Source organism: Streptococcus saliviloxodontae, from assembly GCF_016908655.1.
Taxonomy (GTDB): domain Bacteria; phylum Bacillota; class Bacilli; order Lactobacillales; family Streptococcaceae; genus Streptococcus; species Streptococcus saliviloxodontae.
In genome coordinates this window covers 1-48,830 of sequence record NZ_JAFBEI010000015.1, presented here as the reverse complement: position 1 = coordinate 48,830, position 48,830 = coordinate 1, and the positions used below count along the sequence as shown (strand labels likewise).

44 protein-coding genes, 1 pseudogene and 1 other annotated feature are annotated in these 48,830 nt (G+C 39.5%); of the genes and pseudogenes, 5 read left to right on the top strand and 40 right to left on the bottom strand.

What is annotated here, in order from left to right; all coding sequences use genetic code 11:
- From JOC31_RS04585 to JOC31_RS04565, 5 genes are all read right to left on the bottom strand, one after another.
- The coding region (locus tag JOC31_RS04585) for a YSIRK-type signal peptide-containing protein (protein ID WP_205016987.1) at positions 1–1,574 on the bottom strand (1,574 nt) is incomplete at its 3' end.
- A gap of 461 nt (positions 1,575–2,035) precedes the next feature.
- On the bottom strand, positions 2,036–3,079 hold the full coding sequence (locus tag JOC31_RS04580) for a zinc-dependent alcohol dehydrogenase family protein (protein WP_205016986.1): 1,044 nt from the start codon (positions 3,077–3,079) through the stop codon (positions 2,036–2,038).
- A 274-nt stretch (positions 3,080–3,353) separates the two neighbouring features.
- The gene (locus JOC31_RS04575; RefSeq protein ID WP_205016985.1) at positions 3,354–5,408 is read right to left on the bottom strand and encodes a cation:proton antiporter domain-containing protein; all 2,055 of its coding nucleotides are present in this window, start codon (positions 5,406–5,408) and stop codon (positions 3,354–3,356) included.
- 3 nt (positions 5,409–5,411) lie between these two features.
- On the bottom strand, positions 5,412–5,675 hold the full coding sequence (locus tag JOC31_RS04570; protein WP_205016984.1) for a hypothetical protein: 264 nt from the start codon (positions 5,673–5,675) through the stop codon (positions 5,412–5,414).
- Positions 5,676–5,887: 212 nt separating this feature from the next.
- Positions 5,888–7,063, bottom strand: coding sequence for an Mbeg1-like protein (locus JOC31_RS04565; protein WP_205016983.1), 1,176 nt, complete (start codon positions 7,061–7,063; stop codon positions 5,888–5,890).
- Positions 7,064–7,253: 190 nt separating this feature from the next.
- Between JOC31_RS04565 and JOC31_RS04560 the strand changes: the two genes are divergently transcribed.
- Positions 7,254–7,877 carry a Pr6Pr family membrane protein gene (locus tag JOC31_RS04560; RefSeq protein ID WP_205016982.1) on the top strand — a complete coding sequence of 208 codons (624 nt, stop codon included), beginning with the start codon at positions 7,254–7,256 and terminating at the stop codon, positions 7,875–7,877.
- A gap of 81 nt (positions 7,878–7,958) precedes the next feature.
- On the opposite strand, the gene JOC31_RS09865 is transcribed toward JOC31_RS04560, so the two are convergent.
- The 8 genes from JOC31_RS09865 to msrB all read right to left on the bottom strand — a co-directional run bounded on the left by JOC31_RS09865 (position 7,959) and on the right by msrB (position 14,661).
- Complete coding sequence (locus JOC31_RS09865; protein ID WP_239551649.1) at positions 7,959–8,465, bottom strand: DUF2798 domain-containing protein; 507 nt, start codon at positions 8,463–8,465, stop codon at positions 7,959–7,961.
- A gap of 235 nt (positions 8,466–8,700) precedes the next feature.
- Positions 8,701–9,474: a carbonic anhydrase gene (locus JOC31_RS04550; RefSeq protein ID WP_205016981.1), complete on the bottom strand. Its 774-nt coding sequence runs from the start codon at positions 9,472–9,474 to the stop codon at positions 8,701–8,703.
- Between the two features lie 221 nt (positions 9,475–9,695).
- The gene (locus tag JOC31_RS04545) at positions 9,696–10,031 is read right to left on the bottom strand and encodes a hypothetical protein (RefSeq protein ID WP_205016980.1); all 336 of its coding nucleotides are present in this window, start codon (positions 10,029–10,031) and stop codon (positions 9,696–9,698) included.
- A gap of 225 nt (positions 10,032–10,256) precedes the next feature.
- Positions 10,257–10,733 (bottom strand): GNAT family N-acetyltransferase, encoded by a 477-nt coding sequence (locus JOC31_RS04540; RefSeq protein ID WP_205016979.1) that lies wholly within the window; start codon positions 10,731–10,733, stop codon positions 10,257–10,259.
- 787 nt (positions 10,734–11,520) lie between these two features.
- Complete coding sequence (locus JOC31_RS04535; RefSeq protein WP_205016978.1) at positions 11,521–12,207, bottom strand: type 1 glutamine amidotransferase domain-containing protein; 687 nt, start codon at positions 12,205–12,207, stop codon at positions 11,521–11,523.
- Positions 12,208–12,222: 15 nt separating this feature from the next.
- On the bottom strand, positions 12,223–12,846 hold the full coding sequence (locus JOC31_RS04530; protein WP_205016977.1) for a nitroreductase family protein: 624 nt from the start codon (positions 12,844–12,846) through the stop codon (positions 12,223–12,225).
- Between the two features lie 26 nt (positions 12,847–12,872).
- On the bottom strand, positions 12,873–14,216 hold the full coding sequence (locus JOC31_RS04525) for a dihydrolipoyl dehydrogenase family protein (RefSeq protein WP_205016976.1): 1,344 nt from the start codon (positions 14,214–14,216) through the stop codon (positions 12,873–12,875).
- Position 14,217: 1 nt separating this feature from the next.
- Positions 14,218–14,661, bottom strand: a complete 444-nt coding sequence (gene msrB, locus JOC31_RS04520) for a peptide-methionine (R)-S-oxide reductase MsrB (RefSeq protein ID WP_205016975.1) — start codon at positions 14,659–14,661, stop codon at positions 14,218–14,220.
- Positions 14,662–14,783: 122 nt separating this feature from the next.
- Here msrB and JOC31_RS04515 point away from each other — a divergent pair, with 122 nt between their 5' ends.
- Positions 14,784–15,224, top strand: a complete 441-nt coding sequence (locus tag JOC31_RS04515; protein WP_205016974.1) for a MarR family winged helix-turn-helix transcriptional regulator — start codon at positions 14,784–14,786, stop codon at positions 15,222–15,224.
- Between the two features lie 45 nt (positions 15,225–15,269).
- On the opposite strand, the gene carB is transcribed toward JOC31_RS04515, so the two are convergent.
- From carB to pyrR, 5 genes are all read right to left on the bottom strand, one after another.
- Positions 15,270–18,449: a carbamoyl-phosphate synthase large subunit gene (gene carB / locus JOC31_RS04510; RefSeq protein WP_205016973.1), complete on the bottom strand. Its 3,180-nt coding sequence runs from the start codon at positions 18,447–18,449 to the stop codon at positions 15,270–15,272.
- 396 nt (positions 18,450–18,845) lie between these two features.
- Complete coding sequence (locus JOC31_RS04505) at positions 18,846–19,925, bottom strand: carbamoyl phosphate synthase small subunit (protein ID WP_205016972.1); 1,080 nt, start codon at positions 19,923–19,925, stop codon at positions 18,846–18,848.
- A gap of 53 nt (positions 19,926–19,978) precedes the next feature.
- Positions 19,979–20,905: an aspartate carbamoyltransferase catalytic subunit gene (locus JOC31_RS04500; RefSeq protein WP_205016971.1), complete on the bottom strand. Its 927-nt coding sequence runs from the start codon at positions 20,903–20,905 to the stop codon at positions 19,979–19,981.
- A gap of 33 nt (positions 20,906–20,938) precedes the next feature.
- Positions 20,939–22,201, bottom strand: coding sequence for a uracil-xanthine permease family protein (locus JOC31_RS04495; protein ID WP_205016970.1), 1,263 nt, complete (start codon positions 22,199–22,201; stop codon positions 20,939–20,941).
- A 26-nt stretch (positions 22,202–22,227) separates the two neighbouring features.
- Positions 22,228–22,749: a bifunctional pyr operon transcriptional regulator/uracil phosphoribosyltransferase PyrR gene (gene pyrR, locus JOC31_RS04490; RefSeq protein WP_205016969.1), complete on the bottom strand. Its 522-nt coding sequence runs from the start codon at positions 22,747–22,749 to the stop codon at positions 22,228–22,230.
- Between the two features lie 230 nt (positions 22,750–22,979).
- Between pyrR and JOC31_RS04485 the strand changes: the two are divergent.
- Positions 22,980–23,483: pseudogene (locus JOC31_RS04485) on the top strand (DDE-type integrase/transposase/recombinase); the annotation flags it as partial.
- Between the two features lie 122 nt (positions 23,484–23,605).
- Here the strand turns inward: JOC31_RS04485 and JOC31_RS04480 are convergent.
- The 12 genes from JOC31_RS04480 to JOC31_RS04425 form a co-directional block, all read right to left on the bottom strand.
- Positions 23,606–24,220: a TVP38/TMEM64 family protein gene (locus JOC31_RS04480; protein WP_205016968.1), complete on the bottom strand. Its 615-nt coding sequence runs from the start codon at positions 24,218–24,220 to the stop codon at positions 23,606–23,608.
- 18 nt (positions 24,221–24,238) lie between these two features.
- Complete coding sequence (locus tag JOC31_RS04475; RefSeq protein WP_205016967.1) at positions 24,239–25,132, bottom strand: RluA family pseudouridine synthase; 894 nt, start codon at positions 25,130–25,132, stop codon at positions 24,239–24,241.
- A complete protein-coding gene (gene lspA / locus JOC31_RS04470; protein WP_205016966.1) occupies positions 25,116–25,580 on the bottom strand; it encodes a signal peptidase II in 465 nt (154 codons plus the stop codon). Before lspA ends, JOC31_RS04475 begins: the two co-directional genes overlap by 17 nt.
- An 11-nt stretch (positions 25,581–25,591) precedes the next feature.
- Positions 25,592–26,497, bottom strand: coding sequence for a LysR family transcriptional regulator (locus tag JOC31_RS04465; RefSeq protein ID WP_205016965.1), 906 nt, complete (start codon positions 26,495–26,497; stop codon positions 25,592–25,594).
- A 186-nt stretch (positions 26,498–26,683) separates the two neighbouring features.
- On the bottom strand, positions 26,684–27,388 hold the full coding sequence (locus JOC31_RS04460; protein WP_205016964.1) for a GNAT family N-acetyltransferase: 705 nt from the start codon (positions 27,386–27,388) through the stop codon (positions 26,684–26,686).
- A gap of 157 nt (positions 27,389–27,545) precedes the next feature.
- A complete protein-coding gene (rpmA, locus tag JOC31_RS04455; protein ID WP_003065365.1) occupies positions 27,546–27,839 on the bottom strand; it encodes a 50S ribosomal protein L27 in 294 nt (97 codons plus the stop codon).
- A gap of 22 nt (positions 27,840–27,861) precedes the next feature.
- Positions 27,862–28,197, bottom strand: coding sequence for a ribosomal-processing cysteine protease Prp (locus JOC31_RS04450; protein WP_205016963.1), 336 nt, complete (start codon positions 28,195–28,197; stop codon positions 27,862–27,864).
- A gap of 12 nt (positions 28,198–28,209) precedes the next feature.
- A complete protein-coding gene (gene rplU, locus JOC31_RS04445; RefSeq protein ID WP_205016962.1) occupies positions 28,210–28,524 on the bottom strand; it encodes a 50S ribosomal protein L21 in 315 nt (104 codons plus the stop codon).
- Positions 28,525–28,558: 34 nt separating this feature from the next.
- Positions 28,559–28,632 (bottom strand) — a sequence feature (ribosomal protein L21 leader region).
- Between the two features lie 79 nt (positions 28,633–28,711).
- Positions 28,712–29,245 (bottom strand): GNAT family N-acetyltransferase, encoded by a 534-nt coding sequence (locus JOC31_RS04440; RefSeq protein ID WP_205016961.1) that lies wholly within the window; start codon positions 29,243–29,245, stop codon positions 28,712–28,714.
- The gene (locus JOC31_RS04435; protein WP_386705404.1) at positions 29,236–30,432 is read right to left on the bottom strand and encodes a CapA family protein; all 1,197 of its coding nucleotides are present in this window, start codon (positions 30,430–30,432) and stop codon (positions 29,236–29,238) included. Before JOC31_RS04435 ends, JOC31_RS04440 begins: the two co-directional genes overlap by 10 nt.
- A 240-nt stretch (positions 30,433–30,672) precedes the next feature.
- Positions 30,673–31,896: a tRNA uracil 4-sulfurtransferase ThiI gene (gene thiI, locus JOC31_RS04430; RefSeq protein ID WP_205016959.1), complete on the bottom strand. Its 1,224-nt coding sequence runs from the start codon at positions 31,894–31,896 to the stop codon at positions 30,673–30,675.
- A gap of 31 nt (positions 31,897–31,927) precedes the next feature.
- Entirely contained in the window at positions 31,928–33,073 is a 1,146-nt protein-coding gene (locus JOC31_RS04425) for a cysteine desulfurase family protein (RefSeq protein ID WP_205016958.1), read from the bottom strand.
- Positions 33,074–33,214: 141 nt separating this feature from the next.
- On the opposite strand from JOC31_RS04425, the gene JOC31_RS04420 reads away from it, so the two are divergent.
- Together JOC31_RS04420 and JOC31_RS04415 are read left to right on the top strand one after the other, a co-directional pair.
- Positions 33,215–33,661 (top strand): DUF6556 family protein, encoded by a 447-nt coding sequence (locus JOC31_RS04420; RefSeq protein WP_205016957.1) that lies wholly within the window; start codon positions 33,215–33,217, stop codon positions 33,659–33,661.
- A gap of 189 nt (positions 33,662–33,850) precedes the next feature.
- Positions 33,851–35,101 carry a bifunctional folylpolyglutamate synthase/dihydrofolate synthase gene (locus JOC31_RS04415; RefSeq protein ID WP_205016956.1) on the top strand — a complete coding sequence of 417 codons (1,251 nt, stop codon included), beginning with the start codon at positions 33,851–33,853 and terminating at the stop codon, positions 35,099–35,101.
- A gap of 205 nt (positions 35,102–35,306) precedes the next feature.
- Here the strand turns inward: JOC31_RS04415 and gorA are convergent, their stop codons facing one another.
- The 10 genes from gorA to cps2T form a co-directional block, all read right to left on the bottom strand.
- The gene (gorA, locus tag JOC31_RS04410) at positions 35,307–36,659 is read right to left on the bottom strand and encodes a glutathione-disulfide reductase (protein WP_205016955.1); all 1,353 of its coding nucleotides are present in this window, start codon (positions 36,657–36,659) and stop codon (positions 35,307–35,309) included.
- 115 nt (positions 36,660–36,774) lie between these two features.
- The gene (locus JOC31_RS04405) at positions 36,775–38,211 is read right to left on the bottom strand and encodes a glycosyltransferase family 39 protein (RefSeq protein ID WP_338058828.1); all 1,437 of its coding nucleotides are present in this window, start codon (positions 38,209–38,211) and stop codon (positions 36,775–36,777) included.
- Between the two features lie 238 nt (positions 38,212–38,449).
- Positions 38,450–39,724: a hypothetical protein gene (locus JOC31_RS04400; protein WP_205016953.1), complete on the bottom strand. Its 1,275-nt coding sequence runs from the start codon at positions 39,722–39,724 to the stop codon at positions 38,450–38,452.
- Entirely contained in the window at positions 39,721–41,370 is a 1,650-nt protein-coding gene (locus tag JOC31_RS04395; protein ID WP_239551647.1) for an LTA synthase family protein, read from the bottom strand. The genes JOC31_RS04400 and JOC31_RS04395 overlap by 4 nt, the downstream gene beginning before the upstream one ends.
- Positions 41,367–43,139, bottom strand: coding sequence for a rhamnan synthesis F family protein (locus tag JOC31_RS04390; protein ID WP_205016952.1), 1,773 nt, complete (start codon positions 43,137–43,139; stop codon positions 41,367–41,369). The genes JOC31_RS04395 and JOC31_RS04390 overlap by 4 nt, the downstream gene beginning before the upstream one ends.
- Complete coding sequence (locus JOC31_RS04385; protein ID WP_205016951.1) at positions 43,139–44,533, bottom strand: glycosyltransferase family 2 protein; 1,395 nt, start codon at positions 44,531–44,533, stop codon at positions 43,139–43,141. Before JOC31_RS04385 ends, JOC31_RS04390 begins: the two co-directional genes overlap by 1 nt.
- A gap of 21 nt (positions 44,534–44,554) precedes the next feature.
- Positions 44,555–45,781, bottom strand: a complete 1,227-nt coding sequence (locus JOC31_RS04380) for an ABC transporter ATP-binding protein (protein ID WP_205016950.1) — start codon at positions 45,779–45,781, stop codon at positions 44,555–44,557.
- The gene (locus tag JOC31_RS04375; RefSeq protein ID WP_205016949.1) at positions 45,781–46,584 is read right to left on the bottom strand and encodes an ABC transporter permease; all 804 of its coding nucleotides are present in this window, start codon (positions 46,582–46,584) and stop codon (positions 45,781–45,783) included. Before JOC31_RS04375 ends, JOC31_RS04380 begins: the two co-directional genes overlap by 1 nt.
- A 2-nt stretch (positions 46,585–46,586) precedes the next feature.
- Entirely contained in the window at positions 46,587–47,519 is a 933-nt protein-coding gene (locus JOC31_RS04370; RefSeq protein WP_205016948.1) for a glycosyltransferase family 2 protein, read from the bottom strand.
- A complete protein-coding gene (gene cps2T / locus JOC31_RS04365) occupies positions 47,509–48,663 on the bottom strand; it encodes a beta 1-4 rhamnosyltransferase Cps2T (RefSeq protein WP_205016947.1) in 1,155 nt (384 codons plus the stop codon). The genes JOC31_RS04370 and cps2T overlap by 11 nt, the downstream gene beginning before the upstream one ends.
- Positions 48,664–48,830: the final 167 nt, after the last annotated feature.

Here is a 48,830-nt window from a genome sequence, read left to right as displayed (position 1 = left end):
GGTTCTTCCGTTAACTCTGTGCTAGTCGTGCTTGTGTCCGAACTAGTAGTTGCACTAGTGCTCGACTCTGTCGTTGATGGCGTACTTGTGACTGTCGTCGGCTCTTCTGTCATTTCTGTGCTAGTTGTCGGTGAGGCCGAACTCGTTGTTGCATTAGTGCTTGACTCTGTCGTTGATGGCGCACTTGTGACTGTCGGTGGTTCTTCCGTTAACTCTGTGCTAGTCGTGCTTGTGTCCGAACTAGTAGTTGCACTAGTGCTCGACTCTGTCGTTGATGGCGTACTTGTGACTGTTGTTGGCTCTGCTGTTATTTCTGTGCTAGTTGTCGGTGAAGCCGAACTCGTTGTTGCACTAGTGCTCGACTCTGTCATTGTGGTACTTGTGACCGTTGTCGGCTCTGCTGTTATTTCTGAACTGGTCGTACTTGTGTCCGAACTCGTTGTTGCACTAGTGCTTGACTCTGTCGTTGATGGCGTACTTGTGACCGTTGTTGGTTCTTCCGTTATTTCTGAACTGGTCGTACTTGTGTCCGAACTCGTTGTTGCACTAGTGCTTGACTCTGTCGTAGCTGTCGTACTTGTGACCGTTGTTGGTTCTTCCGTTATTTCTGAACTGGTCGTACTTGTGTCCGAACTCGTTGTTGCACTAGTGCTCGACTCTGTCGTGGCTGTCGTACTTGTGACTGTCGTCGGCTCTTCTGTTAACTCTGTGCTAGTCGTCGGTGAAGCCGAACTCGTTGTTGCACTAGTGCTTGACTCTGTTGTAGTTGTCATAAGTTCAGTTGAAACTGTAAAAGATGTTGTAGTTGTTCCAGAACTCGTTGTCGTCGTTGATTCTGTCAATGTGTCAACTGAAGGAACTTCCTGCTCATCAGTATTAACCAACACATAACCTACAAAATCATAACCATCAATGCTTAGTTCCATTTCTGGCAAGGGATCACCGACAGACAATTGATAGGTTTTATTAAACACAGATAGGTCATCGGAAGCTAACGCTGACACGGCAGAGACGCTGATAACCCCTGCACCACCAACGATGATAAGGCTTGAAACGATACGTTTCTTCTTATCTTTCAACAATGACACTCCGATAAGAAGGATAGCACCACCTGCAAGCATCCCTAAGATACTTTCTTTCGAACCTGTTGTTGGTAACACAGTATCAATAGCTTTAGCGACAGCACTCGACGTTACCGTATCAATTGCACTAGAGACAAGACTAGATTTCTCTGAAGAGACAACCTCAGTCTTACCATTTCTAGTACTACCGACACCGATATTTAAGGTTTCCCCGTTTTTAGTGCGATAAACCATATAGTAAGTGTCATAACTATCACTGACTATTTTCGAAGGCAAACTAGCTACTAACTTTTCTTTTTCAGCATCCGTAAGATCGGAATACATTACATATTTATATTGGATGACCTCTTTTTTGGCTGCACTTGTCGTTGCCGCAAGGACAGCTGGCGCTTGATAGATCCCCATCAAGGCAACAACGCCAACAATAGCTGATGCCGCACCAAAACTAAATTTTCTAAGTGAATATTTGAACTGTTTTTCTTTCCAAAACATCTGTTTTTAATAGCTCCTATTATAGCATTCTAGGTGTAATTTACTCATTATACATTATAGCATAACTAAAATAATAAACAAAAAATAAAATATTTTCTGATTTTTTAACAAAGACAAACTGCTTTAAATAAAGGACTTCTATAGAATACATAGATGAAAAGGTATCTATTTTTTAATAATCATTCTCTTAAATGCAAATTTATCCCAGAGAGCTTTTAAGACATAAAAAAACTAGATAAAATCTAGTTTCAGAACGTAGACAAACTCCTAAAAACATAAAAAATTGAAGAAGTTTGCGAAAGATAGCAAGTCATCAAACTCTTAGAAACATTGATACCTCGGCGTTTCTGAGAGTTTTTTATTTTCAACATAAAGAAAAAAGATTGAAGAAAATTGTCCAAAATGGACTTTTTCTTCAATCTGAAACTAGATAAAATCTAGTCTTGTCTTATCCTACCTACTTAATCACTAACAACAACCAAAGATTTGATTGCTTGACGTTGATCCATTGCGTCATAGGCCTCTTGAATCTCTTCTAGTGTAAACTGTTTCGTAAAAACCTTACCAGGATTAATCTGACCTGATAATACAGCTTCCAACAAAATGGCTTTATCAGGTCCTGTCACAGAGGCAATACCTCCTCGTAAGCCAATATTATGGAAAAAAAGAACGCCTGTATCCATTTTAGCATCTTCTGGGACACCCACTCGGCCGATAACTGCTCCTGGACGAGCCACCTTAGCTGCAGTATCTACCGACTGCTCTGTACCTACACACTCTAGAATAGCATCTGCGCCTGCACCATTTGTCAAAGCCAGCACCTTTTCAACAGCCTCATCGCCTCGCTCAGCAATAATATCTGTTGCACCAAACTCAAGTGCCAACTCTTGTCTATCTTGGTGACGGCTCATAGCAATAATACGTTTCGCTCCGCGTAGTTTAGCACCGATAACTGCACAAAGTCCTACCGCACCATCGCCCATGACAACGACAGTATCTCCCTCTTTGACCTCAGCTGTCACAGCTGCATGATAACCTGTCGCCATCACATCAGACAAGGTTAGCAAGGACTTCAATTGCTCCTCTGAGTAGTCTGACGGCTGTCCAGGGATTTTTACCAAAGCCCAGTTGGCTTGCTTGAAACGAAGATATTCTGCCTGATAACCGATTGGCGTTCCACCCCATTGGTAATTTTGACAAGAACCATCGAATCCCGCTTGACAAGCCGCACAGTGACCGCAACCATGAGTAAACGGTGCAATAACAAAATCGCCAACCTTGATATCAGTAACTTGACTTCCTACTTCTTCGACAATACCGATGGCTTCATGACCTGCAAAAGTTCCTGTTTTTTTCTCTTGCTGTCCGCGGAACCACCACAAATCAGACCCACAGACACACGCTCTGATGACACGGATGACTGCATCAGTAGACTCTTCGATGCGAGATTTCTCTGTCTCTGTAATGGTCATTTTACCAGGTTCAATAAATGTTGCTACTTTCATAATTAACTCCTTTTTCTTGTATAATCTATTATAACCCAGTCAAAGAAAAAATTAGCAATAAAAACACTAGACTTTCGTCAGACATCTTTTTGATAAATAGCCCCTAGACTAATATTGAATCTCCTTAAATCAAAACTACCAGAGAAAGGAAGTACATCTAAGAGAGTTTTTAACAAATCAATGAAGAGATTCGATTCTGCTGGTAAAACTTTCTCAAAATAATAAACAAAAAGAGGCTTGGGACTTTGTCCCAGCCTCTTCTTTGGCAACCATTTTAGTTTTTTTGAGCATAGCGCATCACATCGTATGGCAAACTATTCAAATTATCTTTCAAAGAATAAGATTCTAACTCGTTGACCTCACGTCGTAAACGTTTAGCATAGCGATGGCTGATGAGATTATCTGATTCATACTCCGAAATCAGTTTACGTTCTAAGTAATAGCCACGTAGCATCTCATCGACATTAGTCGGTTTTGCACGCGCGATAACACGCTCAATAAAGACACCCGTACCAATAATTTCAGCCTCTCGTAGGCGCGAATCCTGTAAAAATTCGATCAAACTTGGATGATAGACTGATTTAAGATGGTAAAAACTTTCTAAAATGATCTCAGTATTCGCCAAATAAAGGTCAATAATATCTTCACGTTCTGCCTCACTAAAATCACCTGCTTTCACATTTTTTCGGAAAACAAAACCTAGTAACATGAGATAATGCCAAGACCTTCTCACAAAACGCAACAAGACTAAAAAACTATATCGTAGTTGAGAAGTAGCCGTTCGATTGATATTATGCTCTAAACCTCTCAGATATTGCTGATAGAGATGGTAGCCTTTTTCTTGGATACGTCCCTCTTCAAAAGCCTTCTCCAAGCCATCACTTTCAATTGAAAAAATCAGTAGCTGTAAATCAGCCAAGTCTTTCTGAATCTGTTGATCCTCTTGCTTTAAAATAAGCTGTTCAATACGCCCGTGATAATTATCAATCGCAGCATATACTGGTGCTTTTTGACTAGCTTTTTGTAAATCAGCTTCTAACATCATCAAAACATCGTTCAAGATAGCAATCTGCATCTTATTGTCCACATGATTTTCCTTTGGCTTAGCAAGTTTTGGTAAAATCAAAATTCCTGATAAAAAACTAACCAAGGTAACACCTGCTACAATGAATAAGACCAAGGCATAAACCGAATCATCCAAACTAGCTGGCAACAATAAAATCGTTGCAACAGAAACGGTCCCTTTAACACCTGAAAAAGTCAGGGTTAAAATTTCGCGATGGTATTCTTTTAGTGGCTTTGCCAGCTGCCTCTTAGAAGTCAAAAAGAATAACCAAATCATCGACCAACGCAAAGCAAATAATAAGGCAGTTAAACTGAACACCACCAAGAGAAGAGTGATATTACGCGCAAAGCTTCCCACAAGGACTGGTCCAGACAATTGAGCAAGCTCGACACCTAGTATTAAAAAGACCAACCCATTCAGCATAAAGGTTACGGTTTCCCAAACCGTCTCTGTTACTGTATCTACCTGAGCGGCAAAAACAGTGATTTTCTTAAACCGTGCGGCATTCATAATTCCCGCAACCACGACAGCAATAATGCCCGAAGCGTGAATTTCTTCAGCCAAAAAGAAGGTCAATAAAGGTAGACTCAATTCTAACAACAAAACCGAGGCAATATCAATAATTCTAAAATCAGACAGGACTCGAAGTGCATATCGCTGGAGACTAGCTGTTACAAAACCAGCCAGTGCTCCTCCTACAACTGATAAAAGTAGGGATAGACTCGCTTGACCAAGAGAAAAAGTTCCTGTCGCCAGAGCTGTCAAGGCAACTTGAAAAGCAACCAATCCTGAAGCATCATTGAGCAAGCCTTCTCCCTTTAGGATATGTTCTACTTTTTTTGGAAAAGCAAAGCGACCAGATAGGGAGGCAAAAGCAACTAGGTCAGTCGGCCCCAAAGCTGCTCCAATCGCTAAAAAGGCTGCTAAAGGAATAACTGACAAAACTGCATTACCAACAAAACCAATTCCTAGCGTCGTCACAAAAACAACAGGAAAAATTAAGAAAACAATCAGTCGCCAATTCTTCAACAAGCTAGCCACATGACTCTCTGCCGCCTCTCGAAATAGTAACGGTCCGATAACCAAAGCTAAAAAAAGATCCGACGAGAAAGATAACTCATGATTTCCTAGAAAAAGACCGACGCCAATTCCCAAAACAACCTGCACCAGAGGAAGAGGCAACTTAGGAAAAAGACGGTTGCTGATATTAGATAAGGTCAGGAGCAATAAAAAAGTAATCACATAAGGTAACAAATGCTCCACACTTTACCTCCTAGATGTTGATTGTTGGCAACACTGTCGATAGAGATACTTTTGTTTGTCTATCTTCGCATCAATCGATGTTAAATCCTCATGCTCTAAAGCAAGTTGACAACGCTCCATCTCTAATCCGACAATCCTTTGTTTAATTTTAGCAAGTTTTTTCGAATCAAAATGACTCTGCTCACTACTATCATTACTAGCAGCTGGACGATCAACGTATTTTTGTCGCAGTGTCGTCAAAACTTTCTTTAATTCCGTTTCTCTCATTTCTATCTCCAGTAATCTGATAACTGACCACTCTCTTAGGCTAATCCACAGAGACAAGTGGTCCTTACAGTGGCAATCTCCACCATATATGACTAATATTCTACCACAAATAAGGTCAAAAAAGGCCTAAAGGACTCTCCTATCAATAGAATTATTCAAAGGATCGAACCCTCACGAAATCCACAATAAGGATTAATCTAAATTATTGATAACTATTTGTCCAGATTAGGGGCTGTTTCAAGACCAGTAGCTCGCTTAAAGGGAGCATAAGGAAAATTAGGTCGTGTAAAACTAGGTCTTTTCAAACTTGCAGCGAAAATACCAATAAAGGTCACTCCTGCCTTAGTCATCAATCGGCGTTTACGAGTTGGTAAATGTGAAAAAGTACGAACAGCTGTACCTAGTTGGTCTAAGGAGTCTAAAGTCACATCATTGAGACTATAAATCCCGCTTTCAATCAAGGTGTCAAATAAGGTATCAAACAGTAATTTCAAGTCCTGACTCCCTAACTCTGCCGTCCATTCCTTAAAGGTCTTTTCTAAACTATTACTCAGCTCAGTCCCTGCAGGAACCCGAACAAAAGAGCCACTTACATTAACCTGCCAATTAGTCACTGCATGTTGGGAAATACCAAAACCAGCACTCTGAACAATGATCGGAGCAACATCCAACGCCAACATTACCCCTACAATAGACTCCTGTGGTCTAATAAATACCAAACGATCTCTAATATTACAATAACCTTTTGATTTTAAAACATCTATGTGTAGCCCTGGAGCATCTAGTAAGTAAATTTGAGATAGACGACTCTGTAGACTATCAGGTAGACTACTGGCAGCATAAACAGCCACATTCCCACCCTTAGAGTGACCTGATAGATAAACGCTTTCTGATAATAAAGGAAGTACGCTCGTTAGATAAGAGATGGCTGAGCGATGGGCAGAGATTTCACGACTATAAGTCAATTTAAAATCTTCCTTCCAACCAATCAGACTATCATCTGTCCCTCTAAAAACAATCTGCTCATAGTTAATAGCTGCTATCGTAAACACCATACCAGCAAACTGCTTCTCATACTCACTACTGATTTCATTCACATAGTGAGAGAGGGTCAGACTCTCAAATCTTTCAGAAGCCAACATCAACTCCAACAGACGCAGGCGCTCTTTACTCATCATAAAAGGATTTCCCTGATAAGATTTATCAAAGTTATCCGCCAAAGCTAGAGATAGCTGTATTGGGTTACTTAAGGCATCATCTGACGCTATCAATGCTTCAAAGGAGATATATCCTAATTCGTTCAAACAAACAATATCCAGTTCATTCAAGGGTAGTTGATCAAATGTCACTGACTGAACAGCCACCACATAATCATTAATTGTTGGCATAGACCATCCTTTCATTTCCAATTCTTTAAAATTCTACAAAGAAATCATTTTCCCGTCAAGATAAAATATGATAAGATAAATTTTATGGACTTGAGATAAAGGACAAGACGTCATAACCGTTATTAATTAGAATGGCGAGCCTTTCATCTCAGTCCTATCTCTATCTCAGAAAGGTTATCACATCATTTTTATGTCAAAAACCCAATGCTATCGTCTCCTAGTTGCCATACTAGGCATTTGGGGTGTTTCCCTACAAATCATCCAAGATGGATGGGGAATGCTTCTTTACTACACAGTCTTATCTAATATTCTCGTTTTTAGTTTCATGCTCTATCTAGTCTATTTCGAGAGTAAAAAAGGTCCTATCAACGCCTTTACTGGCTTATTGCAAACCAAGGCTGGAGTTACAATGGCAATCCTAATCACTCATGTCATCTATCACTTTATGCTTGCCCCTCTAGTTGAATCACACGAATTCTGGAACATCCGTAACTTCTTGGTGCACTACATTGTTCCAATCGCCATGGTCTTAGATACCATCATACTTGATCGTAGAGGTGCCTACCGTTGGATCAGTCCTATCTATTGGACTGCTCTCCCATTAACCTACTTCGCTTTCGCCCTTATCAATGGGATGCTATTGAAATTACCTATTCCAGGAGCCGTCGACAGTCCTTTCGCCTATTTTTTCATCAACGTCTATAAATACGGCTGGGGACAAGTCTTGCTCAACACCGCTATTATCTCAATAGCATACATTATTGTGGGATATATTCTCCTTCTGATCAAACGTTATATCGGTAAGAAAGCCTAAAAAAGTGGACCAAAGTCCACTTTTTTAGTTTACACTCTACCAGCCATAGAAGTCCTCAACTTCGATGACTTATCCCTTCTCCTATATGATTTTTGGCATTTCCTCATCATTATTAAAATCTTCCACCTCATCTTCTCCGTCAAGAGGTTTTTGAAAATACCCTAAAATAGCACGAGAGATTGGCCCTACAATCAGAAAATTCAAAGGGATTGCTGCTACAAAATTCGTCAACCAAGTTCTGACATAAGTTTGCACACTTAAGTCCTGACCACTCATCAAAATCCCATAAAAAGACATACAAGTTACCATCCCAAGCACCATAGAACCTGAAATACCAACAATCTTCACCCAGCGTTTATCATGATGAGGGGTCGTCATGATAATAGACAAAGCAAATTTTTTAGCAAGTGGGCCCACCAAAATAACGTCCAGAAGAAAGGCTACTACAAAACCAGGTAGATATCCCAAAGCCACATGAAACCATGAGAAGTGGCCTGCAACAATCAGATTCCAGATACTCATTCCTAAAACCATCATCCCACACATCAAGCAAGTAAAAATCATTGCTTCTTTAAAATTACGAGGCATAAAAAACTCCATTTCTATATAATCACCTGTTAATATAGGCTTTTTAGTGACTTAGTTTAGTCTAACAAAAAAATTTTTTCTTCGTAAGCAAATTTTTTAAAAAAGTAAAAAGAAAACGTTTTACTTCTTTTCTAAAATCAAAATCCTTCCTTTATTCAACACTATAAAAACCACTCTTGCCTAGCTTAAACTAGGCAAGAGTGGTTTTTATAACTAAACTAACTGAAGCATCAGCTTAATCTTTAATCTCACGACCGTTCACATCCTGAAGTGGTCTGTTATTTTTCACACCAATAACTTTAGAGAATTTTTTAACCTGTGCCTTGCTGATTGTTTCTTGTTTTTTAAAAACAATCCAATTGACACCCTCAGTACATGGTGGGGTCGTCAAAGAACCTTCAAAATTGTAATAATCCTGACTCGTAGGGAATAATTTATCGATAGCAATGTTACTTGATACCGTCGCTTCACTATCAACTTTTGTTGGCATTTTACTCCAGATAGCTTTCAAACCAGTATTTTCCTTACCATATTGATAAAGGACGGAAACAACTGTAATTTGACCGTCTTCTGTTTTATAAACGAAGTGCCCTTCTAAAGGATACTGTTTTCCATCAATCTCATTTTCGCTCGGAGCGTGAAAGTGAAATTGCTTCAAGGTATAGGTTTTGTCACCGATAACCAAGGTATTGTCATTATTTTGAGGCGTTACTTGAATGGTATGCCCATTGTTCAAAACAGAAACTTTAGAATCCTTACTGTTTAATGCAAGTGCTGGGAGATCAACATCTTGGGCATTTGTGATATTGATAGGAGACTGTTCTTGACCATCACGACAAACCTGATAATCATCTGACAAACTGCCCCAATAATCAGGAGAAATCTCATCAGTGTAGCCCCAATGAGCTTCATGGCTCTCTGAACTAGCCTGCGTACTGGTCTCTGCTCCCACACTAGCCCCAAAACCTAAGCTGGCCAATAAGGTAAGATAAATGAGTGTCTTTTTCATAAAATCCCTTTCTGTCTACAAACGCATCCTAAAACACGAGGCCTGATCTCCAACTCAGACTCACTCCACACCCCTGTATCTTACGCTCATTTTGCAAAAATGTCAATATCTTTTTATGTTTTTCTTATCAAAAACTCACTTTCAAGTAAGTTATTTCAATTTATCCCACATAAAATAAAGATAAGCATGAGAAAAGGAACAAGCTAGCCAGCCTGTTCCTTTTAATGATTAATCATATACTCAAAATTAAGTCGCTTTTCCAAGAGTTCAAACTGATCAAAACACATTAAATAATCATCCACAGAGCCCATCATTGGCAACTGAGAACAATCAATAGAAATTTTTTGATCATCTGATTCAAACAAAATATGACATTCTAAAATAACCTCATCAGAATAGGGATTGTTAGAACTCAGAAACTGGCAATGGTAAATTAAGCCAGTTGTCGTTCTTACTGCCAACTCAAGACGCAAGCTATGAATATTTAATCGTGGCAAATTCGCAAAACTATCAAATATATCTGGGCATTTTTTTGCCATAAACTCTCTAATATCCATCCTAAGCCCCCTTATCAATTGTTGATGATTACACTCATAGAAGCTCGGTAATGCACACCAACAAAAACTATTAGTCACTTATATTATGCACTTATTCTGCTTAAAAGTCTCGTAATATGGTTTTTCTGAGACCAAAAACTCGCTAGCTTTAAAACAGGGAACCACTTTCATTGATATAACAGAAAGAGGCTGGATAAGACCAACCCCTTTACACGATACAAATGACTATTTGATGATATGCTCCATAGTCGTATGCTGAGCCTCTAAACCAAGACGTTGATAAAAGCGCAAGGCACTCTCGTTAGCATTCCAAACTGTCAATGTAACATTATAGCAGTCTATTTCTTCAGCATACTTCAAAGCATACTGATAAAGTTTTTCACCTATCTTTTGACCACGCGCTCTTTCATCGACACAGAGATCATCAATAAATAAAGTCTTTCTTTGAACCAAGGCCCCAGTCTCTTCAGTGATTTCTTTGATAATAGTGAACAAATGTCCTAAAATATTACCATCCTGATCAAGATAAACAAAAATAGGTGTTTTAGGATTATCAATCAACTCTACCAATTCTTGATCTGTAAATTTGCTACCTTCTGAACGAAACAAATCTGGTCTAACATCATGATGAACCTGTAAAATTTGTAATAACAATTCCTGCAAACGCGGAATATCTGATTTATCAGCTTGTCTAATTGTCATTTGTAACCTCCAAATATTTGTTATTATTATAACAAAAAAGAACTAAGTACGAAACTTAGTTCTTGGTGTTTATCTCAAGATTGGAGAGAGAGATAAGAAATATAAAGTAGTAGTTTGATATGAAGACATTTGCGTCGTTTTTGAGAGAGAGCTGGACATTTTGACAAACGATCTTAATTAGTAGAGAGAGAGTAAAATCGTTTGATAATCTGATATCCAGTTATGTGGAGAGTGTCTCCATATCTTTATGCTACTATTATATCTCTATCTCCTGAAATGTAAACGTACATGTCTTGAAATGTCTATTTTTAGTCTTGAAATGTTGTTATTATCTAAATAATATCATTTATTAGAGTTATTTAAAGTACAAAAAGTAGCAAAATCCTTTTTAAACTGACAAAAATAGTAAATATACTTCCCTAATCCACAACAAAAGACATGAAAGATATCTTTCATGTTTCAGAACGTAGACAAACTCCTAAAAATATAAAAAATTGAAGAAGTTTGCGAAAGATAGCAAGTCATCAAACTCTTAGAAACATTGATATTTCAGTGTTTTTGAGAGTTTTTTTATTTTCAACATAAAGAAAAAAGATTGAAGAAAATTGTCCAAAATGGACTTTTTCTTCAATCCAAGAAAACGTTTTCTTCTATAATTTACAAAATTTCTTCCATGTGAGTGTATGGAGCTTTCTTGACCAACCGCTCAGTTCTGCTCTTCTAATCATTATCGACTCTTAGCTATGATTCGTCGGTTAGTGTAACACAAAACACTCATGCCTTCAAACTAGATTTGGCTAGCAAGCAAATCTAGGACAGCCTGACCAACAGCTCCAGCAGATTGCGGATTTTGTCCTGTAATTAGGCGACCATCCACACGCACAAACGGTGTAAATGCCGTGCTGCTCTCATAAATAGCACCTTTTTCTTTCAGAGCATCTTCTGTTAAGTACGGCACTTGATCTGTTGTTCCATTCAAGTCCTCCTCAGTATTGGCGAAACCTGTAACTGTTTTACCTGCAATTAGAGGCTGACCTTCTTGATCCTTGATTGGGAGCAAGCCCACAACGCCGTGACAGACTGCTGAAACGATACCACCTTTTTGATAAATAGCTGACGCAATCTCTGCCAGTTCTTGATTTTCTGGGAAATCCCACATCACACCATGTCCACCAGTGTAATAAATCACATCGTAATCGTCTGCCTTGACTTGAGAAGGTTTCTTGGTATTAGCCAGAGCTTTAGAAACAAAGTCACGATCCTGATAGTAGTGCAAATCCGTATCGTTTAAGAAACTCATAGCATGGGGATCCAGCGGAATATAACCACCTAAAGGACTGACAAAATCAACTTGAATACCAGCCTTGTCCATGTGTTCATAAAAATGTGTTAATTCTCCTAACCAAAGCCCTGTTGGACGGTTAGATGGACTATATTTTTCAACATTAGTCATTACAATTAAAGCTTTTTTCATAAGATGTTCTCCTCCTTAACGAAAACTCGTGATTTCTTTAGCATCCAAACGAACAGATGGATAGCCCTCTTCCTTTGCCTTACCAATTGCCAAAATCATGATAGGCAAATAACGTTCAGGATCCAAATCAAAGGTTTCTGCCAGATGTTCCTTATCAAAACCAGTCATAGCATTAGTTTCATAGCCGTGTGTTCGAGCTACCAACATCAACTGCATGGCCACCAGACTGGCATCGATGTGAACCGTATCACGCATGACTTGCTCACTGGCATTATCATACATCGGAACAATCGCTGCCAGTTGCTTGTCCCTAACCTCAGGAGGCATCTTACCTTCTTCTACGGCTTTGTTGTAAATAGCTTCTGCGTATTCTTGAGGTTTGGTATCGCCAAAAATCAAAATCATCGCAGCAGAAGTCTCGTTCTGAAGGCTATTGAATCTGACCAAAGGTTGTAATTTTTCCTTACCTTCTGGACTATCTACCACAACAAAACGCCAAGGTTGAAGATTGACTGCAGACGGAGCAAGCACCGCCTCGTTAATCATCTCTTCCATCTCCTCACGAGAGATTTTTACTTCTGGGTCAAATGAACGAACTGAACGACGTCCAGTCATAATGTCTTTAAATGTTTGTGTCATAACTTAAATTCCTTTCTCATTTATCCTTACACTAAAGCTGCCTTTAAATCTCCAATCAAGCCACTTGTTGCAGCTGGAAAGGCAAAAATCATCCCATTTAAATCTTTTGCAGTTAATTTTTGATTGATAACTAGGGTCAAGAAATTGACAAAATCACCAGCATCTTCGGTTAACAGTGCTGCTCCTTTCAAGGTCTTATCTTTCCCAACGATAAAGGTAATGTGAGCCTCTTCTTCTAACTTGGTTTGGAATTTCAATTTTTGACCAAAAGGCACCTCTACTACCTTATAATCCTCTGGATTAGTAGCTGCCTCATCAATCGTCACACCCACTTGTGCAATACGTGGTAAGGTGAAAACGATATTCGGAACAACGGGATACTTGATTGGCTCTTGATTTCCCAAAATCACTGATGCAATATAGTCAGATTCGAAGCTGGCAGTCGGTGTTAGCTTCGGAATGGTTTTAGAGACCACATCACCTGAGGCAAAAATGGTAGACACAGCGGTCTGCATGCGGTCATTGACTTTGATGCCAAGCCTATCAGTCTCAATGCCTAGAGCCTCCAAACCAAGATTTTCAATATTGGAAACACGCCCCGTTGCATCGACAATGTAATCCGTTTTAATTTTTAGTCCAGTAGCTGTTGTCAGCAGATAAGCACTATCAGTCATCTGTGCTTCTGAAACTGCCTGACCAAAGTGGAAAGTCACTCCTTCACTGGTCATTTTCTCGACTACTCTTGTCACATATGGTTCTGGATAAGCTGCTAAAGCTCGATCCGCAAACTCAATAATATGCACCTCTGAGCCAAGTTTTGCAGCCATTGTCGCAAATTCTAATGAAATAATACCTGCCCCAATAAATGTGATACGCTTTGGCATTTCATCCAAATCGAGAAAATCACGACTATCATGGAAGTATTCATTACCGAGAACATTAAGACGAGCGGGACGTTGCCCTGTACCGATCACGACATATTCCGTTGTCAATTCTTGATTGCCAACTACCAGGGTATGGGAATCTTTAAGTTGCCCATGCCCTTTTATCAAGTCAATATTGACATGACTAAACACATTTTCAAGAAAAGGCGCATAGGTTCCAATTTCCTCTTTCTTATAAGCCATGAGTTTCTCCCATGAAATCTCACCGGCTTTAGCAATTCCTGCTTTTTCATAGCGAGCTAGCCCATCCATGAATTCAAAAGGACTTTCTAACAAAAATTTAGCATTACAGCCGTAATTTGTGCAAGTTCCAGCAGTCACATCTTTCTCAATGATAGCAACTTTCTTACCTGCTTGAGCCAGTGTCACTGCAGCATGCCATGAGGCATGTCCTGACCCAATAAAAGCAACATCGTACTGATACATTCTAGTTCTCCTCCTCAAATAATACCTTGTAATCTGATAAACCTCTTGCATCTAATTCCTCGTAGGGGACAAACTGCAGAGCAGCAGAGTTGATGCAGTAGCGTAGCCCACCTTTATCCATCGGGCCGTCATTAAAAACATGACCAAGATGAGAATTCGCCTGACGACTTCTCACTTCAATGCGATGCATATTATAAGAAAAATCATCATAATTGGTCACTAAACGATTCTCAATCGGCTTGGTAAAGGCTGGCCAACCACAACCAGATTGGTATTTATCTAGCGATGAAAACAATGGCTGACCACTAACCACATCAAGGTAAATCCCTTTTTCAAAGAAATGATCATAAGCCCCAGTAAAAGCATGTTCTGTTGCCCCCTCTTGTGTGACAGCAAAAGCCAAATCACCAATACGTTCTCTGAGTTCTTCTTGTGTTTCTGTCATGAAAACTCCTTTATAAATCGTGTGCGATTAATTGACTACCATTCTACTCCTCTCTAAATTATTTGTCAAGAAATTAAGATTCTGATATGATGGAACTATCGCAAACGATTGAAAGGAAATCCATGGAAAAGAACTACAAACTCTCACAGCAGCTTTGCTTTTCATTTTATACCATTAATCGCCTTTTCCACCAATTTTACAAACAGGCTTTAGAACCCTACGACTTAACCTATACTCAATACCTCGTTTTAGTCTCTCTTTGGGAAAAAGATTGCCGTAAATTGCAGGAGCTAGGTCAATCACTTGATTTAGCCAGCAACACTTTGACTCCCCTCGTTAAACGCTTGGAAGAAAAAGGACTTGTATTTAGAAGTAAGCCGGAAAATGACAAGCGCCAACTTTTTGTCAATCTAACAGAACAAGGACAGAAGCTTCGCCTAGACATTGAGCAGAAACTAATATCTTGTTTCCACCAGTTAGAAGGACTCTCAGAGGAACAAGCTGATTCTCTTCTTAGTAACAATCACGATCTCATTCACATGCTTCAAAAATACCTATCCTAAAAATAAAAATTCCGATACCTCAATGGTAAGCGGAATTTTTTTGATTTAAATCGCTTTTGTCATAAAGCCACGGCTCTCAAGAACCTTGAGCATGGCTGCTGCTGTGTCAAGGGCAGTAAAGAGTGGAATACCTGCTTCAATAGCAGAGCTACGAATAGCGGCTCCATCTTCATCAAAAGTACGTTTGGTACCAACCGTATTGACAATAGCCTGAACTTTACCTGAACGAACAAGGGCTGGGATGTCATTATCGTCATTTTCTCCCAATTTGTTAACTAGTACAGTATCTAGACCATTTTCAGCAAAGAATTTTTGAGTTCCTTCAGTCGCATAGATACCATAGCCAATAGCATCGAAGCGTTTTGCCAAATCAAGCGCTTCATCTTTGGTGTCGTCTGCAATAGTGAAGACAACATTACCAAAGGCTGGCAAGTGGAGGTAAGACGCTTCAAAAGCTTTATAGAGGGCTTTTTCAAGGGTCAAATCAGATCCCATAACCTCACCTGTCGATTTCATTTCAGGTCCGAGGAGACTATCTACCTTAGCCAACTTCGTGAATGAGAAGACAGGTGCCTTGACATGAACTTCCTGACTTTCAGGATAGAGCCCATCTTCATAACCAATTTCTGACAGTGTTTGACCAAGGATAAGTTTTGTAGCAACTTGAGCCATTGGGATATTGGTTACCTTAGATAAGAACGGCACTGTACGACTAGCACGAGGGTTAACTTCAATAACATAAACTGTTTCATCTTTGATAACAAACTGGATGTTCATCATACCGATACAGTTAAGACCAATCGCTAGACGTTTAGTGTAATCTGCAATGGTATCCTTAACTTGCTGAGAAAGGGTTTGTGGTGGGTAAACCGCCATTGAGTCCCCTGAGTGGACACCCGCACGCTCGATGTGCTCCATAATACCTGGAATAAGAACATTAGTCCCATCAGAGATAGCGTCCACTTCGCATTCACGTCCAACGATATAAGAATCAACCAAGACTGGGTGCTCTGGACTTGCCTTAACGGCTGTACGCATGTAAGAACGAAGATCTTCTTCATTTTCAACGATTTCCATGGCACGACCACCAAGAACGTAAGATGGACGAACAAGTACTGGGAAACCAATCTTGCGTGCTGCTGCGACAGCTTCTTCTTCATTAGTAGCTGTTTGACCCGGTGGTTGTGGGATATCCAAGTCTTTCAATGCTTTTTCAAAGAGGTCACGGTCTTCTGCACGATCCAAGTCCTCAACTTGAGTTCCCAAGATAGTTACACCTGCATTTGACAAGCTCTCTGCTAAGTTGATTGCTGTCTGTCCACCAAATTGGACAACCACACCTTTTGGTTGCTCCAACTCGATAACGTTCATCACGTCTTCAAATGTTAGCGGCTCGAAGTAGAGCTTATCAGATACTGAGAAGTCTGTCGAAACCGTCTCTGGATTTGAGTTCATGATAATGGCTTCGTAACCAGCAGCTTGGATAGCCTTAACAGAGTGAACAGTTGCATAGTCAAATTCAACCCCTTGACCGATACGGATAGGACCTGAGCCAAGAACAATGACAGATTCTTTATCTGACTTAATGGATTCATTTTCCCACTCGTATGTTGAATAGAAGTAAGGAGTTGATGACTCAAATTCGGCCGCACAGGTATCAACCATTTTGTAAACTGGCAAAATGTTATTTTCCGTACGAAGAGTACGAACGCTAGCCGTTTCTGTATTCCATAGGTCTGCAATCTTACGGTCTGCAAAGCCATTGCGTTTTGCCTCTTTAAGAGTATCTAGATCTCCGACATTGGCTTTGAGCTCTTCTTCAATTTCAAAAATATGGAGTAATTTATCCAAGAAGAAGATATCAATCTTAGTCAGCTCTGCAATTTCCTCGATGCTAAAGCCACGACGGATAGCTTCTGACACGTAGAAGAGACGGTCATCTTGAGCTTTGACAATCTTCTCAAAAAGCTGGTCATCGCTGGCTTCTGTAAGCTCAGGCATATCGTTGTGGTAAACACCGATTTCTAGCGAACGGCAGGCTTTAAGAAGTGATTCTTCAATATTACGACCAATTGCCATAACCTCACCAGTTGCCTTCATCTGAGTTCCTAGACGACGTTCACCATTTTCAAATTTATCAAATGGGAAGCGAGGAATTTTAGCAACCACATAGTCAAGGGCAGGTTCAAACATGGCGTAAGTCGTACCTGTAACAGGGTTGATCATCTCATCCAAGGTCAAGCCAACTGCAATCTTAGCTGCCAATTTAGCAATCGGATAACCAGTCGCTTTTGAAGCAAGGGCAGATGAACGTGATACACGAGGGTTAACCTCAATGACATAATATTTGAAGCTGTGTGGATCAAGGGCTAACTGAACGTTACAACCACCTTCGATTTTAAGGGCACGAATAATTTTCAAGCTGGCATCACGCAACATTTGATTTTCGATGTCAGAAAGGGTTTGCGTTGGGGCAAATACAATCGAGTCACCTGTGTGGATACCAACTGGGTCAAAGTTTTCCATGTTACAAACAACAAGGGCGTTGTCGGCGGCATCGCGCATCACTTCGTACTCAATTTCTTTGAAACCAGCGATTGAACGCTCAATCAAACATTGAGTAACTGGTGACAATTTCAAACCATTTTCAGCAATTTCACGCAATTCTTCTTCATTGGCACACATACCACCACCAGTACCACCAAGGGTGAAGGCTGGACGGACGATAACAGGGTAGCCGATTTGATTAGCAAATGCTACCGCTTCTTCAACAGTGTTAACAATCTCTGACTCAGGAATGGGTTGTTGTAAATCTTCCATCAACTGCTTGAAGAGGTCACGGTCCTCAGCTTGGTCAATCGCTGACAATTTTGTCCCCAAAAGCTCAACACCAAGTTCATCAAGGATACCAGCTTTTGACAATTCCATGGCCATGTTAAGACCTGTTTGACCACCAAGAGTTGGGAGCAGAGCATCTGGGCGCTCTTTACGTAGGATACGTGTCACAAATTCTAAGGTGATAGGTTCAATATAAACCTTATCAGCAATCTCTTTATCCGTCATAATAGTCGCTGGGTTAGAGTTAACAAGAACAACACTGTAGCCCTCTTCTTTCAAAGCAAGACAAGCTTGTGTCCCAGCATAGTCAAACTCAGCTGCCTGACCGATAATAATCGGACCAGACCCAATCACCATAATTTTTTTAATATCAGAACGTTTAGGCATTTTATAAGATATAAAGGGCGTTAAGCGGACATAGACAAAATAGGAGTTTTGACGAAGAACTCAAGGTTCTAGGAAAAACTCTCTTTTTGTCAAAGTCCGTAGCCCGTATTCAGTTAGACTGAATAACGAACTCCCTTTCTCCTTTCTATTTGCTATGTCACTGCATAGCATTAAATAAGATTCTCCGACGCTATTTAGCATGAAAAATAGCCTTTCATGCTAAATAGCTAGTGTATGTGCTATCTAAGGTCATTAGAACTTAGCCTTACCTGACTACTAGCTTCAGTTAAAGCCAGGCATGCTCAGACCTTGTCTATTTGTCGACTCTCTGGTCGATATTAAATAAAGCAATTACTATCAGACAAATGGTCAATGATAGCAAGTTAAACCAAGTGACTACTCACCAGCTTGAAAAGCGTCAATCAACTCAAGAAACTCATCAAAGAGATAACTTGCATCGTGTGGACCTGGTGCTGCATCTGGGTGGAATTGTACTGAGAAAGCTGGGAAGTCACGGTGACGAACACCCTCTACAGATTTATCATTAATTTCCTCATGCGTCACCATCAAGCAATCTGGAAGAGTGTCACGATCAACAGCAAATCCATGGTTCTGACTGGTAAAGTCAACACGTCCTGTCGCAATTTCACGAACGGCATGGTTGAATCCGCGGTGTCCAAACTTCATCTTGTAAGTTGTCGCACCGTTAGCCAAGCTAAACAGCTGATGTCCCATACAAATACCGAAAATTGGAATTTTACCTTGCACCCCTCGAATCATTTCCAAAGCATGGGGTACATCAGTTGGGTCCCCAGGACCATTTGACAACATGACACCATCTGGATTGAGATGAAGAACTTCCTCAGCTGTAATATCATGTGGCACAACGGTCACATTACAATCACGCTTTGAAAATTCACGTAGAATAGAGTGTTTAAGACCAAAATCAACTAAAACAATGTTTTTACCTACACCTGGAGCTGGGTAAGCTGTCTTAGTAGATACTTGCTCAATATTATTTGTCGGAAGGACTGTTGCACGCAATTGGTCTTGAAGATGCTCAATCGTATCACCAGCATTAGCAAGTGTAGCCTTCATGGTACCATGCTGACGAATAATTTTAGTCAATGCACGCGTATCAATCCCTGAAATTCCTGGAATACGTTTAGCTTTCAAAAATTCATCTAAGGTCATCTGATGACGCCAGTTGCTAGCTCGACGCGCATTTTCAGAAACCACAACTCCTTTACAAGTTGGCGTAATTGACTCGTAATCATCACGGTTAACACCATAATTTCCAACAAGTGGATAAGTAAATGTTAAAATCTGCCCATTGTAGGACTGATCAGTGATTGATTCCTGATACCCAGTCATCCCTGTATTAAAGACAATCTCTCCAGTAACATCAATGTCTGCACCGAATGCCTTGCCTTCAAAAATCGTTCCATCCTCTAAAATCAAAAGTCGTTTTGTCATTATTTTCTCCTCGTAGAAACCTCTCTGGGTTCCTTTAACGTTATTCGTTTACTTTATGCCTTACCCTTTAAAATAGCCTCTAAGATAGCCATACGAACATAAACACCATTTTGCATCTGTGCCACAATGCGAGATTTTGGTGCTTCCACCAATCGATCCGCTATCTCAACATCACGATTGACAGGTGCAGGATGCATGATAATAGCTGACTCCTTGAGAGCATCATAGCGTTTTTGCGTCAGACCAAATCGCTCGTGATAAGTCTCTTTTGAAAATCCTGCTGCACTATCATGACGTTCGTGTTGAACACGTAGTAACATCAAAACATCAAGCTCTTCGATGATGTCATCAATGGCAACGTGCTCACCATAGACATCAAACTCTTCAGAGTACCATTCACTAGGACCAGCAAAGTAAAGCTTTGCTCCTAGCCTTTTTAAGATTTGCATATTTGATTTAGCAACTCTTGAATGGCTAATATCTCCAGCGATACAAATGTTTAGATTTTCAAAATAACCAAACTCTTGGTAGATTGTCATTAAATCAAGTAAGCACTGACTCGGATGCTGTCCAGAACCATCTCCACCATTGACGATAGCCGTCTGAATAGTCCTACTATCAACCAATTCTTTGTAGTAATCAACTTCCGAATGCCTCACAACACAGATATCAATACCTAGAGCAGACATGGTCAAAATCGTATCATAAAGCGTCTCACCTTTGTTGACTGAGCTAGCTTTAGCATCAAACTCAATGACATCCAAACCCAGCTTTTTCTCTGCAACTTCAAATGATTTATGAGTTCTGGTTGACGATTCAAAGAAAAGATTTGCAGCAAAATACTGTCTATCCAAATCAAATTTTGCTGACCCATTTTTAAAAGCAATTCCTCGCTCAATCAGGCCTAGAACCTCTTCGTTTGATAATGTTTCCATAGTCACTAAATGATTAAGTGACACCTGTCCGTTTGTAATGGTCATACTTATTTCCTTACTTCATCTGAGAAATAACACTTAATCCTTATTTGGAAGGATTTGATACAAAATAATTCCTAAAAGAGTTGAGAAGGCAACTCCTGAGATTTGCAAGCCGTTGATTTGAAGCATCAAGCCACCGATACCAGATACCAAAATAACACTTGCAATCAATAGATTCTTTTTGTTATCCATATCTGTTTTAGATTCAATCAAAATCTTCAACCCACTTGCTGCAATAACACCAAAGAGTGCAATCGAAATTCCTCCGATAACTGGTGTTGGAATTGATTGGATTAGGGCTGATACCTTACCAACAAAGCTTAGTAGAACAGCGATTGCTGCTGCACCAGCAATGACATAAACAGAATAGATCTTATTCAATGCCATAACACCGATATTTTCCCCATAAGACGTTACAGGAGGTGCTCCCAAGAAACCTGCAATAATTTGTGCAACACCATCCCCAGTCAATGTTTTTTCGAGCCCAGGATCTTTGAAATAGTCACGTCCTGTCAAACTATTTAATACCATGACATGCCCAAAGTGCTCAGTCATTGTTACAAAAGCAATTGGGGCCATTGTTAAGATTGCACTTGGATACCATTTAAATCCGTATGAAATAAAAGGAATATCTACAGATGGCATGGTCAACCAAGCAGAACTAGCTACTTTGGTAAAATCAACATAAGTTTCTCCAGTGAAAACACCCAACACAAGTGCAAATAGATAGCCTGTTAAAAGACCCAGCAAAATCGGAATAATCCCAATAATTCCCTTACCGTAGATATTAAATAGGATAACCGCAAACAAGGTTACCAAACCAATTAAAAGGAATGGAAGGCTGTAGACATTGTTATTATACATCACATCATTGACTGCTGTTGCTGCCAAACTCAGCCCGATAACCATGATAATTGGTCCTACTACAATTGGTGGCAATACCTTATCAATCCACTCATTTCCGATTGCTTTTACAATCAAAGCAACAATCAGATAAACCAAACCACCTGTAATCGCACCTTGTCCAACTGCCGCAATACCGTCTGTTTTCATCAACATCTGCATGGCAGCAATGTAGGCGAAACTTGAACCCATATAGGCCGGAATTTTATACTTGGTTACTGACAAGTGTGCCAAGGTTCCTAAACCACTTGAGAGGAGGGCGACCGCTGGGTCAATCCCAACCAAAATTGGGACAAGTACAGTTGAACCAAACATGGCAAACAAGTGTTGGAAGGATAAACCTAGTAACATTCCTGGTTTCGGCATATCGTGGACATCATATTTTACGTCGTTCATGATTAATGAATAACTCCTAATCTAATTTAATCTGGATCAATAAGGGAAACACTATCTTGTCCATCAACTTCAGTGACTTGGACAATGATTTCTTCACTGCTACTTGTTGGAATATTTTTACCAACATAGTCAGCACGGATTGGTAATTCACGATGTCCTCGGTCTACAAGAACAGCAAGGCTCAGTCTAGCAGGTCGGCCAAGGCTAAAGACATTGTCAATAGCCGCACGAATTGTACGTCCTGTATAGAGGACATCATCGATCAAGATAATATCACGCCCTGTGATATCAACAGGCATAACCGTTGTATTTTCAGACACCTTGACGTCATCTCGAAATGAACGAATATCCAACTCACCAACAGGAATATCTAAATCCTCTAATTGCTTCAGGCGTTCTTGAATGCGACGGGCAATGAAAACACCTCTAGTCTTAATACCTGCAAGAACGATGTTATCGAGGTTCTTATTACGCTCAATAATTTCATAAGTAATACGTGTAATGGCACGTTTCATAGTGACATCATCAACGATTTCTTTTCGTTTCATGGGAAAGTTCCTTTCTACAATAAACAGTTGCTACAAGCAAACAAAAAATCTCCTTGAAAACAAGGAGATACACAAATATAAGTACAGTCCACCCGCACTTTTTTCCATGGTCTCCTTGCCTGCCTCACGGGACAGTATTAAAGGAATATTATTTATATTTATAATACCAAAATCCTGTATCATTTGCAAGCTATTACCAAATGCAATCAATGAAAAACTGTAGCGTTACAATAGATATCAAATACGTACCAACTCACTGCTACACTGGTCAGCTACCTGATAAATTCTATCAGTATACCATCATTGACGAGGCCAGTCGAGAACGATTTATCTATCCATTCAAGGAACAATCTTCTCATTCAACTGTTCAGTTTGTTCACATGGCCATTAAACACTTTGGATACAAACCCAAAATTATTCAAACAGATAATGGTTTTGAGTTTACCCATTTCAAGGAGACTAAACAAGTACACCCACTTGACCTACTTTGTCAGGAATTAGATATTGAACACAAATTGATTAGACCACGAACGCCTAGACATAATGGAAAGGTAGAACGCAGTCATCGAAATGACAATAGACGTTTCTACCAAAACTTATCTTTCTACTCCTATGAAGACCTCATCAAGCAGATGAAGAAATACCTGGATCATTCCAATAGACTACCTATGCAAACTTTAGGCTGGCAATCTCCTATCGATATCAGAAAAGCTTTATTAGGAGCTAGCTCCTAATAAAGCTTAACAAATGGTTATCTTCAAAGTTACTTTTTGGTCTCACATCATTGACAAAGGTACATTACCAAATGCAATCAATGAAAAACAGAACCTCATACAAGGTTCTGCGTATTTTGCGATTAAAAAATTCCCAAAGGTAGCAAACGACCCAAGATTGACACCAACCCCATACTATAAAGATAAATAGAAAGCGGTTTACCTAGTAAAATGATTATCATAAATCTTCTATAGGACATCGAGGTTGTCCCTGCTAAAAGGCATAGGAGATCATCTGGTGCGATAGGAATAAAGATTGCTAGGGCAAAAAATCGTGAAAAACGGCTGTGATCTGTCGTTCGAGTTTCATATTTAGCAATCGTCTCTGGTTTAAAGAAAAAATGCAGTATCGGACGACCAAATGTTTTAGCAATATGAAAGGCTAAAAAGGAGCCTAGGCAGATACCAATGTAATTCCAAAGAAAGCCCCATCCTGTACCAAAAATCACCACACCAATTGCAGATGAAACACCACCTGGTAATATTGGAACAATCACCTGAAAAATTTGGAATAAGACAAACAGTAAAGGTCCCCATACGCCTGCTGATTTAATAATCGCCTGTAGCTTCTGCTTATCGGTGATATAACCTTGACTATAAAGATAGAACATAATCACTAGAATGATTAAAAAAACAATCCAACTCATCACTTTGATAGCAAAGCGAATCTTATGGCGATCTTGTAACGATGTCGTCATACGAGTTTCTCCTTTTTCTTAATGATTAGGACGTAATGCTTTCAATGTTTTTTGGAAAATTTCTGGAGCTTCAGCTGAAAAAGTAACCAAGTCCCCAGTAGTGGGATGAGTAAAACCTAAGGTTTGAGCATGCAAAAATTGCCCATTTCCTTTCAATGTTTTACGCGGACCATAAAGAGGGTCACCTGCCACAGGATGTCCGATATAAGCCATATGAACACGGATTTGATGAGTACGTCCAGTCTCCAAAGTCAATTCAACTAGCGTATAATCACCAAATCTCTCCATGACTTGAAAGCGTGTGACAGCAGGTTTACCTTTTGCCGTAACTGCTTGCTTTTTACGATCCTTTTCAGAACGCCCAATTGGAGCTTCAATAACACCTCTATCATTTGGCAGATTCCCATGAACAATTGCGAGATACTTACGTAGTGACTTTTGTTCCTTCAATTCTGCAGCTAAGGCATTGTGAGCGCGATCGTTTTTAGCAATCATCAACAAGCCTGATGTGTCCTTATCAATGCGGTGAACAATTCCTGGTCGAACAACACCATTAATTGAAGATAAGTCCTTCACATGATACATCAAAGCGTTGACAAGCGTTCCAGACGAATGACCTGCCGAAGGATGCACAACCATTCCTTGAGGTTTATTGACTACTGCGACATCATCATCTTCATAGATGATATCAATCGGAATATCTTCTGCTTGATAATCAAGCACTTCCTCTTCAGGAATCTGATAGGAGATGACGTCTCCTTCTTTCACAGCGTATTTAGCTTTTTTAGCTTGACCATTAACCAAAACAAATCCTGCCTTGATTTGGTCGTTAGCTTGAGCACGTGAGAGCACTGATAAATCTGCCAATGCTTTATCTAATCGACTCCCTGCTTCTTTAACGATTACTTCCATTTTCCTCTTCTTTCCAAAAGGCGATCATCAAAACAACCACCCCAATTGTTAAATAAGAATCTGCCATATTAAAAATAGCAAAATTCATAAAATCTAAATGTACCATATCCACGACATAACCTAGGCGCAAGCGATCTATAAAATTCCCCAAACCACCTGCTATAATCAGGCTCAATCCCGACAAAAGCCAATACGATCCATTAAAATGCTTCCACAAATAATAAAGCGCACTTCCGATAACAAGAAAGGTTATCACTGTAAATAACCACTGCTGATTTTGTAGCATTGAAAACGCTGCGCCATAATTTCGCAAGTGGGTTAAACTAAAAACACCTGGTAAAAAAGAAACGACTTCATCAAGCTGAAGATGAGACACAATCCATGCTTTAGAAAGCTGATCGAGTATAATCATACCGACGATGGCAACTGGAACAATTACTTTACGCATCTCTTTCCTCCTTAAGGTCTGTATTTATCAAAATAGTCAGTCATCACAGTGATGAATTTTAAGGCACAGGTTGATAGGTTGGTATCTCGTCGTTTCACATAAACCATCTTATTAGAGAGATTATCCTCTAAAGGAATAACCGTAATGCCATTAACGCTACGACTATCCAAGAATCCTGATCCTGTCGCATAAGCATCCGTACGCTCTAAAATACCATTCAGCGTTGCTCGATCCGTCACATTAAAAAGAAGAGAAGACTCTGTCGTATCTACAAAATTCTCAGAGTAGTAAAGGTACTGGTCCTGCTCTTGAGTGAAACGTACCGTAGGCAATCCAATCAAATCATCCATGACTAAACTACTTCTACCTGCCAAAGGATGGTCCTTAGCTAAATAAATATGTGTTTTAAACGGGATCAAATCTACAGATTCCAAACCAAGCTTATCCATGCGTTGTTGAATCCCTTTGAGGTTTTGATTGTTGAGGTAGATAATCCCCAACTCGCTATGTCCTTGAGCAACCTCGTCTAAAATTTGAATTGTCGTAGACTCATAAATTCGAAAATCCCTATATTCAGGGTATTCTTTAGAAAAAGCAGTCATCAAAGGAGGTAAAAAATCATAGTGTTGACTCGCAATAGAAAATTGTTGATTATCCGTATCTGATTGCGAAAACTGTTTCTCAAAAGAATCAAAGCTTTTAACAACTTCTAACGATTTTTCATAAAAAGTCATTCCCCGACTTGTTAAAACTGCGCCTGTCGTTGTTCGTGTAAAAATTTGGAAGCCTAACTCTGCTTCTAGATCACGCACAGCAACAGATAAACTTGGCTGACTTACGTATAATTTATTGGCTGCTTCACGAAAAGTTCCGCTATTAGCGATAGCAACAACATAACGTAATTGTTGAATATTCATATCACACACTTTCTTATTACAATACTTCTATCTATTATACCAAATTTTAAGGAAAGACGCTCTTGCAAAAAGCTTTTAATACCTTCTTATGTTTCTCTCATCCAAAGCTGACTCTTCTAAACTTAATGCTACAATAATCTCTCTCCAAAAAAGACAAATCAGAAATAGCACTGATTTGTCTTCTTTTTATTGCACTCTAAATGCTTTCAGAGACTGCTTCTGTTGACCATCTTTATCAAAATTTTCAGGCGATAGCCAGTTTTCAAAAGCTAATTTCAAACTAGGCCACTCACTATCAATGATAGAGAACCAATCCGTATCTCGTGTTCTCCCCTTATAGACTGTATGTTGACGAAAAGTGCCTTCATATCTAAAGCCTAAACGCTGTGCTGCCTGAGCAGATGGCTTATTAAAACGATCACACTTCCACTCATAGCGGCGATAGCTAAGTTCTTCAAAGACATACTTCATAACAAGGTATTGAGCTTCTGTCGCTGCTCTGGTCTTCTGCAGTGCCGGTGCATAAATAACACGCCCCATCTCAACAACTCGATTATGGGGATCAATTCGCATCAAAGAAAAAGTACCGAGTACCTTTCCAGAATACTTCTCTCGAATCGCAAAAAAGTAAGGATTTTCTGATACTTGGTATTCTTCTAGACAAGTACGAACAGCCTCTTTTGAGGTGAATGGCTGTCCATACATGTAGGTCCAATCTGATGGATCAACCTGTTTCCAATAAAAATCTGCAACATCATCTAGATGCTTCTTGGCATCAATATGTTCAAGCCGACAGTAATTTCCTTCCAAAACAGATACATCAGGCATAGCACCCGATGTATAACCTAACAGACTTTCCCCAATCTCTTGTCCATAAACATTCACAACCATAAGCAACCTCCTTGGCTTGTTATCATTATTTTAGCACCTCTCACTGTTTTTGCAAGACATCATAAGACGATTTTGTAAAAAAGGAACTTCAGTCTCTTTGAAAATAAAATAGGCTTTCCGAAATTACGGAAAGCCTATTTTATGAGGTTTTTAAACCTTATTTAGCGATTGGGTAAACAGATACTTGTTTTTTATCGCGACCTTTACGTTCGAAACGAACAACACCTTCAACTTTAGCGAAAAGTGTGTCATCGCCACCACGTCCAACGTTTACACCTGGATAGATGTGTGTACCGCGTTGACGGTAAAGGATTGATCCACCTGAAACTGTTTGACCGTCAGCTGCTTTAGCACCAAGACGTTTAGCTTGTGAATCACGACCATTTGATGTAGAACCTCCACCTTTTTTGTGGGCGAAAAGTTGCAAGTTAGCAAGATTCATTTTTAACATAATGTTGTGTCCTCTCTTATTCTTAATTGGTAATAACCTTAGCACTTACAAATTCAGCAGAATTATCAGCTAAATTGGTTATTCCTAGAAGAAAGCTCTCAAATAAAACTTGTGCCTTCTCCTCTGTTTTTTGGGCTACTTGAGAAATATCTATCTTCATATAACCCCCATCAATCTCATCGATGTCTAAATCAACAGTACAGTTGGCCAACACTTCTAGGCTATTAACTAAGTTAATGGCAAGTGTTGAAACAGCTGCGCATACGATATCAAATCCATACTCACCAGCTCCAGCATGTCCCGTCAGCTCAACGCTTTCGAGACTACCTTCATGACGAATAAAGGTTACTTGAATCATATTAGCTTAGAATTAAGCGTTGATAGCGTTGACAACAACTTTTGTATAAGGTTGACGGTGACCTTGTTTACGGTGGCTACCTTTTTTAGGTTTGTATTTGAATGTTACAACTTTCTTTTGTTTTCCTTGTTTTTCAACAGTTCCAACAACAGTAGCTCCTTCAACAACTGGAGTACCAACTTTAGTTGTTTCTCCACCAACAAGAACAACTTCGTTAAATGTAACTTCTGCTCCTGCTTCAACGTCAAGTTTTTCAACGTAGATAGCTTGACCTACTTCAACTTTAACTTGTTTTCCACCAGTTTTGATGATTGCGTATGTGCTCATTATGCACCTCCTATAAAATTTTGTTTGAGGAAGACCTCTTGTGAAGACTCGCCTAGTACCGTGAGTACGAAACTGCTTGAAACGGTAGTCGTGCGGTTGCACAGGATGTGCATTTAGTCAACATTGCTATTCTATCACGCTGTTTCTTCTTTTTCAAGGATTTATCATTAAATTTCTCAAAAATATTTTATGTCACTGCTATTTTCAATAGACCAAAGACTATCTTTTTCATGAGCTCTTCAAAACTCCTTACATCAAGACTTTTATCCGACACCATTATCTGATAAACTTCACTTCCTTCACAGTAGAGATGCTCTGTCAACTCAAAGCCATTTCTTTCATAAAAGGACAGGCGCTTCAAGCGTTGGTCATAGTTTTCAGCCTCTTCATCGATCGGTTCGATAGCTAGCAGTTGTGGGCGATGCCCTGCTTCTTCCTTTAATTTTTGAAGAATGGCAGAGCCGTATCCCTTGGATTGTGAATGGCTACTAACGGCTAAGAATAATATGAAATAGATATGCTCGTCCGCAATAACATAAGCCAGACCAACAAAGTCTTCCCCGTCATAAAAAGCATACCAATCAGCTAACTTGCGCCAACTATTGAGCATTAACAAAGAATAGGGCAAACGCTCTTCTGGTGGGAAGGCTTGTTTGTACAGCTGTTTTACTTGCTTGGATATTTTTGAAAAAGGATAGACCTTTTGTGCCCTTATTTCCATTTTAGATTCACCAATTCAGTCATTTCCTTGTAGGCAGTGTCAACACGCGCTTTCATCGAGTCGTCAAGAACATCGCGGTATTTTCCACCCTCGATAAAGTCCTCCAAGATAAGGGTACGATAATCACGGTATTCATAACCATAAGTTGAATCATAAGTTCCTTTTCCCCAAGACCAAACTAAGGTTGGGTGAGCTTTCACTGTTTTAATGGTCGTTTGTTTTCCTGATTTTTCAAAGGTGACATCCATCAGTAGACCACGTTCTGTCCAAATATCATCAACCGTTTCCTCACGTTGATTAGAGATAAAATTCCCCATTGAATAGATGATAAATTTCTGTTGACCATCTTTTTTAATGATTTCTGAAGGTTCTGCAACATGTGGGTGACCTCCAAAAACAACATCCGCTCCCCAATCGATCATCTTATGGTAGAGGGTAACCTGCTCATCTGTCGGTGTTCGTTGGTATTCCACACCCATCTGAGGCATCACAATGGTTACATCAGCTTCTTTCTCTGCTTTTTTCAAATCAGCCTTTATCTTCTCTTCGTTTAAATCTGATAGGTGAGCATTGTATTCTTCACTTGTTAAGTTGGCATCCATACCATTATAACCGTAAGCATAGCCTAAAATAGCTATTTTGATACCATTAACTTCCTTGATGAGGATATCCTCTTTGTCTCGGTTCTCCTTGTAAATCCCAATTGTTGATAGACCTAGATTTTCAAAAGTGTTAACGGTGTTAATCGCTCCAGATAGCCCCGAATCTAGAATATGATTATGAGCCAAATCAATAACGTCATAGCCTGTATCTTTAAGAGTTGTGGCTATTTCAGACGGTGCATTAAATAAAGGATACCCTGCTAATGGGTAGTCCGAACTAATCGTCCCCTCATAATCCCCAATTGCCAAATCAGCTGAGCTGATCCAATCCTTTGCATACTGAAAATAATCATCAAAATGATAAGTGCCGTCGGATTGTAGCGCACTGGTGTAGAGGATATCGTGTAATAGAATATCTCCATTTGCGACAACGCGAGCGGTTTGTGGTGTTTTGGACTGTTTGGTCGAAGCAGGGCCAGCTTGAGTAAACTGACCTGTAACATCGCTATATGTCGCCGTTAAAAATGCCAGACCAAGCACACCTAAACAAGCTAGACTGGTCTTTTGATATGGTAATCTCATCAGAGTCCTCCTAAACATTTTCTTTCTTTTATTATAGCATATACCTGTACCTATGTTTTATCCCAATCATGCTTGGAGTAAAACAAAAAGAAGCTGAGACGACAGTCTTTAGCTTCTTATCTTTTTATCATATCATTTTTGTTATCAGTGTTTCTCCCACACACTTCATTAGGTGTTTTAGTTCAAAAACTACTGCTACGTGGAGGTGGGGAAATCTAGGATTGATATTATCCCACTCTCTACCTATAGCAAGTCGTCGATTAAGTCATCAACTTGATCTTGGTTTTCTTCAACTGGGGTGATTTCGGTAATGATAATGCCTGCCACTGCTCGTTCAACCAAACCTTCGACGTCCATGCGTCGCTCATACTGCTCGGCATTTTTGATTTTTGGATTTGTTTTTGGACGATCTGGTGCAAAAATGGTGCAGCAATCCTCAAAAGGCTGGATGGAAATGTCAAAGGTATCAATCTTTTGAGCAATATCAATAATTTCCAGCTTGTCCATGGTGACTACTGGACGAATAACAGGTGTTGTTGTCACCGCATTGATGGCCTGCATTGATTCTAAGGTTTGACTAGCAACCTGACCAAGACTTTCGCCGTTAATAATGACCAGACCATTTCTGACCTCACGAATGCGATCAGTAATACGCATCATGAAACGACGTGTTAGTGTCATCAAGTAAGCCTCTGGTGCCTTTTCCTTGATTTCTTCTTGAATTTCCGTAAACGGCACTTCAATAAACTGAATATTACCACCGAATTTAGTCAATTTACGGGTCAAATCGTGAGCTTTTTTCAGTGCTCCTGGACTGGTGTACGGAGGGCTAGCAAAATGCACCGCCTCGATATCGACTCCACGTTTAAGAGCTAGAAAACCTGCAACTGGTGAGTCAATCCCACCTGATAGCATGAGCATTCCCTTACCAGAGGTACCTACAGGAAGCCCTCCAGCACCCTTAATTTCTTCGTAAGAAATGTAAGCAGCTTCATCACGGATTTCGACCTTGAGGTTAATGTCAGGCTTTTTCATCTGAGCCTGAATGTTCGGTAGAACCTCAAAAACAGCGCCACCCAAAGTCTGATTAAGCTCACGTGAATCCAGTTCAAAGGAATGGTCAGCACGCTTGCTTGATACCTTGAAAGTCATGCCTTCTTGGTAAATGTCTGTCATAATGTCCTGCACCGCTTTTTTCAAAACAGCCACATCCTTGTCCAGACGATAAACAGGATTGAAGGCTTGAATCCCAAAAATTTGCTTGAGGGACTCTGCGACTGGTTCGTAGTCTGTTCCATTAAGGAAAACGTGCCCACGGTCACGGTCGGCCGTCACCTTAACATTTGGATAGATAGACAAAACATCCTGAATATTGTGTTTCAATTTATTGATGAAACGCATGCGGTTTTTGCCTTTAGTTGATAGCTCGCCGTAACGAACCATGATTTCTGAATAAGTTAGTGTCATTTCCTTTTCCTTCTAAGTGTGAGAATGACTATCACCTCACCTTTTTCGTTTTGTCATAGATTTGTTTGAAAATTGTTAAAAATTGCTCAACCTGACCCATATCATTGTCATCATCGAGACTGATACGGACTGCGGTTTGAGCGATTTTAGTCGGCACGCCCATTGAAATCAAGGTTCCAGCGGGTTTACCAGCCTTAGACGAGCAGGCAGAGGTTGTCGAGATGTAAATCTCGTGCTCTTCAAAGGCATGAACAATCACCTCTCCACGGACATTCTTGATACCAAACGTTAGAATATTAGGTGCAAAGTCCCCGCCGTCCTCAGAAAATAGACTAATAGCATCGTGCCTTGCCAACTCAGTGTAGATGATTTCTTTCATCTTAGCAATCTTTGGTAAGCTTCTTTCTTCCTTGTCCAAAGTCAATCGCAGAGCCTTTGCCATAGCAGCGATACCGGCTACATTTTCAGTGGTTGAGCGAAGGTCTCCTTCTTGACCGCCACCTGTCAATAGCGGAGCAATTTTCTTGCCTGTCTTTTTATAGAGGAAGCCAACTCCACGCACAGCATGGAACTTGTGTCCTGAAAAAGAAGCCAAGTCCACACGATCAGTCAGATAAGCGTGAGTAGGGATTTTACCAATCGCCTGCACAGCATCGACATGGAAGGTAATGGTCGGCTTGTCAGCTAAAAGATTTGAAATGGCTTGAATAGGCTGAATAGATCCAATTTCATTATTGACTGCCATAATAGAAACCAAAATGGTATCAGGTCTCAAAAGCGCAGCCAATTGCTCCACATCGACAAACCCTCTAGCATCAACGGGTGCATAAGAAACATCAAAACCTTGTGTGCTCAGCCATTTTGCCGACTCCTTAATAGCTGGATGCTCAATATCAGAAACAATGATATGCTTTCCGTAGCGCGCCTTCTCAAAAGCCACTCCCTTGAGCGCCCAGTTATCACTTTCTGTTCCGCCAGATGTAAAGAAAATCTCTTTGGCGTCCTTTCCTAGAAGTTCTGCAATTTGTTTCCGTGATGCTTCCAGGATACGTGTCGCTTGACTTCCTAAGTTGTGAAGACTAGATGGATTACCCCAGATTTTGCTTGAGACCTCTTGATAGGTACGTAAGGCTTCTGGGTAGGGGATAGTTGTCGCAGAGTTGTCTAAATAAATCATGTGATATCCTTTGTTGTTTACTCAATCCTTATCATTATACCATAGTTTTTGAAGGGAAGTCTCTTTGAAATTCGAGTTTTCTTTAGCATTTTTTAAAAGAAAATCATATAATAGAATCTAGAAATAAAAAGGAGTTTTTCAATGTCAAACTACTCACGCAGTCGTAAAACTGAACAACCAGAACCTTCTAAAAAAGTGACAACTCATGTCAAAACAGGATTTTCTGCCCTTCAAAAAACAGTGGCTACTCTTGCTTCAATATTTTCGATCATTGTCGCTTCAATCACCATTACGAACTACATGAATCAGTCATCAAAAAACTCGGATACAGATTCTAGTAAACCCTCTACAACTGTTGTCATCAAAGAAAGAACGAATAATCAGACAGATAACTCTGCTACAACGACTTATCAAGACTCATCTGACTTTAGTAACGATGACCAATATAATACAACAACTACTGATAGCTACCAATCTAGCTCATCAGCTGTGAGCGAAGCAACTGAAAGTCAATCAAATGATAGCGGCACTGATACAACGTCAGGTGCAACTAACTCAGCAGGAAACGATAGTAACCTTAGTCAATAAATTAATACATTAGAGCCACCAACAAAAAAGATGGTGAGACTAGACTGCACCCCAAAAGTTAGACATAGAACCTAACAATTGGGGTGCTATTTTTATAGCATTAAGTTAAGTGGTGCAAAAAAGGTAACTTTATCACCCTTATCCATGCTTGACGACGCTTGATCTCATAAAGTGTGCTATAATGCTCCTATGACTTATCAAGAAACACTACAATTTATTCACTCCTTCAAAGCTAACGGTCGACAGACTAGCCTCAAACGCATGAACTGGCTACTAGAGCAAGTTGGAAATCCCCAACATCGTTTCTCTGCTGTACATATTGTTGGAACCAATGGAAAAGGGTCTACTACTGCCTACCTCCAACATATTTTCACACAATCAGGTTACCAAACTGGAACTTTCACCTCTCCTTTTATTACTCGTTTTAACGAGAGAATCGCTATTGATGCCAATTCTATTTCTGATGATGATTTGATTACTCTAGTAGAGCAGCTAAAACCTTATCTCCTGAAAGTAGAGAAAGAAACTGACTTGGGTTCTGTGACAGAGTTTGAGTTGGTTACCTTACTGATGTTTCTTTACTTCGCACAGCAAAACGTTGATATCGCCTTTATCGAAGCTGGTATCGGTGGAGAATACGATGCCACCCATGTCTTTCATCCAAGAGCAATGGTCTGCACGTCTATCGGATTTGACCATACAGATAAACTTGGCACCTCTCTGATTGATATTGCCAAACATAAGGTTGGTGTTATCGAAGACGATCTTCCTTTTATCTTCGCTAAAGTTCCCAACAAGGCACGACAGGTCTTTTACAACACTGCCTATGAATACGAAGCTCCTACCTTTGAACTAGGGCAGGATTTCAAGATTTTGACGAAAGGCAACGCTTTTGATTTTTCTTATCATGACATCCGTTTATCCGATATCAAACTTAAAATGCTAGGGCAGCACCAACAATCCAATGCCGCACTAGCCATTATGACCAGCCTTGTCCTGTCAGAAGAATTTCCCAATATTAACCTAAGTCATATCAAAACTGGCTTGGAAAAAGCGACCTGGCCGGGGCGAAGCGAGCTTATGACAGATAACATCATCTTAGATGGTGCCCATAACCCACAAGGTTTAGAGAGTTTGAAGGACATGCTTGACAGCAACTTCTCCGACCGTCAAATCCACATTCTCTTTGCAGGACTGAAACGTAAACCCATTAGCCAGATGCTAGCCATACTAGATGATTTTGACCTCAGTGTGACTAGCTTTGATTTCTTTGAAGCCTTACCTTTGGATGACTATGATGAATCATTTAACAAGGTGACGCATTACCAGAACTGGCTAGCTCAAAGCCAGACATCGGATGACCTCTTTGTCATCACAGGCTCACTTTACTTTATCTCAGAAGTGAGAAACTATCTTTTGAAGACTAAAAAAACAGATTAGGAATTTACTCCTAACCTGATTTTTTGTGGCTAAATAGTCTATCTCATCGTCACAAACTCTTCAGCTCACGCTGGGTGAATGGCTCACTTCGTTAACAAACGAAGTGAGGTTAAAGGACACAGTCCTTTAATACTTTCAATTGAAGCCATTCGCACAACTCATAAAATATAATGTTACCCTTGTAGTCTGTTATCAAGTGATAAATTTATCGCATCGTCACAAACTCTTCAGCTCCTGTTGGGTGAATGGCAACCGTATTATCAAAATCTTCCTTAGTTGCTCCCATCTTGATGGCAACGGCAAAACCTTGAATCATCTCATCAACACCGTAACCAATACCGTGAAGTCCGATAATTTTTTCATCTGCTCCAAGCGTCACTAATTTCATCTTGCTTGGCTGACGGTGGTCTCCAAGAGCTGTGTACATTGGTGTGAAACTTGAACGATAAACCTTGATTTGGTCTTGACCAAATTGCTCAATAGCAGCTTCTTCTGACAAACCGACTGATCCGATAGCTGGGTGGCTAAAGATGACAGTCGCTACATCTTTGTAATCCATTTTGGCATTTGGTTTATTATTGAACAAACGCTCTGCTAATTGGCGACCTGTCTTGACCGCAACTGGTGTCAACTCAACCTTACCATTGACATCACCGATAGCATAAACACCCTCAACGTTGGTATTTTCAAACTCATCTGTTGCAATGAAACCACGACTATTTAGCTCAACGCCAGTATTTTCAAGCCCATAGCCAGTGATGTTTGGACGGCGACCGATTGCCCAGATAAGGGTATCAACCGTATGTTCCTCACCGTTTTCAAGCACAAGCGTCAAGCTACCATCTGCATTTTTAAGCACTTCTTTTGGTACCGAATGGGTATGAAGTTGAGGACCGTGGGCTTCCATCTCTTCTACAAGTGTTGTGATGATTTCTTTGTCAAAATTGCGGAGCGGACGATCTTGGCGAACAAAGAGATGCGTCTCTGAGCCAAGAGCATGAAGAACACCAGCCACTTCAACGGCAATGTAACCACCACCAACAACAGCCGTGCGTTTTGGAAGAGCATCCAATTCAAAGAAGCCATCAGAAGTGATACCGTACTCAGCACCAGGAATTTCTGGGTAAAGGGCGTGACCTCCAGTCGCAATCAAAATATGTGGAGCAGTGTAACGCTCACCAGCCACTTCAACCGTATGGGCATCTACAAACGTCGCATACTCATAGACACGCTCAACGCCATTGCTATCAAAGCCTCGTTCGTAAGAACCGTGAATACGCTCAATATAAGCCTGACGATTAGCCTTCAAAGTCTCAAAATTAAAAGCTTTCTGTTCCACATCAAAGCCATAGTCAGCTGCATAGTTATTGATGGTCTCAGCAACCTGAGCCCCATACCACATGACCTTTTTAGGAACACAACCAACATTGACACAAGTTCCACCGACTGCCTTTCCTTCAAACAAAATGACTTTTGCTCCGTGCATGGCAGCTCGGTTAGCCGAAGCAATCCCACCTGAACCACCACCAATAACAATATAATCGTATTCTTTAACCATTCGAACTCCTTTAATCTTAATTGAATACCATTACTCTAGCATAATTTTAGTATCTGCTCAAGAATCTGCTACGTTTTTTGTACCAATCGGTACAAAAATGTATTGACAGCAATCATTAGCTTTTATAATGCTTCATTAGCTTGTCTTTAAAACTAACAACAAAGCGCTTACTAGATCTGTTATTTTCTATAAGATTCAAGAAAGATTGAAAACCTAAAGCACTCAACAAGAAAATTTGAGGAGAGAATTGAATCAGGTAACGTGTCTTCCCTCCTTCAAATATCATCAAGAACAGGAGCCCCCCCAAGAGAGAAAGTATCAAGAAATGTTCTTTCATGCCAAATGTAGTTGGAAAAAGACTAAACAGTACAAGTCCTAAAATAAGGAACAACCAAGTCATCTGCAAATAGTCCCTTGAAAATTGAAACTCTTCTTGATCGGTATAAATTAAATGGTTTCTTACCCAAACAGCTAACGGAATATCCTTAAACCTCTTATACAGCGGATTCTGATAAAAAGCTCCCTCAAGACTAGCATCCTTATAGGTCCAGCCCAAAGTCCCATCTTGTAGCGTTAAACGTCCTTTCAAAAGCAAATGATCAGTAAAAGTTGAGCTATTGTAAGCTGCCAAGCGACGTTTGATATCTTTTAGGACAACACTCTTGTCATAACGACCATCATAAGAGCCGTCCATTTTTGGTGTCACAAAACCTGCCAAACCTGCTTGAAAATCTGCCTGATCCGTACCTGTCGAAGTTAATCCCAAATCAATAAAGCTTAACAAGGTTTTACTTTGACCAGATTGAATAGCTACTTCCTTTTGGTGTGACTGTGTGTACTGTAAGCTGACTACTAATAAGGAAAAACCAATACCGAAACCTACTATTACCTGGCCTAACAATTTAAATTTACCATAAACTAGTAATATCAAAAAGAAGGCAATAATCAAAACCAGCAAAGGAGGTCTGATATAAAAAGCAAGACCTGATAAAATTCCCAATAAAAGCGATTGAGACAAAATCACATCAATCCTGCTCTTTTTCTTTAGCAATAAAGACAAGGTAAGTAGCAACTGCCACATAATAAGTGGCAAAGCCATGATATCCGTGTACATGGCTAAAAACTGTGGTGTTGCCGCTAAAAGGACAAGGTAACTATAATAGGAGAGCACCGCAGTCCTTTGATTAAAGAAGCGTTTTTCTACCAAATAAAGACCAATAGCCGCACTATCTACAAATAGCATGTTAATAGCCTGCAAAACCCAAATAGCCTTTGCTCCAAACAAATGGTAAAAGGAACGCTCGTATAAAAACAAGGCTAAATTATTTGTATTTTCAGTCAGATATTGCGAAATCACAGCCTTATTTACCAAGTTCATAGCACCGTTAAATACCATGGCCGCATCCGATCGAATCATCAAATCTGTTGATAACAATAGGACAAGCTGCAATAAGACTGTTACGACAAATGCAACAGGCATCAAGCGAATAAACCAGACTCTCAACCTACTAAATAACACCCAGATGGCCACGGATACAAACACTAATACCATAAAGGGTACCACTAGCCCTGTCTTAAAAGTAGCTGCCGAGTAAAACCAAAATCCAGTCACAAAAACGAATACAATTGCTAACACAAGATTAAAAAACTTTAGAAACACAATATCTCCCTTCATTCTATCTTATCCTACACTTCTCAAGCCACACATAACCCCATAGAAAAGAAACTTCGATTTAAAAAGCACCCTAGCCTTAGGTCCTTCCTAAGCACTAAGATGCTAAATAACTCTATCACAAGGATTCTTTAGGCTCTTTAAACAAGTTGATCAATTCGCTATAGATTTCAGCTACTGCTATCAACAAAACAAAGAAAAGAGTAAAGATAAGCGGTGTGTAAGTTCTCTCCTCAGACACATAGATTGTTGGTGAGAAGGAAATTAACATTCTAGAGGCATATCCTGCTGCAACCATTGCAAAAACAAAATAAGATGATTTGCTATCAAAGATTCTAAAAATGATAATTCCTAGCGCCAACAAAATAACAAGGAAAAATAGGGTCGGTGTTAACCAGTCTTGTTTTGCCAAATTATAAACTAAACCTTGATAAATATCCTTGACCGTAATGGACTTTATAATTCCTGATAACCAGTCAATAGATTTTAATCTGGTCAGAACCAACAAAGCTGAAATAGCTAGACTCATAGCCGTTGATAACCAATCTTTTTTCAAAAAGGCTAACCAAACCAAGGCTGCTAATAAAAGGAAAACAATGGAAAACGTAAGGTTCATAAAAAGAACCCGATTGGTTTCAACAAACCCTTGATAGATTTTTTCAACGAGTGTTAGATCCGCAAAATGTCGATACCAGCTAGTGATTTCTTCCTTAGATCTGATGTCACTCCCTGGAGACAACAAGGCGGATAGGATACCTAACAAACCAAAGCCAAAGGCAGAAAGATGGAAATAATTCCATGACACCTTGGTGAATCCTTTAGCTTGAACAACTTCCTTCGCCAACAACATGAAAAATAAGACGAAGGTGATAATAGCAAATTGTTCTTGCATACAGGTGAAAATCCAAAAAGGAATCGATGCTAGGAACCACTTGTGATTTTGCTTAGACGTCATATACCATGCCGTCATAAAGGTAAAGGTTGGAAATAAATAATTGGTCACCGTCGCAATCAGACCAGCACTCGTATAGGTATCTGGGAAAAAGGTTGCTAGATACAAGATTGGTAGAAGAATTTCTAAACAAAGTTTTCCCTTAAAGAAAAACTGTTGAGCCATTTTTAGAAAGGCAAACGTTCCGAGGAAAAGCACTATCTGAAATAAAATGGTATGAATCGAAAAATACATCGTAGCAGACTCTATCAAAAGACGACTACTCCAAGTCATGTAGCGATCAATGGCAAATCCGAAGTAATTGTAATGCGTGTGCATTGCACGTTCTGCAAACCAAATTTGGTCACCGTTACGCTTGATATAGGTGGTTGATTCAATCAAAAAAATCAAACTAGCTGCAAGATAATAAGCGTTTAAAGCTATTTTCTTGAAATTAATCATTTGCTCACAACCTCCTCTTTTGCCGCAAAATACTTGGTCAACTGATTTTCAATAATGGATTGTTGACTCTCTGTCAATGATGTTATCGCTGCTCCGTCAGTGGATAGCAAATTGGAATTATCATGAAAAACAGTATCATAATTATTATTATTTTCTTTCGGCATAAAGAGGCTCACACCTAAGAAATAATTACTTGCTGAAATATCTAAGTAATCAAAGATAGTCGGTGCCATATCTAACGAATTGCGTCCTTGCACATCAACGGTTTGTGGTGTTATTCCTTTGTAGTAGATAAAGAGTGGTATCTTATCGACATCTCCATTGTCACGCTGATAATTAGGAAAGGCTTCTGAATAATCATTGTCCATATAAGTTGAATGGTCTGTCGTGAAGACAATCATGGTATTATCAGCCAAGGAACTGCTGTTGAATTTCTTCATAAATTCATTGAATTGGTAATCAAAATTATAGAATTTGTTTAGGAAAGGTGTCTTTCCATCACCATATTTCTTATCACTGGAATCAAGGGACATGTGCGTTCCAAAGGTATACATAGTGGTAAAGAATGGTTGACCGCTAGCATTTTGTTCGCTAATAGTGCTGTACAATTTTTCAAATGCTTCTTTGTCAGACAAGGTATTCTCTGAACCACTTGTTTTTGAAGAATCTGAAATGACATTATTGTAACCTAAATTTTCCAAATAGGATGTAAATTGGGTATTTTCAGGTTCTGTGTTGATAAATGACGTCTGATAACCTTGATTTGCAAACACGCTTTGCATTGATACCAAATTATTTTTATCATAATTTTCTAATTGATAACCTGAAAAGAGCTGCCCAATCAAGCCACGGTAGGTTGCAAAAGTATGATTGTAATAATTTTTAAATTGCAAAGATTGATCTTGCAACTTAGCCACGTTGGGCATGATTTTCTGACGGTCGTCAATAATATTCTGAGACAAGCCTTCGACAAAAATCAAAATGACGTTAGGTTTCTCTTTGAGACTGTCTGGTTTAGCTACTGCATCCTGAATCCCTGATTGGTAAAAAGTTTTCGCAACATTATCTTGATCAGCAATTTTGTTACGGAGCTGACGGTTATCAGCATACTGCTGAAAAATATCAAAAACACCAAAAGCCGCTGAGTAACCATTACCAACAAAAAGAGTAAAAATAAGATCACAAATAACAACTACTGACAGCATCTTTGCATGCTCAAATGGAAATTCTAGTTCCATAATAGGCAGGAAAGTTACCGCTAACATCAATAGGATACCAAAGAGATAGAGAGGCATCTTCCCACTCAGAGCACCTAAAGAATCCACATTCGTTAGCATTACCAAGGAAACGAAGGAGCCTCCAAAATAAAGGACAAAAAACTGTATATTGAAAACTAACAGTGCTAAACAGTTGAAGACGTAAGCCCATAACTCATGTCTGGTAAAAATAATATTAGTGATAATAATGATGCTAGCTAATTCAAAGAGCCCCACTAAAAAGTATGAAAATTGCCCCATTGAAATAGCTGCAAGAACAATGAGAATAAAAGGAAAAAGGTACTTGAGCCCTAGCATGATCTCAGGAGCATAGTCTTTAACCCACTCATAATAATGGTTCCACTTGTTATGTTTTAAATGACGATTCATGACTTAATTTTCTCTAAAGAACGTTTCACAATATACTTAATAGCCCTAGCTGGACCGATTACAATATATTTAAGCGCCCCTTTGATCCCTCCTAAATGATTAAAATCGACAAAGGTATGTGGAGCTGAATCTCCACGCTCATTGAGCAATTTATTGTCGATAAATGGTGTCAAAGCAATTGGATTTTGTGAAATTCGGAAGTCATAGTGCCTATCCCAAGCAATGTAAACCAACAAACGCTCGATTGCATGTAGAATCGAGTTTTGTGGCAATGGCTCTGCTGGTACCTCTTCTTCTGACAGGTTAAGTTCAAAGAGAGGGGCTAAGGCATCGTATTTAAACCAAACATATGTTCCATAGCTCATGACAAAGGTATGAAGGTGACCAAAATCAATCGGTTTTGTCATCTTCATCTTTTCCCAAAGGTCGTTCATTTCAGGAGCGATTTCATGTTCATTCCATGCATCAACAATCTTATTATAGCGGAAAAAAGTTGGAATATCAGCAATCACTAACCCTAAGTTTTCTTGCTTTTCCATCGACGTCAGGATAGTATCTGCTGGATTGATCAACATCTCAATCAGCTCCTTACGCCAGGACTCACCTGCCCAAAAATCAGCTTCTTTAGATTTCTTGGTGTGGAAATGGCCCACGTAGTCGTACTCTAATAAGTAATCCTTCAGTTTCAACATTGGGAGGACATCACGACCAACATTTCCTGTTACAAAAACTCGTGACGTTAACTGATTTTCAATCAGTATCCCTTCAATATCAGCTTGTTTTTCAAGACTATCTGTTGTGATAAAAAGGTCATACTTGAAGTGAAAACTCTTATGAAAGGCATCTAGAAAATCTTGAAGCAAGTCGACATAAAACACATGCAAATGAACTGCTACTTTCCCATCAATCTCTGATGTGAGTACTGTCTTATCAAGATATTTTCGTCCCAAAAGGTACTTAAAATCAGGATAGTTAATATCCGACATATGACTAACAATAAGATCAACTGGGTAAGAAGAGATGCTTTCAATATGATTCAACAGGTAAGGTGTGATGTGCTGATTAGCATCAATCGTCTTAACTTTGATAAATGGTACTCGATGATCCAAGATGGCTGTCGGATGATAGTAAGAAAAGTCAGCATGGAGTAAATGACTAGCATCCTCCTTAGTCGTATCAAACACAGCTTTATAGTGGTAGCCCGCATCTAACAAAGTTGTTGTCACCTGTGTCTCATAATGGTTAATGACATCTTGAACATTATCAAAGTCTTTGATATTGAGCCAGAAGGTTTTAAATGCTTGACTCGTCAATGCTGTCGCTTTAAAGGACATAAAATAGGATTGAAGATGTTCTCTAAAGCCCTGTGTTTGTCTCGATTTTGACGTTTCTCGGTTATTGGTCATTCCCCAAAAATCAACCTTTTTATCAGACTCAAAACGGTGATAAAGAGGTGCTAAATCCCATAGAGGACCAAAACAAGTATCGTTCATCACTGTTACAGAATCATAGCTAACCACTTGATCAAAACCAATATGAATCATTCCGTCACGCCAAGCAGCAAAGTCAAATCCTTTATTTTCACGTTGAATAAAGTCATCCATGAGACCTTTATCTCGAAGAAGCCCTTGATCTTCTGCTGACAGTAAGCTATTTGAAATGAAAACAATCTTACTAAATAACGGTCGCATCTCTTCTAGCTGATATAAAACATGCTGACTGATTCGATTGTATTTATTAAAATGTACATATAAAAGCAAACGCTTCATTATTTTCTCCTAAAGAAATTTATTAGTTTAGTTGGAATTGTCCATCGTCTTGAGTGTGTAACTGAATTATAGCGAACAACCATTTCTTCAAGTTGTTGTTTATAGGCTTGACTTTCTTGTTCAAAATGCTGGGCCTGTCTCATTAACTGACTGTGTTCACGATATAGAGTCTCATAGTCACTGAGTTGAGCAGTTAATTGAGCAACAAAATTATCTTGACTAGTGACGTCTGTGACATCGTACAACTCATAATCCAAAACAAATCGTTTGGATTTAAATGACGCAATATCAAAATACAATTGAGGGTCGTGATGCCCAAAGTAATACTGGTCACCGATAATAACCCCTGATGTGTGTTTGGGTAGAATCTGAGTCTGATAGTCCACGTTAATCAAGCGTAAGCTTTTGAAATAACTGGGAAGCTCTGTCATATCAATACGCACTAAATCTACTTGTTCAGGGAGCTCTATTTCTAGAGAACCTTTGGTTTGAACAGGGAAATGACGAGCATCCTCTTCTGAAAAATTTCCTTTCTCATCTGCAATATAAACCGTGATGAATTGCCCAGTCAGATAAGCGTTTGGTAAATGTGAGAGGGCTAAGCGTTTTTCAAATTCATTATGTTGAGGTAAGAGTTTTTCCAAGACCTTAGCAAAATCAGTATTAGGATACTTTTTAAGATAGGCTAACTGAGTATCCCTCAAGCGATCAAAACGATTTTCCAAACGAGCTACATTGAGTGTTCTTGAGTCTGACTCTGGATCCATACGATAAACAGTCGTCGAATCTGGTAAAAAGCTAAGCTGCGTTCTCTTGAACAACTCTAATTGAAGATCAAAAGTATCGTCAATAGCATCTAGAGAAATCGACTCATTGACTTCTAGCATGAGCTCTCTTTCAACTAGCCAAGTTGATGCCATGGTCATTCCTTTTAGGGCCAGCATTTCTTCATAGCTTGTAATCAGCGGAAGAACCTTGTTCTCAAAGGCTTTAGCCTGAGTGACCTGTCCGGTAGAAGTGACCATATCAAATTCCGTGTTAGACCATTTTGACTCGGAATTTTTCTCTAAAAGAGCCACTTGCTTCTCTAGTTTTTTAGGGTCAATCCAGTAGTCATCACCATCACAACGTGCGATGTAATCCCCTGTTGCTTCTTTACAAATCGCCACCCAAGTTTTTGTAATCCCTTGATTTTCACGATTGAAAAAAGCTCGGATTTTATCAGGGTAGCGTTCAGCATAATCTCTTATAATATCTGGCGATTGGTCGGACGACGCATCATCAACAATAATAATCTCAACTTCAAAATGCGTTTCTTGTGCTAAAAAACTATCGATTGCATCTGCAATCCAGTCTCCCTTATTATAGTTGGTACAAATAATTGATACTGTCATCCTCATTCCCTCTTTGTTTCTCTAGCTAAACTCCCAGCTTCCATTTCGCTGGTACAAACCGCTGGCAGAATCAAGTGCAGACTTATCAGAAGCAGCAATGTCATCACGACTAACTAAAATAATCGGTGTCTTAGCTGCATCTGAGAAAGCCAACATTTGTCCAGCTTCGTCACGAACTGTTACTTCCAATTTCAACTTAATATCATTTAAATGTGCGATATCACACTCGTAAACAACTTCTTTGCGTCCTTTGCCTTGACTTGGATAATCCATTGAGTTGTCATTGTAAACCCAGATATTACGATCAATATCAGTCAAAGATAAGGCGACATAAGTCTTAATGTCTTCTAAGACATCATAGGTTAGGCGGAAACGAATCTTCTCTTTTGGTGTCGTACGATTTGGTGACAAGAGTTCAACGTTGAGATTTTCAGCATAAATAACCGCTTCTTTAACCTCTTCTTCTGAAGATTCCTGTACCTCTTCTTTGCTGTCAGAGACTTGCTCAGTATTATCAAAACTATACTGGTTAGCTACATTGAAAGGTTCTCCGTAGGCTTTTACATAACCATTTTCAATAAGGACAGCTCGGTTACAATACTTCTTAACGGCACCCATATCGTGGGTAACCAAAATCGTTGTCTTCCCTGATTCTTTACGTTCCATAAAGTAATCGTTACACTTACGTTGAAAGGCCTCATCACCAACAGCCAAGACCTCATCTAGAATAAGGACATCACCTTGAGCCTTAATGGCAACTGAGAAAGCAAGACGCACCTGCATCCCACTTGAATAGTTCTTGAGTTTTTGATTCATAAACTCTTCAAGCTCTGCAAATTCAACGATATCATCATACATACCGTCGATTTCTTCAGTTGTAAACCCAAGCATAGCACCGTTCATGTAAACATTCTCACGACCAGTCAATTCGGGGTTGAAACCTACGCCTAACTCGATAAAGGAAACCAGTTTACCATCGATAGTCACTGCACCTTGTTCAGGAACATAAATCTGTGAAATGATTTTCAACAAGGTTGATTTCCCAGAACCATTACGCCCAACAATTCCAAAGAAGTCTCCTTTATAAACATCAAAGGAAATATCTTTCAGAACATGTTGTTCTTTATATCCCTTGATCCCTTTAAAGCGATTAACCATGGCTGTACGCAAACTGTTAGTTGCCTCCGTAGGTAAACGGAAAAACTTACTGACATGGTCTACTTTTACTGCAATCTGTTTTTCTGTCATTAGATAATCTCCGCAAATCTCTTAGCACTACGATTAAAAATAGCAAGCCCAATTCCTAAAATAAGAAAAGGTAACACGTAAGGAATAGCAATATACCAAACGTGAGTTGACATTTTCCAAACAGGTGTATTAGCTGGATCAATCAAAATATAACGTAAATCTTGAATGATTTGAGCTAAAGGATTAAGCATCATCACTTTCGCTGCTAATAAACTTTTTTCTGATACAAAACTAATCGGGTAAATAATGGGTGTGGCATACATCCCTGCCTGCATAAAGACTTCCCAGATTTGGTTCATATCACGAAACTTAACAAAGAGTGTTGCTAAAATCAAGGCTACACCAAATGCCAAAACAAAAAGTTCAAAGAAAAGCGGTAAGGCAAAAATCGCTTGCCATGAGCTCACTGCACCATTGATCACTGAGAATAAAAGAACAACAAGAAGGTTAATCCCAAAGTTAATCATGGCTCCGCAAATAGCTGATAGAACAATGATATGTTTTGAAAAGCTCAATTTACGCAACAAGTCGCCTCGAGTAACAATGGAAACCATCCCCATAGATGTCGCCTCAGAAAAGAAAGACCAGACAACATTGGCAAGTAAGAGAGCTACTGGAAAGTGCGGAACATCTCCTCCTAAACGTAGAAAACGAATGAAAACCACATACATAATGGCAAACATCATCATCGGTTTAAGAATTGACCACAGATAGCCAATCACACTCCCTTGATAACGCAGTTTAAAATCGGTTTTAATCAATTCTTTTAACAAAATACGATTTTTTTTGCTAAATAAATCCATTTTTATTTTCTCCTATAACCAAATTTGGTAATGATTAAGGTCTTAAAAACCAGCGTATGGAAGGCGCGATTTTTTCTTAGACCGTATTTGTTTAACATTGCAAGACGCTTGAGCAGAGGCTGATCCATAATCATCACAAAAGCTTCAACCAGCTCACGATGCTCACTTGGTAGTTCCAAGCTTAATAAAGCACTCGCTTGTTGCTGACTTGATTGAATAAGCCACCAATACTTGGCAATCAATTTATGGGGAGCCAGCCAGTTTTTCATCCGTTTTGACCAGGTTCTTGCTCCCAAAACATTAGCATCATGTTGACGATACAACTCTGTCGGTTCATCGATATAGATCAATTTCCCCATAGCTGCAGCGATCAAGGCTAAATACCAGTCGTGCATCAATAAACCTTCATAAGAAGTCCATTGTTCTGCAAGACTGTGATTGATTAGCGCAGTACCTCCAGTGACCGTATTCTCAGTGATTTCCTCAACTAGTTGTGTGTTAGCATGATGTGATTGGGTGCGAACCATACTTTCGTTGATTACAGTCAAATCCTGATCAACTACAGTCAAATCTGTATAAACCAACAAAGGTTGGTCCTGCCTTTCCCTCTGAATACGATCAAGGCAAAGTTCTAGTTTATGCTCCAACCAAATATCATCCTGGTCAGAAAAAAAGTAAAAATCTGCTGATTGGTATTTTAAAAGAGTAAAGAAATTTTTGATGACCCCATAGTTTTCACGATTCGTCGCATTAATGAAATGAATACGCTCATCCTCAGCTACAAAAGAATGAATTATCTCTGGGGTCTTATCTACAGAACCATCATCTCGAATATACAATTGCCAACCTGTAAAGGTCTGCGCCTGAATACTCTTAATCTGTTCTGCTAAAAACTGCTCTCCATTATAGGTGGACAGAAGAATGTTAACTTTCATTCAAAAATAATTCCTCATATTCTGCTACAATTTTTTGCCAAGTATAATTGGCTGTCATATGCTGATGGGCTTCTTGTCCTAACTGACTAAAATCCGATTCTTGATCTTTTTGATCTAGAAGTTTAGCAAGTGAGCCCTCTTTTTTCGTCCAATAAAGGGCTGTTTTCTGAGCCACCTGCTGATTAAAATCAACTCCAAGAACCAGGTTAAGATCTGTGTGTGCTAGGGCTTCTAGTAAGCCAGGATTGGTCCCTCCCACTTCATGACCGTGAATATAAGCAAAAGCTTCTTGTCTAATGTAGGTTAGCAAGTCCCTATCGTAAACAGTTCCCACAAACTTAATTCTTGGATCAGACTCAAAACCCGTTGCTTCTTTCAAACTATCAAAATAAGCATTACCTTCGTGATTACAAATAATAATTAAGTCTCGCTTCGTTTTTGACGCCATGAACTCTTTAATAACTGTTTCATAGTTATTCTCAGGAACAAAACGTCCTACAAGAAGGTAATAGCCTTTTTCAAGGCTCTGACAGTTATCAAAAAACGCACGTACACGCTCATCTTGTGATGATAAACTAGAGGCACTGAGGTCTGTTCCGTAGGCGATAAATGTCGTCTTAGACCAAGGGTAAGTTTCTCTGATATAGTTTTCAATCCCGATATTATCCGAAATCACCAAATCAGCTGTTTTAGTCATCATCTTTTCAGCATATTTCAAATAAGCTTGGACTGGGCGAGACCACTTACTGCGTTTCCATTCTAAGCCATCTGGATTGATGTAGAATTTTCCACCAAGATGCTTGATTTTACGCGCAAAAGGTCCCATGAAAGCGCCAATAGTATTTCCTAAAATATAAAAAATAGGTTTTTCAATGTTTTCAGCTTCAATGTAAGAAAAAGCTAGCCTTAATGCCTGCATATCATAAGCAATGACACGCGCCGGTCCCAAGGAGAGAGCCTTGACATTGAAGCAATCAACGCCTTTGTAGGAGAAGTGTGTTCCGTGCTCTGTGTCACTCAAGCAAGCAACATGGTACTGAATCTCACGAGAGGATTGATTGCTGACTAGTTCTTCTACAAAAGTCTCAAATCCTCCATACTTAGCAGGAAGCCCTCGACTTCCGATAATAAATACATGACGCACGGTCTACACCCCATTCTAAACATACAATCACTATTTATTATAACATATTTCTAACTATAATGGGCAAAATAAAAGGGCTCTATAATTTCTGTAGTGGGTAAATCTCATTCAGATATTGTAGGGCTTTTTGACGGTATGCAAAAAGTCCCACATGACTTATAATGAAA

Excerpts from the sequence above, each read along its gene's own strand:
- JOC31_RS04560 (WP_205016982.1), top strand. The coding sequence starts at position 7,254 with ATGTCAAAAACCCAATGCTATCGTCTCCTAGTTGCCATACTAGGCATT.
- JOC31_RS04395 (WP_239551647.1), bottom strand. The coding sequence starts at position 41,370 with ATGAATCGTCATTTAAAACATAACAAGTGGAACCATTATTATGAGTGG.
- JOC31_RS04545 (WP_205016980.1), bottom strand. The coding sequence starts at position 10,031 with ATGGATATTAGAGAGTTTATGGCAAAAAAATGCCCAGATATATTTGAT.
- JOC31_RS04385 (WP_205016951.1), bottom strand. The coding sequence starts at position 44,533 with ATGACAGTATCAATTATTTGTACCAACTATAATAAGGGAGACTGGATT.
- JOC31_RS04420 (WP_205016957.1), top strand. The coding sequence starts at position 33,215 with ATGTCAAACTACTCACGCAGTCGTAAAACTGAACAACCAGAACCTTCT.
- JOC31_RS04450 (WP_205016963.1), bottom strand. The coding sequence starts at position 28,197 with ATGATTCAAGTAACCTTTATTCGTCATGAAGGTAGTCTCGAAAGCGTT.
- JOC31_RS04425 (WP_205016958.1), bottom strand. The coding sequence starts at position 33,073 with ATGATTTATTTAGACAACTCTGCGACAACTATCCCCTACCCAGAAGCC.
- JOC31_RS04475 (WP_205016967.1), bottom strand. The coding sequence starts at position 25,132 with ATGGAAGTAATCGTTAAAGAAGCAGGGAGTCGATTAGATAAAGCATTG.
- carB (WP_205016973.1), bottom strand. The coding sequence starts at position 18,449 with ATGCCTAAACGTTCTGATATTAAAAAAATTATGGTGATTGGGTCTGGT.
- rpmA (WP_003065365.1), bottom strand. The coding sequence starts at position 27,839 with ATGTTAAAAATGAATCTTGCTAACTTGCAACTTTTCGCCCACAAAAAA.
- JOC31_RS04565 (WP_205016983.1), bottom strand. The coding sequence starts at position 7,063 with ATGCCAACAATTAATGATTATGTGGTGGCTGTTCAGTCAGTGACATTT.
- JOC31_RS04495 (WP_205016970.1), bottom strand. The coding sequence starts at position 22,201 with ATGAACGACGTAAAATATGATGTCCACGATATGCCGAAACCAGGAATG.
- JOC31_RS04405 (WP_338058828.1), bottom strand. The coding sequence starts at position 38,211 with ATGGTATTAGTGTTTGTATCCGTGGCCATCTGGGTGTTATTTAGTAGG.
- JOC31_RS04525 (WP_205016976.1), bottom strand. The coding sequence starts at position 14,216 with ATGTATCAGTACGATGTTGCTTTTATTGGGTCAGGACATGCCTCATGG.
- JOC31_RS04390 (WP_205016952.1), bottom strand. The coding sequence starts at position 43,139 with ATGAAGCGTTTGCTTTTATATGTACATTTTAATAAATACAATCGAATC.
- JOC31_RS04480 (WP_205016968.1), bottom strand. The coding sequence starts at position 24,220 with ATGACGACATCGTTACAAGATCGCCATAAGATTCGCTTTGCTATCAAA.
- rplU (WP_205016962.1), bottom strand. The coding sequence starts at position 28,524 with ATGAGCACATACGCAATCATCAAAACTGGTGGAAAACAAGTTAAAGTT.
- JOC31_RS04530 (WP_205016977.1), bottom strand. The coding sequence starts at position 12,846 with ATGACACAAACATTTAAAGACATTATGACTGGACGTCGTTCAGTTCGT.
- msrB (WP_205016975.1), bottom strand. The coding sequence starts at position 14,661 with ATGACAGAAACACAAGAAGAACTCAGAGAACGTATTGGTGATTTGGCT.
- JOC31_RS04440 (WP_205016961.1), bottom strand. The coding sequence starts at position 29,245 with ATGGAAATAAGGGCACAAAAGGTCTATCCTTTTTCAAAAATATCCAAG.
- JOC31_RS09865 (WP_239551649.1), bottom strand. The coding sequence starts at position 8,465 with ATGCCTCGTAATTTTAAAGAAGCAATGATTTTTACTTGCTTGATGTGT.
- JOC31_RS04550 (WP_205016981.1), bottom strand. The coding sequence starts at position 9,474 with ATGAAAAAGACACTCATTTATCTTACCTTATTGGCCAGCTTAGGTTTT.
- JOC31_RS04540 (WP_205016979.1), bottom strand. The coding sequence starts at position 10,733 with ATGACAATTAGACAAGCTGATAAATCAGATATTCCGCGTTTGCAGGAA.
- JOC31_RS04535 (WP_205016978.1), bottom strand. The coding sequence starts at position 12,207 with ATGAAAAAAGCTTTAATTGTAATGACTAATGTTGAAAAATATAGTCCA.
- JOC31_RS04375 (WP_205016949.1), bottom strand. The coding sequence starts at position 46,584 with ATGGATTTATTTAGCAAAAAAAATCGTATTTTGTTAAAAGAATTGATT.
- JOC31_RS04380 (WP_205016950.1), bottom strand. The coding sequence starts at position 45,781 with ATGACAGAAAAACAGATTGCAGTAAAAGTAGACCATGTCAGTAAGTTT.
- pyrR (WP_205016969.1), bottom strand. The coding sequence starts at position 22,749 with ATGAAACGAAAAGAAATCGTTGATGATGTCACTATGAAACGTGCCATT.
- JOC31_RS04570 (WP_205016984.1), bottom strand. The coding sequence starts at position 5,675 with ATGAGAGAAACGGAATTAAAGAAAGTTTTGACGACACTGCGACAAAAA.
- JOC31_RS04515 (WP_205016974.1), top strand. The coding sequence starts at position 14,784 with ATGGAAAAGAACTACAAACTCTCACAGCAGCTTTGCTTTTCATTTTAT.
- JOC31_RS04500 (WP_205016971.1), bottom strand. The coding sequence starts at position 20,905 with ATGACCATTACAAACGGACAGGTGTCACTTAATCATTTAGTGACTATG.
- JOC31_RS04580 (WP_205016986.1), bottom strand. The coding sequence starts at position 3,079 with ATGAAAGTAGCAACATTTATTGAACCTGGTAAAATGACCATTACAGAG.
- gorA (WP_205016955.1), bottom strand. The coding sequence starts at position 36,659 with ATGGTTAAAGAATACGATTATATTGTTATTGGTGGTGGTTCAGGTGGG.
- JOC31_RS04465 (WP_205016965.1), bottom strand. The coding sequence starts at position 26,497 with ATGAATATTCAACAATTACGTTATGTTGTTGCTATCGCTAATAGCGGA.
- JOC31_RS04505 (WP_205016972.1), bottom strand. The coding sequence starts at position 19,925 with ATGACAAAACGACTTTTGATTTTAGAGGATGGAACGATTTTTGAAGGC.
- thiI (WP_205016959.1), bottom strand. The coding sequence starts at position 31,896 with ATGACACTAACTTATTCAGAAATCATGGTTCGTTACGGCGAGCTATCA.
- JOC31_RS04400 (WP_205016953.1), bottom strand. The coding sequence starts at position 39,724 with ATGATTAATTTCAAGAAAATAGCTTTAAACGCTTATTATCTTGCAGCT.
- JOC31_RS04415 (WP_205016956.1), top strand. The coding sequence starts at position 33,851 with ATGACTTATCAAGAAACACTACAATTTATTCACTCCTTCAAAGCTAAC.
- JOC31_RS04460 (WP_205016964.1), bottom strand. The coding sequence starts at position 27,388 with ATGGTTGTGAATGTTTATGGACAAGAGATTGGGGAAAGTCTGTTAGGT.
- JOC31_RS04370 (WP_205016948.1), bottom strand. The coding sequence starts at position 47,519 with ATGAAAGTTAACATTCTTCTGTCCACCTATAATGGAGAGCAGTTTTTA.
- lspA (WP_205016966.1), bottom strand. The coding sequence starts at position 25,580 with ATGCGTAAAGTAATTGTTCCAGTTGCCATCGTCGGTATGATTATACTC.